General features: G+C 64.7%; 56 protein-coding genes (1 of these 56 cut by a window edge). 21 read left to right on the top strand and 35 right to left on the bottom strand.

Features of this window, described 5'->3' with window-relative positions:
- From DSAT_RS07785 to DSAT_RS07775, 3 genes are all read right to left on the bottom strand, one after another.
- Window positions 1-1,227 carry the 5' portion of a hypothetical protein gene (locus DSAT_RS07785; protein ID WP_040371017.1) on the bottom strand. The gene continues 84 nt to the left of window position 1, outside the view, so only the first 1,227 of its 1,311 coding nucleotides appear in the window; its start codon is at window positions 1,225-1,227; its stop codon lies beyond the left edge, outside the window.
- 188 nt (window positions 1,228-1,415) lie between these two features.
- Window positions 1,416-2,228, bottom strand: coding sequence for a hypothetical protein (locus DSAT_RS07780; protein ID WP_020886941.1), 813 nt, complete (start codon window positions 2,226-2,228; stop codon window positions 1,416-1,418).
- Window positions 2,225-3,112 (bottom strand): glutaminyl-peptide cyclotransferase, encoded by an 888-nt coding sequence (locus DSAT_RS07775; RefSeq protein WP_020886940.1) that lies wholly within the window; start codon window positions 3,110-3,112, stop codon window positions 2,225-2,227. Before DSAT_RS07775 ends, DSAT_RS07780 begins: the two co-directional genes overlap by 4 nt.
- A gap of 70 nt (window positions 3,113-3,182) precedes the next feature.
- On the opposite strand from DSAT_RS07775, the gene DSAT_RS07770 reads away from it, so the two are divergent.
- From DSAT_RS07770 to DSAT_RS07760, 3 genes are all read left to right on the top strand, one after another.
- Window positions 3,183-4,199: a 4Fe-4S dicluster domain-containing protein gene (locus DSAT_RS07770; protein ID WP_020886939.1), complete on the top strand. Its 1,017-nt coding sequence runs from the start codon at window positions 3,183-3,185 to the stop codon at window positions 4,197-4,199.
- Complete coding sequence (locus DSAT_RS07765; protein WP_020886938.1) at window positions 4,189-4,614, top strand: hypothetical protein; 426 nt, start codon at window positions 4,189-4,191, stop codon at window positions 4,612-4,614. The genes DSAT_RS07770 and DSAT_RS07765 overlap by 11 nt, the downstream gene beginning before the upstream one ends.
- A 283-nt stretch (window positions 4,615-4,897) precedes the next feature.
- Window positions 4,898-5,698, top strand: coding sequence for a tetratricopeptide repeat protein (locus tag DSAT_RS07760; RefSeq protein ID WP_020886937.1), 801 nt, complete (start codon window positions 4,898-4,900; stop codon window positions 5,696-5,698).
- A gap of 189 nt (window positions 5,699-5,887) precedes the next feature.
- On the opposite strand, the gene DSAT_RS07755 is transcribed toward DSAT_RS07760, so the two are convergent.
- Window positions 5,888-6,343 carry a universal stress protein gene (locus DSAT_RS07755; RefSeq protein ID WP_020886936.1) on the bottom strand — a complete coding sequence of 152 codons (456 nt, stop codon included), beginning with the start codon at window positions 6,341-6,343 and terminating at the stop codon, window positions 5,888-5,890.
- 321 nt (window positions 6,344-6,664) lie between these two features.
- Here DSAT_RS07755 and DSAT_RS07750 point away from each other — a divergent pair, with 321 nt between their 5' ends.
- Window positions 6,665-7,153: a hypothetical protein gene (locus tag DSAT_RS07750; protein ID WP_020886935.1), complete on the top strand. Its 489-nt coding sequence runs from the start codon at window positions 6,665-6,667 to the stop codon at window positions 7,151-7,153.
- A gap of 129 nt (window positions 7,154-7,282) precedes the next feature.
- On the opposite strand, the gene thpR is transcribed toward DSAT_RS07750, so the two are convergent.
- From thpR to DSAT_RS07730, 5 genes are all read right to left on the bottom strand, one after another.
- Window positions 7,283-7,903 (bottom strand): RNA 2',3'-cyclic phosphodiesterase, encoded by a 621-nt coding sequence (thpR, locus tag DSAT_RS14840; protein WP_020886934.1) that lies wholly within the window; start codon window positions 7,901-7,903, stop codon window positions 7,283-7,285.
- On the bottom strand, window positions 7,903-8,460 hold the full coding sequence (locus DSAT_RS07740; protein WP_152490266.1) for a CinA family protein: 558 nt from the start codon (window positions 8,458-8,460) through the stop codon (window positions 7,903-7,905). Before DSAT_RS07740 ends, thpR begins: the two co-directional genes overlap by 1 nt.
- 77 nt (window positions 8,461-8,537) lie before the next feature.
- Window positions 8,538-9,944, bottom strand: a complete 1,407-nt coding sequence (locus tag DSAT_RS15670) for a D-alanyl-D-alanine carboxypeptidase family protein (protein ID WP_020886932.1) — start codon at window positions 9,942-9,944, stop codon at window positions 8,538-8,540.
- Window positions 9,945-10,066: 122 nt separating this feature from the next.
- Window positions 10,067-10,267 carry a hypothetical protein gene (locus DSAT_RS15160; protein WP_020886931.1) on the bottom strand — a complete coding sequence of 67 codons (201 nt, stop codon included), beginning with the start codon at window positions 10,265-10,267 and terminating at the stop codon, window positions 10,067-10,069.
- A gap of 161 nt (window positions 10,268-10,428) precedes the next feature.
- Window positions 10,429-11,388 carry a chromate resistance protein ChrB domain-containing protein gene (locus tag DSAT_RS07730; RefSeq protein ID WP_020886930.1) on the bottom strand — a complete coding sequence of 320 codons (960 nt, stop codon included), beginning with the start codon at window positions 11,386-11,388 and terminating at the stop codon, window positions 10,429-10,431.
- Window positions 11,389-11,571: 183 nt separating this feature from the next.
- On the opposite strand from DSAT_RS07730, the gene DSAT_RS07725 reads away from it, so the two are divergent.
- From DSAT_RS07725 to DSAT_RS07715, 3 genes are read left to right on the top strand one after another with little or no spacing between them, the layout of a single operon-like run.
- A complete protein-coding gene (locus tag DSAT_RS07725) occupies window positions 11,572-12,138 on the top strand; it encodes a DUF2148 domain-containing protein (RefSeq protein ID WP_020886929.1) in 567 nt (188 codons plus the stop codon).
- 43 nt (window positions 12,139-12,181) lie between these two features.
- Window positions 12,182-13,408: an MFS transporter gene (locus tag DSAT_RS07720; protein WP_020886928.1), complete on the top strand. Its 1,227-nt coding sequence runs from the start codon at window positions 12,182-12,184 to the stop codon at window positions 13,406-13,408.
- 20 nt (window positions 13,409-13,428) lie between these two features.
- Window positions 13,429-13,986, top strand: a complete 558-nt coding sequence (locus DSAT_RS07715; protein ID WP_020886927.1) for an HDIG domain-containing metalloprotein — start codon at window positions 13,429-13,431, stop codon at window positions 13,984-13,986.
- On the opposite strand, the gene DSAT_RS07710 is transcribed toward DSAT_RS07715, so the two are convergent.
- Window positions 13,983-14,504, bottom strand: coding sequence for a hypothetical protein (locus DSAT_RS07710; RefSeq protein ID WP_020886926.1), 522 nt, complete (start codon window positions 14,502-14,504; stop codon window positions 13,983-13,985). The genes DSAT_RS07715 and DSAT_RS07710 overlap by 4 nt on opposite strands.
- 634 nt (window positions 14,505-15,138) lie before the next feature.
- On the opposite strand from DSAT_RS07710, the gene DSAT_RS15155 reads away from it, so the two are divergent.
- On the top strand, window positions 15,139-15,900 hold the full coding sequence (locus DSAT_RS15155; RefSeq protein ID WP_152490265.1) for an anaerobic ribonucleoside-triphosphate reductase activating protein: 762 nt from the start codon (window positions 15,139-15,141) through the stop codon (window positions 15,898-15,900).
- A complete protein-coding gene (locus tag DSAT_RS15760) occupies window positions 15,824-17,830 on the top strand; it encodes a ribonucleoside triphosphate reductase (protein WP_235695937.1) in 2,007 nt (668 codons plus the stop codon). Before DSAT_RS15155 ends, DSAT_RS15760 begins: the two co-directional genes overlap by 77 nt.
- A 91-nt stretch (window positions 17,831-17,921) precedes the next feature.
- Here DSAT_RS15760 and DSAT_RS07700 read toward each other — a convergent pair whose 3' ends face one another.
- From DSAT_RS07700 to DSAT_RS07630, 15 genes are all read right to left on the bottom strand, one after another.
- Window positions 17,922-18,944: a radical SAM protein gene (locus DSAT_RS07700; protein ID WP_084712787.1), complete on the bottom strand. Its 1,023-nt coding sequence runs from the start codon at window positions 18,942-18,944 to the stop codon at window positions 17,922-17,924.
- Between the two features lie 42 nt (window positions 18,945-18,986).
- Window positions 18,987-20,075: a radical SAM family protein gene (locus tag DSAT_RS07695; protein WP_020886922.1), complete on the bottom strand. Its 1,089-nt coding sequence runs from the start codon at window positions 20,073-20,075 to the stop codon at window positions 18,987-18,989.
- A gap of 493 nt (window positions 20,076-20,568) precedes the next feature.
- The gene (locus tag DSAT_RS07690; protein WP_020886921.1) at window positions 20,569-20,994 is read right to left on the bottom strand and encodes a F0F1 ATP synthase subunit epsilon; all 426 of its coding nucleotides are present in this window, start codon (window positions 20,992-20,994) and stop codon (window positions 20,569-20,571) included.
- Window positions 20,995-21,003: 9 nt separating this feature from the next.
- Entirely contained in the window at window positions 21,004-22,404 is a 1,401-nt protein-coding gene (gene atpD / locus DSAT_RS07685; RefSeq protein WP_020886920.1) for a F0F1 ATP synthase subunit beta, read from the bottom strand.
- Window positions 22,405-22,422: 18 nt separating this feature from the next.
- A complete protein-coding gene (locus DSAT_RS07680; RefSeq protein WP_020886919.1) occupies window positions 22,423-23,295 on the bottom strand; it encodes a F0F1 ATP synthase subunit gamma in 873 nt (290 codons plus the stop codon).
- 14 nt (window positions 23,296-23,309) lie between these two features.
- Complete coding sequence (gene atpA, locus DSAT_RS07675; RefSeq protein ID WP_020886918.1) at window positions 23,310-24,818, bottom strand: F0F1 ATP synthase subunit alpha; 1,509 nt, start codon at window positions 24,816-24,818, stop codon at window positions 23,310-23,312.
- Window positions 24,819-24,822: 4 nt separating this feature from the next.
- Window positions 24,823-25,374, bottom strand: a complete 552-nt coding sequence (gene atpH / locus DSAT_RS07670) for an ATP synthase F1 subunit delta (RefSeq protein ID WP_020886917.1) — start codon at window positions 25,372-25,374, stop codon at window positions 24,823-24,825.
- A complete protein-coding gene (locus DSAT_RS07665; RefSeq protein ID WP_040371013.1) occupies window positions 25,371-25,928 on the bottom strand; it encodes a F0F1 ATP synthase subunit B in 558 nt (185 codons plus the stop codon). The genes atpH and DSAT_RS07665 overlap by 4 nt, the downstream gene beginning before the upstream one ends.
- 27 nt (window positions 25,929-25,955) lie before the next feature.
- Window positions 25,956-26,372: a F0F1 ATP synthase subunit B gene (locus DSAT_RS07660; protein ID WP_020886915.1), complete on the bottom strand. Its 417-nt coding sequence runs from the start codon at window positions 26,370-26,372 to the stop codon at window positions 25,956-25,958.
- Window positions 26,373-26,619: 247 nt separating this feature from the next.
- A complete protein-coding gene (locus tag DSAT_RS07655; RefSeq protein WP_040371012.1) occupies window positions 26,620-26,973 on the bottom strand; it encodes a bactofilin family protein in 354 nt (117 codons plus the stop codon).
- Between the two features lie 32 nt (window positions 26,974-27,005).
- Complete coding sequence (rodA, locus tag DSAT_RS07650) at window positions 27,006-28,121, bottom strand: rod shape-determining protein RodA (protein WP_020886913.1); 1,116 nt, start codon at window positions 28,119-28,121, stop codon at window positions 27,006-27,008.
- Window positions 28,118-30,013 carry a penicillin-binding protein 2 gene (mrdA, locus tag DSAT_RS07645; RefSeq protein ID WP_020886912.1) on the bottom strand — a complete coding sequence of 632 codons (1,896 nt, stop codon included), beginning with the start codon at window positions 30,011-30,013 and terminating at the stop codon, window positions 28,118-28,120. The genes rodA and mrdA overlap by 4 nt, the downstream gene beginning before the upstream one ends.
- Window positions 29,988-30,464: a hypothetical protein gene (locus DSAT_RS07640; protein WP_020886911.1), complete on the bottom strand. Its 477-nt coding sequence runs from the start codon at window positions 30,462-30,464 to the stop codon at window positions 29,988-29,990. The genes mrdA and DSAT_RS07640 overlap by 26 nt, the downstream gene beginning before the upstream one ends.
- Before the next feature lie 2 nt (window positions 30,465-30,466).
- Window positions 30,467-31,459: a rod shape-determining protein MreC gene (gene mreC, locus DSAT_RS07635; RefSeq protein WP_020886910.1), complete on the bottom strand. Its 993-nt coding sequence runs from the start codon at window positions 31,457-31,459 to the stop codon at window positions 30,467-30,469.
- Between the two features lie 100 nt (window positions 31,460-31,559).
- Window positions 31,560-32,600: a rod shape-determining protein gene (locus tag DSAT_RS07630; RefSeq protein WP_020886909.1), complete on the bottom strand. Its 1,041-nt coding sequence runs from the start codon at window positions 32,598-32,600 to the stop codon at window positions 31,560-31,562.
- Window positions 32,601-32,741: 141 nt separating this feature from the next.
- Here DSAT_RS07630 and mnmL point away from each other — a divergent pair, with 141 nt between their 5' ends.
- Together mnmL and DSAT_RS07620 are read left to right on the top strand one after the other, a co-directional pair.
- Window positions 32,742-33,686, top strand: a complete 945-nt coding sequence (gene mnmL / locus DSAT_RS07625) for a tRNA modification radical SAM protein MnmL/YtqA (RefSeq protein ID WP_020886908.1) — start codon at window positions 32,742-32,744, stop codon at window positions 33,684-33,686.
- Window positions 33,683-34,159: a methylated-DNA--[protein]-cysteine S-methyltransferase gene (locus tag DSAT_RS07620; RefSeq protein ID WP_020886907.1), complete on the top strand. Its 477-nt coding sequence runs from the start codon at window positions 33,683-33,685 to the stop codon at window positions 34,157-34,159. Before mnmL ends, DSAT_RS07620 begins: the two co-directional genes overlap by 4 nt.
- 292 nt (window positions 34,160-34,451) lie before the next feature.
- Here DSAT_RS07620 and DSAT_RS07615 read toward each other — a convergent pair whose 3' ends face one another.
- A complete protein-coding gene (locus DSAT_RS07615; protein ID WP_020886906.1) occupies window positions 34,452-35,795 on the bottom strand; it encodes a glutamine synthetase family protein in 1,344 nt (447 codons plus the stop codon).
- A gap of 568 nt (window positions 35,796-36,363) precedes the next feature.
- On the opposite strand from DSAT_RS07615, the gene DSAT_RS07610 reads away from it, so the two are divergent.
- A complete protein-coding gene (locus DSAT_RS07610) occupies window positions 36,364-38,538 on the top strand; it encodes a glutamine synthetase III family protein (RefSeq protein ID WP_020886905.1) in 2,175 nt (724 codons plus the stop codon).
- A gap of 220 nt (window positions 38,539-38,758) precedes the next feature.
- Window positions 38,759-39,364 (top strand): hypothetical protein, encoded by a 606-nt coding sequence (locus DSAT_RS07605; protein ID WP_020886904.1) that lies wholly within the window; start codon window positions 38,759-38,761, stop codon window positions 39,362-39,364.
- Window positions 39,365-39,390: 26 nt separating this feature from the next.
- Here the strand turns inward: DSAT_RS07605 and pncA are convergent, their stop codons facing one another.
- Together pncA and DSAT_RS07595 are read right to left on the bottom strand one after the other, a co-directional pair.
- Window positions 39,391-40,014 carry a bifunctional nicotinamidase/pyrazinamidase gene (gene pncA, locus DSAT_RS07600; protein WP_020886903.1) on the bottom strand — a complete coding sequence of 208 codons (624 nt, stop codon included), beginning with the start codon at window positions 40,012-40,014 and terminating at the stop codon, window positions 39,391-39,393.
- A gap of 4 nt (window positions 40,015-40,018) precedes the next feature.
- On the bottom strand, window positions 40,019-41,431 hold the full coding sequence (locus tag DSAT_RS07595) for a nicotinate phosphoribosyltransferase (RefSeq protein ID WP_020886902.1): 1,413 nt from the start codon (window positions 41,429-41,431) through the stop codon (window positions 40,019-40,021).
- 212 nt (window positions 41,432-41,643) lie between these two features.
- Here DSAT_RS07595 and DSAT_RS07590 point away from each other — a divergent pair, with 212 nt between their 5' ends.
- Window positions 41,644-41,853, top strand: a complete 210-nt coding sequence (locus DSAT_RS07590) for a Nif11-like leader peptide family natural product precursor (protein ID WP_020886901.1) — start codon at window positions 41,644-41,646, stop codon at window positions 41,851-41,853.
- A gap of 34 nt (window positions 41,854-41,887) precedes the next feature.
- Here DSAT_RS07590 and DSAT_RS15150 read toward each other — a convergent pair whose 3' ends face one another.
- Together DSAT_RS15150 and DSAT_RS07585 are read right to left on the bottom strand one after the other, a co-directional pair.
- Window positions 41,888-42,043 carry a FeoB-associated Cys-rich membrane protein gene (locus DSAT_RS15150; RefSeq protein WP_020886900.1) on the bottom strand — a complete coding sequence of 52 codons (156 nt, stop codon included), beginning with the start codon at window positions 42,041-42,043 and terminating at the stop codon, window positions 41,888-41,890.
- A 33-nt stretch (window positions 42,044-42,076) separates the two neighbouring features.
- Window positions 42,077-42,988 (bottom strand): GGDEF domain-containing protein, encoded by a 912-nt coding sequence (locus DSAT_RS07585; protein ID WP_052167347.1) that lies wholly within the window; start codon window positions 42,986-42,988, stop codon window positions 42,077-42,079.
- Window positions 42,989-43,697: 709 nt separating this feature from the next.
- Between DSAT_RS07585 and DSAT_RS07580 the strand changes: the two genes are divergently transcribed.
- The 6 genes from DSAT_RS07580 to DSAT_RS07555 all read left to right on the top strand — a co-directional run bounded on the left by DSAT_RS07580 (window position 43,698) and on the right by DSAT_RS07555 (window position 48,437).
- Complete coding sequence (locus tag DSAT_RS07580; RefSeq protein ID WP_020886898.1) at window positions 43,698-44,000, top strand: FeoA family protein; 303 nt, start codon at window positions 43,698-43,700, stop codon at window positions 43,998-44,000.
- A gap of 125 nt (window positions 44,001-44,125) precedes the next feature.
- The gene (locus DSAT_RS07575) at window positions 44,126-44,353 is read left to right on the top strand and encodes a FeoA family protein (RefSeq protein WP_020886897.1); all 228 of its coding nucleotides are present in this window, start codon (window positions 44,126-44,128) and stop codon (window positions 44,351-44,353) included.
- Window positions 44,350-46,827 (top strand): ferrous iron transport protein B, encoded by a 2,478-nt coding sequence (gene feoB / locus DSAT_RS07570; RefSeq protein ID WP_020886896.1) that lies wholly within the window; start codon window positions 44,350-44,352, stop codon window positions 46,825-46,827. Before DSAT_RS07575 ends, feoB begins: the two co-directional genes overlap by 4 nt.
- Before the next feature lie 11 nt (window positions 46,828-46,838).
- Window positions 46,839-47,159 (top strand): hypothetical protein, encoded by a 321-nt coding sequence (locus DSAT_RS07565; RefSeq protein ID WP_020886895.1) that lies wholly within the window; start codon window positions 46,839-46,841, stop codon window positions 47,157-47,159.
- Window positions 47,160-47,228: 69 nt separating this feature from the next.
- Window positions 47,229-48,041: a DUF4198 domain-containing protein gene (locus DSAT_RS07560; RefSeq protein ID WP_020886894.1), complete on the top strand. Its 813-nt coding sequence runs from the start codon at window positions 47,229-47,231 to the stop codon at window positions 48,039-48,041.
- Between the two features lie 69 nt (window positions 48,042-48,110).
- The gene (locus tag DSAT_RS07555; protein ID WP_020886893.1) at window positions 48,111-48,437 is read left to right on the top strand and encodes a Fur family transcriptional regulator; all 327 of its coding nucleotides are present in this window, start codon (window positions 48,111-48,113) and stop codon (window positions 48,435-48,437) included.
- A 4-nt stretch (window positions 48,438-48,441) separates the two neighbouring features.
- Here the strand turns inward: DSAT_RS07555 and sfsA are convergent, their stop codons facing one another.
- The 5 genes from sfsA to DSAT_RS07530 all read right to left on the bottom strand — a co-directional run bounded on the left by sfsA (window position 48,442) and on the right by DSAT_RS07530 (window position 52,559).
- The gene (gene sfsA, locus DSAT_RS07550) at window positions 48,442-49,164 is read right to left on the bottom strand and encodes a DNA/RNA nuclease SfsA (protein ID WP_020886892.1); all 723 of its coding nucleotides are present in this window, start codon (window positions 49,162-49,164) and stop codon (window positions 48,442-48,444) included.
- Window positions 49,164-49,586 carry an acyl-CoA thioesterase gene (locus tag DSAT_RS07545; RefSeq protein WP_020886891.1) on the bottom strand — a complete coding sequence of 141 codons (423 nt, stop codon included), beginning with the start codon at window positions 49,584-49,586 and terminating at the stop codon, window positions 49,164-49,166. Before DSAT_RS07545 ends, sfsA begins: the two co-directional genes overlap by 1 nt.
- Window positions 49,587-49,748: 162 nt before the next feature.
- On the bottom strand, window positions 49,749-51,083 hold the full coding sequence (locus DSAT_RS07540; RefSeq protein WP_020886890.1) for a TRAP transporter large permease: 1,335 nt from the start codon (window positions 51,081-51,083) through the stop codon (window positions 49,749-49,751).
- Window positions 51,080-51,574, bottom strand: coding sequence for a TRAP transporter small permease (locus DSAT_RS07535; RefSeq protein WP_020886889.1), 495 nt, complete (start codon window positions 51,572-51,574; stop codon window positions 51,080-51,082). The genes DSAT_RS07540 and DSAT_RS07535 overlap by 4 nt, the downstream gene beginning before the upstream one ends.
- A 7-nt stretch (window positions 51,575-51,581) precedes the next feature.
- On the bottom strand, window positions 51,582-52,559 hold the full coding sequence (locus tag DSAT_RS07530) for a TRAP transporter substrate-binding protein (RefSeq protein WP_020886888.1): 978 nt from the start codon (window positions 52,557-52,559) through the stop codon (window positions 51,582-51,584).
- Between the two features lie 437 nt (window positions 52,560-52,996).
- Between DSAT_RS07530 and DSAT_RS07525 the strand changes: the two genes are divergently transcribed.
- The gene (locus tag DSAT_RS07525; RefSeq protein ID WP_020886887.1) at window positions 52,997-54,988 is read left to right on the top strand and encodes a hydantoinase/oxoprolinase family protein; all 1,992 of its coding nucleotides are present in this window, start codon (window positions 52,997-52,999) and stop codon (window positions 54,986-54,988) included.
- The last annotated feature ends 204 nt before the right edge of the window (window positions 54,989-55,192 follow it).

Here is a 55,192-nt window from a genome sequence, read left to right as displayed (position 1 = left end):
GGCCACGAACAGGGTGCGGCTCATGGCCGCGATGCCCCTGGGGCCGAAGAAGCGCGGCCTGAAGCCGTCCACGTAGCCCCTGCCCTTGCCCGCGCGCGTTTTGACCTCGCCCGTGGCCGGATCGATGGTGGCCACGGCGTTCGCGCCGGTCTCGGCCACGCAGAGCAGGAGGCCGTCGGCCTGTGCCAGGCAAAGCCCGGCGGGCCGGACGAGCGGCCGCGAGAGGGCAAGCGCGCCGGTCGCGCCGTTGCCTGGATCGAACCAGCCGATGCCTCCCGCGCCATCCAGGAACCATAGCCGCTCCCCGTCCCCGGCCAAGGCCAGCACACCGGGCACGCGCGCCGCGATCTCAGGCCCTTTCTCGTTCATGCGCACGATGGCGCCGGCGCACGGCGCGGCCGCGAAAAGCGTCTCGCCCAGGTAGGCCACGGCCGTGGGCAGGCGCACGAAACCCGGCAGCGTGCGCACCGTCCGCGTCTCCAGGTCCGCGAGCCGCACGGCGTGGTTCAGGGAATCAGCCACGGCCAGGGCGCTGCCGTCCGGCGAGAAGGCCAGGCCGCGCGGCCCGAAGAAGCTCGCCTCGGCAAAGGTGCCGGAGGAAAAACCCGGCATCTTGCCAACGATCCACTCCACCACGGCCAGGGGTCGTTCGTCGATGAAGCGGCCCGCCATGAGCCGGTGCGCGCCCGTGTCCGCCACCACCACGAGGCCGTCGCACGCGGCCACAGCCTCGGGAAAATGCAGCACGTCGTCGAAGCGCAGTTCCTCCTCGGGCGAGGGCACGAAGGGCGTCGTGTCGAGCAGCCCGTCCCTGCGCCAAGCGGCAATGATCGCGCCCGTCTCGGGCAGGTCGTCCGGCTCGCCGCGCCAGACCTCGTTGCCATCGGGGTCGAGCAGCACGGTTAGGGGCAGGCGCGGCACGGCAAAGACCGCGCGCAGGTCGCCCGAGGCGTCGGCCGTCACAGGCCAGACCACGTTCAGGCGGCGGACCATCTTGCGCATGGTCTCGCGTTCGGCCGCCGCCGCGTCCTCGGGGCTGAAGACGCCGCAGGGCAGCACTCCCCGGCCCTGGTCCGCGATGAACTCGGCGGTCTCGCGCCAGGCGAGAAGCCCGGCCGGGTCGTCGTCGAAGAACTGGACGAGGACCGCGCGGCCGAAAAGATCGGCCTCGCTGAGCGGACGGCCGCCCGTGTTGCAGCAGGGGATATTCAGAAGATGTGCGCGCATGGCCGTGCGGCCCGTTTCCGGCAACGTTCCCGCAACGCTCTCGTGAACCTCGCGAAAACCCTGGCGGCGGCCGCCCTCCTTTGTGTCGTTGCGCTCCGGTATTACCGTTCGCCGCTCTCCCCGTAAAGACCGCATGAGGCACGGGACGCGGGCGGCGATGCAACAGGCGGGACTTTCGGGACGGTCCGTCAGGGGATGTAGGACAGGGCCAGGGTGTATATCTGATCGTAGTTCAGACGCGCGCGGATGGCCAGGAACATCTCCAGGGCCATCTCCATCTTGCGCCGGGCGTCGAGGAGAAGTTCCTCGTGGGAGACCTGGACAGTCTCGCGCACGAACTCGGGATCGAAACCGTCGAGGATCATGGTCAGACCCTCGACGAAGGCGGCCGAGCCCGCGTGGGGCAGAAGCTCGCGCAACGACTGCGCGCCGTGGCGGCGAGAGTGCACCGCGTAGAAGAGCAGTTTGACCATGAGCCGGTCGGGTGGCAGGCGCGTGCTCACGCCAAGGAGCGTCCGTCTGTCCGCGCCGGGATCGGCTAGACTCTTCATCAATCCCTGGGCCACGCGCAGGAGTTTCTCCTCGTCCAGGGCCATGGCCGGAAAGAGCGCGTGCATGCGCGTTAACGTCAGGCGGGGATTCTCGCGCGTGGTCAGGGACATGAGCCCAAGCCGCATCAGCGCGAGCTTTCTGCGGTAGCCCTCGCGGATGGTCGCGGCCTTTGCCTCGACCGCGCGGCGCACCGCCTCCTCGGGCCAGGGCTCCAGACCGATGAGCAGCAGATGGCGGATGAAGGGCTCGGCCGTGTATTCGGCCTCCTCGGCCATGATCTTCTTGCCGCGCCGAAGATCGCACAGCTTCTTGAGCGAGAGCCAGAAGGCGGCCACGCCCTCGACCGGCATCTCCAGGATGTCCAGGTCGGGCATGGCGTTGCCTGTGGTGGGCACGCTCTCGGCCTCGGCTCTGATGACCTTCGAATTTTCGCTCGCGGCGTCGGTCATGGCGTCTCTCGGCCGCCCTCGCGGGGCAGCGCTTGGGGTATTTCCAGGGCGAAGAGCCAGGGCCAGAATTTTCCTGTGGCCAAGAGCCGCCCATTACGCTCGTCGTAAGCCAAGCCGTTAGGCACGTTGCGCTCGCTGCCAGCGTGGCCACTTCGCTGCCAGGCCTCGGAAAGGTCGAGCCGCCAGCGTACCTCGCCGCTTTCCGGGTCCACGGCCACGACGTGGACCGATTGCCAGACGTTGGCCAGCACGAGCCCCTCGGAGCCGCTCCCAGGGCCCACGCCCGGCGGCAGCCAGGCCAGTTCGTTCAACCCCACCACCTCGCGTCCGCCGTCCTTCACGACCACGCAGCCGCGCTCCTCGAATGTGGCGGGATCGCGGAAGGAGAGGCGCGACGAGCCATTGGACATGAGCAGGCGGCGTCCGTCGAAGGCCAACCCCCAGCCCTCTCCCTGGTAGCGGAATTCACCAAGGATGTCGAAGGTCGCGGCGTCGTAGACCAGGGCCTTGCCCTCCTGCCAGGTGAGTTGGACGATGGCCGGGGCGTGCGGCGCGACCAAGCCGCCCACGCCGGGCGCCACGGCCACGCCCTCGCCGAAGAGGCGGCCGGACAGCCGCGAGCGGGAAAGCACCCGTCCGCTCTCGATCTCCACGAGGCGCAGCTCCGAGCGGCCGTAAAGCCCGGTGCTCTCCACGAGGTGCGGTCCGAGCATGACCAGCCCCTGGGTGAAGGCCAAAGGATCGTGCGGGTATGCAGCAACGATTCGCGCCGGAAGCACCGGCGCAGACGCTTCGCCGCGCACCTGCCCGGCGCAGGCCAGGGCGAGCCCCGCCGCGAGCAGGGCGAAAAAAAGGAGTCGGCCACGCAAAAATGATCTGGACATTTTTCGAACCCGAATTATACACTATACCGGCACAGGGTATAGTGCAATCTCCTTTGAATATGGAACCGACATGAGCAAGAACCCCGAAGAAACGACTCCGGCAAAAGAACGCGGCCTGTCCAGGCGGGCCTTCCTGGGCGGGCTCGCGGCCGCAGGCGCGGCCTGTCTCGCCCCTGGCACGGCCAAGGCCGCCACGGCATCATCAGCGCCCAGAACCATCGAGCTGGCCACGTTGATCGACCTTTCCCGCTGCATCGGCTGCGGGGCCTGCGTCGAGGCCTGCCGGACGCGCTCCATGGATCACGTGCCCGAGCCGGTGCGGCCCATCCCGACGATGTATCCGGCGCGCGCCAAGCCCGAGGACTTCTCGGACAAAAAGCACGTGGACGATCGCCTGACGCCCTACACCCGTCTTTTCATCCAAAGCGCCGAGGTCACATACCAGGGAAGGACCCATCTCGTCCATGCGCCCAGGCGTTGCCTGCACTGTGTCAATCCGCCCTGCGCCAAGCTCTGCCCCTTCGGCGCGGCCCGGCGCGAGACGAACGGCGCAGTGCGCATCGACGAGTCCACCTGCCTGGGCGGGGCCAAGTGCCGCGACGTCTGTCCCTGGAGCATTCCACAGCGCCAATCGGGCGTTGGGCTTTATCTCGATCTTCTGCCCGCCTTCGCGGGCAACGGCGTGATGTTCAAGTGCGATCGCTGCCAGGACCGGGTGGAATCGGGCGGCCTGCCCGCCTGCATCGAGGCATGTCCCATGGACGTGCAACAGATCGGCCCGCGCGACGAGATCGTGGCCAGGGCCAAGACCCTGGCGGCCGAGCGCGGCCATTTCCTCTACGGCCTGGACGAGAACGGCGGCACCAACACCATCTATCTCTCGCCCGTACCCTTCGAACTGCTCGACGCGGCTGTGGGCACGGGGCCCGGGCGTCCCGGCTTCCCGGACGCCCCCTCGGTCATGCGCAACGAGGAAAAGTACGCGGCCGCCGTGCTTGGCGCGCCGCTGGCCGGAATCGCCGCCGGAGTGCTCGCGATCCTCGCCGGACGCAGAAAAGACTCCCAGAAGGACCGCCATGAACCGTAAGAACGCCTGGGCCGCCCTTGTGGCCGTGCTGGCCCTGACCGGCTTCGCCCAGATGCCGATCATGAAGCGCTATCATATCGCCGACCTGCCGGGCCTTGGCTGGCTGGCCGACTATTCGGCGACCTCAGCCGTGCACTATGCGGCCGCCGCCCTGTTCCTGCTCCTGGCCGGGTGGACGGTCACAGTCTGGCTGGCGGGGCCGCGACGGGCGACTCCCGGCCTGTACCTGCGCGCCGGGGTCTATCTGGCCGTCATCGTCACTGGACTCATGCACGTGGCGCACAACACCGTGTGGGGCGCGTTGCCGCCCGTGGCCGCCCAGACGGTCGTCCTGGCCCATCTGGGCGGGATCATGGCGCTGTTCGTTCTGACCATGGCCCGGCTTGCCCTGCGCAGGCGGATTCGTCGAGACTGAATCAGGCCTCCCAAGGGTCCCATCATCCGCTGTGGAGCTATGAATAATCCAACCCCCGCTTGTTTGTAGCTCGTAAGCCTTGATTTTTTGCGCTTTGCATCCGAGGCTTTTTGAACGGCCTGCACAGGCGCTTGTCATCAAGCTCAAACGCCCTTTTGGCGAAAAAGCCCCTCCACCAGAAAATAGTCAACCTTTTCGTGGCGTTTGCATGGCGGCCGCAAGACACCCGCGTCGCGCCCGCTGTTGCGAAAAAACCGCCGATTCCCTACATTGCGGAGTGACCATGCGCTCCTCAGCAACTCAACCGGGCGGACTGTTCATGGCGGACGAATCGAAATCCGGCCTCACCATGCTTGAAAACAACAAGATCCGGGGCGTCTTCTCCACCCAGAAGCTCGTCAAGGTCGGCACGGGCGTGACCCAGCGCAAGACCGTGCAGCAGGCCTACTACTTTGCCGAGGAGAACGACGCGGGCGAGATCGAGCTGCAGGCGCTGAACACCGGCCTCGTTCCCAGCGGCGACAAGGAGACCATCGGCAAGGAGGAACTCCTCGAAAAATACGTTCCCGAGCCCGAGTTCTACCAGAAGGAAGTCTTCCCCAAGATGCGGGAGCTGCAAAAGACCCTGGCGCGCGCGGACCGTCACCGCCAGCGTGGGGAGACCTACTCGGCGGAGATGGAGTACGGCAACGCCCTGAAGGTGGACGAGGACAACGTGCGCGCCAATTTCGGCATTGGTCTGTGCTACATGGCGCGCGGCGAGTCCGCCAAGGCCGAGGACATCCTCAAGCGTCTGGTCAAGCTCGACGCGGCTTTCGAATCCGAGCACAAACACCTGTTCAACGAGTTCGGGATCAACCTGCGCAAGAACAAACTCTTCGGCCAGTCGCTCGAATTCTATTCGCGGGCCGCGGAACTCTCGCCCATGGACGAGAACCTGCACTACAACCGAGGCCGGGTCTTCTTCGAGATGGGCGATTTCGCGGCCGCCAAGGCCTCCCTGGAAAAGGCGCTGGAGATCAATCCCCAGTTCGAGGAAGCGGGCAAGTTCCTGAAGTATCTCGCCGCCAAGAACCTTGCCTGACAGACCACTGAAAAGACGCCGCCTGCGGCGTTGCGGCGAAAAGTTCAAACCCTCGCGTATTGCCAATACGCGAGGGTTTGAACTTTTTGTGCGCCCGTGCATCCAGGGCTTTTTGAGCAGCCTGACGGGCCGACGCTTCCCAGGGAAGAATCGGCCCTCCCTCGGCTTGGCCTGATCGGACCGGCCGGGCTACTCGGTCGCGTACTTCTCGGGGCGCACGGTCAGAACCGGGCAGATGGCCGACTTGACCACCTTCTCGGCCACGGAGCCGAAAAGAATACGATCGATTCCCTTGCGGCCGTGGGTGCCCATGATGATCATATCCACCTTCTGGTCCTTGGCGTGGTTGAGAATCTCCTCGGCCGCATAGCCCGTGGCGACCTCGCCCTGGGCGCGGACGCCCGCGAAGTTCTCGTCCAGGAACTTCTCCATGGTGGCGTCCGCCCCCTGAACGATGTCCTTGACGAAGGTCTCGATGGAACTCGGCGGCACGTGGAAGCCCACGTACTGCGAGAGCGACGGCGCGACGTACAGCACCAGAACCTCGGCGTCGAGGCCCTGGGCCAGAAGCTTGGCGTACGACGCAACGAGCGGGCTCGCCTCGGAAAAATCAACCGCGCATAAAATCCGCTTGATCTGTGCCATGGCAATCACCTCCCGGCCTCGTGCAAGGCCGCCTCACATGCTCGGCGCGGCAAATCCATCCGCAGACCCGACCGCTTCCGCGCCGCCATACGGGTCTTTGTATTTTTTGCCAGATGCTGGGCGCATAGACAAGAGCTTTGTTCCCCTGTATTTTTGAATCTTGATGCCGGAAATGGCAGCGCGAGGTGCAAGACGCCTAGCGGGGGCAAAAAATTCCTCCGCAACCTAAAGAGAATTTCGAATCCTTCCGATATGTTGGGACGTCAATAAGGTTGGCAGGATTCTTGCTTTTCCAGGGCCAAACCGGAAGAGGAGATGGCCATGAAGATCACCAACGATCACGTCGGCGCCGTCGAGCAGCAGGAGGCCGAACGCACGGCCCGCAAAACATCCGAGAAGTGCGGGATGTTCGGCGATCTGCTTGCGCGCGAGTTGGACGCCATGAGGCAGGACGCGGGGCCTGCACAGGTCGAAGGCGCGGGTGTGAAGCCGCTGGGGACGAGTCCCCTGCTGCACGTGAATGCCCCTGTCGCCCCAAACCAGCAGGCGGAGCGAACGATCATGGACAACATCGAACGCCTTCTGGGCGAATGGGAAGAGTACGCCCAACGGCTTGAAACGCCCGGCGAGGAAGCGGGGCTGAAGGACGCCTATGCCGTTCTCGCGCGCATCGGCGGCGAAGTGGAACGCATCAAGACCGAGAATCCCGATCTCGCGTCCAAAAATCCCGAACTGAAGTCGCTGGTGGATGAGATGGAAATTCTTTCCGTGACGGAAACCATCAAGTTCAATCGCGGCGACTACGTCTAATCCGACGACCCGAGGACGTCTCCCAAGACGCCTTTGCGGGCCGCTCGAAACGCGCCGGATGCACGGCGCACGAAAATGCCGGACCTCGCGCGCGCCTGGTCCGGCGTTTGTCGTTGCGCCGCGAGGCCCTCAGGCCGCCCCGGTCTCGCGGCGATCCACAGTCTGCGCCAGCCCCGGCGGCTCCTGCCCGTCATCCCCGCCATCAAGCGGAAAGACGGCCAATTTCCCGTACACCGGCCCCCCGCAACCAAGCTGGCTTTCGAAGAGCACGAACTCCCGCGCCAGGGTCGTGGGCCAGCGCGTCGCGGCCATGGCCGCGAGCCAGGGCTCGATGTCCCGCCGACCGCAACTTCCGACCCTGGCCACTGTCAGATGCGGCACGAACGGCTTGTCGTCACAGGCCACGCCGCGCGCCGCAAGCGCCTCGCGCACCTTGACCGCGAGTCCGGCGCATTCCACGCCGCCCTGGGCAAGCCCCACCCAGAGCACGCGCGGCCGAGACGAATCGGGAAAGCCGCCGAAGCCGCCGGGCGTGAGCGGGAACACGGGGTGGCGCACGCCGCACAGGGCCTCGCGCAGGACGTTGATTCGTTCAGCGGGAATTTCGCCCACAAAGGCGAGCGTCAGGTGCCACGCGCCGGGCCGGGTGGGACGCACGTCCGCGCGTGAGGCGGCGCGAGCGCGCGCCACGAGCCTGGCCAGCTCATCCTGGAAAGAGGGCGGCAGATCCAGGCCGACGAAGACCCGCATCAGCCCTCCCCGATCCGGGCCAATAGCCCGCCGATGGCCGCGCACGCGGCCTGGGCCGTGACCGCAGCCCGGTCGCCCGCGAAGCTGAAAATTTGCTCGTCCGCCCCGTCCGGCCAGGCCCAACCGACGACAACCGTGCCCACCGGGGTCGCGGCCGTGCCGCCCGTGGGACCGGCCACGCCGGACACGGACACCGCAGCCTGTGCGCCGAAGCGGTCGAGCGCGCCTTTGCCCATGGCGCGCACGGTCTCGCGGCTGACCGCGCCGTGCGCGTCGAGAATTCCGCGCGGCACGCCGAGCAGCCGCTCCTTGGCTTCAAGGGAGTAGGCCACCACTCCGCCAGCGAACCAGTCCGAGGCTCCGGGCACAGTGGTCAGCAGATACGCCACTAGGCCGGCGGTGCACGATTCCGCCGTGACCAGCATCCGGCCGCGCGCCAAAAGTCGCGCGCCGAGCGTGGCTATGTCGTCCGCCAAGTCTGCACGCAGATGGACGTGCAGCGCATCGAACGAGGCTGAAGATGCGGCACTGCCGGAATAGCCGGGACCGTCGTTCATGTTCTTCGCCATAACCCGAAAACGCGGCACGGCTCAACAGATGCCAGGCGCGTCATACAACGCCGCCTTGCAGGGAACTACTGCGCGGACTCAGCCTTGGCTGTAGTCTTCGGGTCCGTCTTTTGGGTCGGCTTCTTCGGTGCCGACATGGCCTTGGATTCCGCCTTCTGGGTGGGCTTTTTCCCAGCGGCCTCGGCCTTGGCGACTTTGGCGGCGGTTTGTGCTGCGGGTTTCTTCTCCGCCTTCTTGGCCGCTGGCTGGGCCTTGGCCTGCGCGGCTTTTTTGGGATCGGACTTCTTGGACTCGGATTTTTTGGCGGCAGGCTTGGGATCGGCTTTCTTGACGGCTGGTTTGACCGACGCGCCCGACTTCGGGACATCAGAGACGACCGTGAGCCGCTTGTCGCTTATTTCGGCCACCACCCGCGACTCGGCCTTCTTCGGGGCGGCCTGCTTCGGCGCGGGCTTGGCGACGGATTTCTTCGAGGCGGGGGCCTTTTTCGCGGCCGGGGGAGGGGCTGGCTCGGGAACCGCGACCTGGGGCAACGCCTCGTTCACGGTCAGCGAATGCTCGAGCGCGGTGAAGCCGGCCTCCATCAGACGCAGATTCTCGCGCGAGCGCATGTCCGGGGTCTTGGCCCCCAGTATCACGCCAACGAGGCGCGTTTCGCCGCGCTTGACCGTGGTGATGAGATTGTAGCCCGAGGCCCTGATCCAGCCGGTCTTCAGCCCGTCCGCTCCTTCGCAGGCATCGAGCAGCGGGTTCTTGTTGCGGGTCCGCACCCCGTTGTGCACGAGGCGCGTCTGCGAGTGGTAATCGAGCGCCTTGGGGTGCGCCCGCAGGTATTCCCTGGTCATCACGGCCATGTCGTGGGCCGTGGTGGTCTGGCCCTTGGCGGGCAGGCCCGTGGGATTGACGAAGACGGTGCGTTCCATGCCCAGGAGAGCGGCCTTGGCGTTCATGGCCGCGACAAAGGCCGCGACACTGACGCCCACGTGCTCCGCCGCGGCCATGGCCGCGTCGTTGCCCGAGGACACAGCCATGCCCCTGAGCAGGTTGTCGAGCGTGACCGTCTCGCCTTCCTTGAGATGCATGCGTGACCCGCCCGTGGCGGCGGCCTCGGCGCTGATCACCACCTCGTCGTCGAGGGAGACCAGACCCGCGCGCACGGCGTCGAGCACCACGAACATGGCCATGACCTTGGCCAGCGATGCGGGCGGAATGCTCTTGTCAGGGTCCTGCTGGAACAGGGTCCGGCCGGTGGCGGCGTCGAGCAGGACGGCCGACCCGGCGGCGATCCGGCAGGCTCCGTCGTCTTCGCCCACGGCCGCGTGCCCGGCCGTCTGGCCCGGAGGCGTGGCGGCCGCGCCGACGATTCCCGGCAGAATGACGATCAGGACGAGGACGAACGCGGCCCACGATGCAGGGCGGAGGATTCCACCCATGGCCGCCGCAAAGCCGGTCCGGTCGCGCGTATCAGGCATGCATCTCCCTTGCGCCGTCATGGCGGCGCACTGCGTTTCTCCTACGCACGACCAAGCGTTTGGGCAAGGGGGGCGTGCTTCTTTCGCCGCGCCCTGTTCCGAAGAATCCCTCGTAGCGTCGATCAGACTGGCAAGGGAGCAGCGCCCCAGAGCCACGACGCTCCCACGGCCGGGGAGACCCGGCACGACGGGCACTCCGCAGCCGGGCGAAGGCAGTCGCGACAGATGCTTCGCACCAGTGCGAAGGCCCGCACGTCGGCGCAGCGCTCGAACGCGGCCAAGTGCCCCCTGCATCCGGGCTCGGAACAATAGTAGCGGTACATGATGGCCTCCTCCAAGGATCGTCAGTGCCACGCATCGCCCCACGCATGCGGGCGCGGCTCATCATGCTCCATACAACAATCGCGCCGCCGTGCGCCACCCATTTCGACAAACGGCCGCTCTTTACACGCAGGCGGTCGCCCGCCGCGCATGAGCCGCTGCATCAGCCCCGAAGTCGAAAGCTCTCGTAGAACAGATCAAGGATCGCTCCGCCCTGCTCGATGCGCCGCTCGTCCTCGGGCACGACCAGGGCGAGGGACTCCAGGGCCACGCGAAGTCCCGCGGTTTCGGGATGCCCGAAGCGCTCCTCCTTGAGGTCGATGTCGTGGATGATCTCGGCCAGCCGCCCAAGCGCCGGATCGTTCGCATCGAGCCGCCGCTCCAGGACTTCGAAGGTGCACAGGTCGTTCTCGTGCGTGAACTCCCCGGCGAGCATATCGAAGCGCACCTCGCCGGGCGCGGGAACGTGCTCGCGCTCGTCGACGAAGCGAAACCTCGCCTTCTGGTCGATGAAACGGCGGATGAGCCAGGCCGAGGCGATGCGGTCCACGTGCACGCCGCGCCGCGTCACCCAGACGAGCCCCGTGAGCGTTTGCGGGCCGCGCGCCTCCCCGCCCCCGGTCGCGGCTCCCCCGGCACGAAGCTCCGCGAGCCTGGCGCGCAGGGCCGCGAGCAGCCCCTCCACGGTCTCGCGGCCCGGCGCACCGAAAAAGTCGAGGCTCCTGAGCGATGCGAACTCCTTGGCGAAGCGGCCGAGTGCCTGTTCGATCCCCTCTTCGCCAGAATCCCCGGATGCGAGGGATTCCCGGAAGGAGAGCATCTCCTGGGTCAGGCGCGCATACGCCTCGTCGCTCACGGACACGAAACGAACGCGCACCTGGGCGTCGTCGAGCCCGGCCGCGAAGGCCGCGCGACAGACGAAGGCCTTGCCCCCGCTGTCCTCGATCTCCTTGGCCAGCCAAGCCAGATCCTCGAAACGAGACCCGCCATCGGGCAGCACATAGACCGCGTTCTTGAGCGCCACGGCCCCGAGCGCCGCAAGCCTTCGCGCCGCCTTGGCCCTCAGATAGCCGGGCTTGGGCGGGATGTTGTGGATCAGCAAGAGCCAGTTCATCGGGTCCATTCCACCTTCCTCCAGGCATCGCCGCGACAAATGGCCTTCGCGGGAGCGTTGCGGTCATTGAAAGAAAACTACAGTTGACAGACAAGATAATTTTTCATGTGCCAATTGACATATTGACATATTAACAATATGTCAATTGCAACATCGGAAACGAGCCGGATCTGACACCGGCGAGGAGGAGCCATGTCGAAGGAGTCAATGAAAGACGCCGCCGTCACCGCCGCCCGGATGCTGGCCGGGAGCATGCGCACCGCGCCCAAGGCCGGAGGAAAGGATTTTCTGGAGATCGTGGTCGTGGAGGACGACGCGACCCTGGCCAGGATCGCCCAGGCCATGAAGGAGTTCGCGCCCAAGAGCACCAACGAAGCCTACTGGCTGCGCGATGCGGACAACATCGCCAACACCCAGGCTCTGGTCCTGGTGGGACTGCGCGAGTCCAACCTCGCGGGCTACGACTGTGGAGCCTGCGGCTACCCCACCTGCAAGGACATGGCCACAAACAGGAAGATGATCGCCAAGGAAATGGGCTATGGCGGCCCGCACTGCATGATGCGCATGATCGACATCGGCTGCGCCCTGGCCTCGGCCGCCAAGACCGCCGCGCTGCTCAGCGTGGACAGCCGCGTGCAGCAGCGCGTGGGCGCGGCCGCGCGGGCGCTTGGGGTCATCGAGGCCGACGTGGTCATGGGCCTGCCCGTGGGCTACTACGGCAAGAGCATCTTCCACGACCGCCAGGCCGCGAAGAAGTAGCATCGCCCGGGCGGCCTCGGCCGCCCGGACACGGAGCACGACCATGAACACCGGTTCGCAATTCGCCCGCCTGTGCTGGGTAGGTTTCCTGGCCCGCTTCTCCTACGCCCTGGCCCGCAACCCCGTGCTGCCGCTCTTCGCCCTGACGCTTGGCGCAGGGCCCGAGGCGGTGGGTCTGGCCGTGGGCATCTCCACGGTTACGGGCATCCTCTTCAAGCTGCCGTCCGGCGCGCTGTCCGACGTCATCGGCCGCCGCAGGACCATGCTCGCGGGGCTCGTCTTCTTCGGGCTCGCGCCCTTCGCCTACCTGTTCATCACCGACTACTGGCAGCTTGTGGCCGTGCGCTTCCTGCACGGCTTCGCCACGGCCATCTACGGTCCGGTGGCCATGGCCGTGGTCGCTGACATCGCAGGGGCGCGCAAGGGCGAACTGCTCTCTTGGTTCTCTTCCGTGGGCATCATCGGCGGGCTGCTCGGCGCGCCCGTGGGCGGCCTCATGCTCTCCCTGACGGCCCTGCCGGAAGGCGGCTACGCGCCGTGGGCGTTCCCCATGGTCTACGCCGTCTGCGGCCTGGCCGGGTTCTCCGCCCTGCTGCTTGGCTTTCGCACCCTGCTGCGCGAGGAGCAGGTGGCGGGAGGCGGATTCGGCGAGCGGCTGGGCCGTTTCGTCTCGGGAATCCGGGAGGTCTCCTCGGATCGGCGCGTGGTGGCGGCTTCGGCCATGGAAGGCGTGCAGAACATGAGCATGGGCGCGCTCGAAGCGTTCTTGCCCATCTACGCCGTGACCGTGGCCGGACTCTCGGCCTTCGAGGCGGGTCTTTTGTGGGCCTCTCAGATCGTCGTCACAATGCTCGCCAAGCCGCTCATGGGCCGAGTCTCCGACCGCGCGGGCCGAAAGCCGCTCATCGTGACCGGGCTCTTGTGCTGCGCCGTCTCGTTCGCGGCCGTGCCCTGGCTCGCCGGATTCTGGGCGCTTCTGGCCGCCTGTCTGGTCTTCGGCCTGGGCGAGGCGCTGGTCACCAGCTCCTCGGCGGCCATGGTCGCGGAGCTGTGCAAGGCCAACCAGTACGGCACGGCCATGGGCGTCTTCGGAACCATCTTCGACGTTGGCCATGCGGCCGGCCCCATCGTCGCGGGCCTGCTCGTGGCGTCCCTGGGCTATGCCCCGGCCTTCGCCATCATCTCCGCGCTGCTCCTCGTCTCCGTGCCCTGGTTCGTGGCCGCCACGCGCGACGTGCGAAAGGGCGCCGCCGAGGGCAGGAATTCGTAACCGGAAGGAAGGGCAAGATCATGAACACACGCATCGATCCGGATGACGTCGTCCTTTTGCGCCGCGCGGGCCTCACCGAAGAAGACTTGGCGCATTCGATCCTCGTGGCCGGCATCGTCGGCGAACTGCTGGACGCCATGCCCAAGGAAATGCGGGAAGGACTGGACGAACGGCTGGCCGTGCGCGGGGCGCTTTTCCACGACCTCGGCAAGGTGGTCACGAGCGGCATCACGCACGGCGAGGAGGGCGCGCGCATCGGCCGCGAACTCGGCCTGCCCCAGGAGGTGCTGGCGGTGATGGTCAAGCACGTGCGCGCGGGAGTGCCGCCGGACGAGGCCACGCACTACGGACTGCCGCCTGGCGACAGGCGTGTGACGCGCCCTGAGGAGGCTCTGGCGATCTATGCCGACAAGCTCTCGGACATCATGGAAGAGCCAGGGCTGGTTGAAGATCTGACCGATGCCCGAGGGCGCTTTGCAGAGATTCTGGCCGCCCGCGCGGACCTCGCCAAGGACGAGGTCACACGCGGACGCTACCTGCGGCTGCGGGAAATGGTCGAAGCGAAGGCGGGCGGCTAGTCGTCGTCGCCCTCAAGCTCCCTGGCCACCTCATCGGGGGACATGGCCCAATAGGGCATGCCGTCCTTGGTGCGGCGCACCTTGACGAACTCGGTCTCGGTTTTCTTGATCTTGGTGCCGATGATGACATCCTTGTCGCCCACCCGCGCCCAGGCGCCGTAGGCGTTGATGCGCTCGCCGTCGCGCAGCGCCAGCTTGTCCATCAGCGGCCCCACGTATTCCTTGGGGCCGAGCACCACGGTCACGGACTCGTTGTCCGCGCGGTCGCGCACGACCACCGCCACGCCCACGGCCATGCCCGGCAGGGGCACGGTATCGACGGTACGCACGAAATACCCCTTGATCTTGTCGAATTCAGCGATGGAGTAGAGGCGGTCGAACTCGCCCCCCTGCTCCCATCCAGTCACGCCGCCTGGCCCCTTGGCAGCCTCGCCGCCGCAGGCGGCCAGACCGAGGACGGTCAGCAAAAGCGCCGCCCGGATAGTGAGGGACAAAACGGATGTTCTCGTGTTCGGCATGGATTCGCTCCTGTGTGCTCGTGATTCGCGTGCCGCGGAGAATACCCCCCGCTTCGGCCACCTGTTTCAATTCTAATGCAACAGGCGCAATGCGCAAGGAAAAAACCGTGGCGCATCGGAAAACACCGCGATGTCGAGGGGTTTGCATCCCTGCTCTGCACCTGCGTCCAAAAAATGTTTTTCCACACCCACGACCTGCAAAGCCCGGCAACAGGACTCTCCAGGCGATAGTCCGATGTGGAAAACAGACACGCCCGCTGCCGGAAGCGCGCGCTGGCGGGCATGCGTCGGCTGTGGAAGGATGAGACCATGAAATCCCGGATGGGGTCTGTACAAAACGTTGGCCGTGCAGTATTTGACCACAAATCGCGCGTCGCGACCACGCGATACGCGCGAACCGCCTGCACCATACCGTTGCGCCGCGCCGCGATATCGCCCGGCACAACAAAACGGACCGCCGCGGACGCAACAACCGCGCGACAGCGCATCCCGCCCGCGACGAAACGAATATGCCGGATGCCGCGTCCAACAATGGAAACGCACCCGGCGTTTTCGCGGAACTGACGATACGTCGGCCACACGGCCGAAATACTGATGCAACCTTGCGGCTTCGGTCGCGAAACGACGGGACGAGATGCGCCACACCCCATCGGACGCCTGGGAAAGACTGCGTGGCATTCAGCCTCTGAGCCTGTGCGACTGGCCTGGCCGGTCCACGGCCGTGCTCTTCCTCTCCGGCTGCAATCTCGGCTGCCCCACCTGCCACAACGCAGACCTGGCATGGCGCCCCGAGTCCCTGCCCACCATCTTCGCCCCGGACGCGCTGCATTTCATCGAGCGTCGCCGGGACTGGCTGGACGGCATCGTCGTTTCCGGCGGCGAACCGACCATTGCCGACGGACTCTGCGGCTTTCTCGGCGACATCGGTCGCTTCGGCCTGCCCGTGAAACTCGACACCAACGGCATGCGGCCCGACGTCCTGGCCGACGTCCTCGACCGGGAACTGGTCGAGGAGATCCACGTGGACGTGAAAGGGCCCGTCGACCTGTATCCCGCCCTGACCGGCGGCAAAGCCGATGCCAAGATAGCGGCGGAAAATCTCAGCCAGGTCTTCGATCTGGCCCGGGAACGCCCGAAGTCCTTCGCTTTCCGCATGACCCGGGTTCCCCTGCTCTCCCCCTCAGACATCGACGCCGCGCGGGCGCTGCTGCCCGCGGGCTTTTCATTGACCGTCAATGCCTACGTGCCCCCGAGGAGGACACATGCCCACGCTGATCCGCAAACGCGACGGATGCCAGGAAACCTGGTCCACGGAGCGCATCGCAGGCGCCATCCTGAAAGCCCTGAAAGCCAGCGGGATCAAGGACCCGATCCTCGCCCGCAGGCTCGCCCGTAAGGTTGAGGGTAAGCTTGAGGGGACGGACGTTCCCGAGCAGGAGATGGTCCAGGATCTCGTGGAAGTCGTGCTCATGGAGTCGCGACTGTTCGACGTGGCCAAGCGCTACATCGTCTACCGCGAGAAGCGCCGGCAGTTGCGCGACCAGAAACAGGCCTACGTCGATATCAAAGAAACCATCGACAACTACATCAACAAGGCCGACTGGCGGGTCAACGAGAACGCCAACATGACCCACTCCTTCCAGGGGCTCATGTTGCACCTCTCGGGCACCGTGCAGGCGCGCTATGCCCTTGAGAAATATCCCGAGGAGATCCGCGCGGCCCACGAGCACGGCTACTTCCACATCCACGACCTCTCCTTCGGCCTGGCCGGATACTGCGCGGGCTGGTCGCTGCGCGACTTGCTGCTCGAGGGCTTCAACCTCGAAGGCCGCTCCTCGGCCGGTCCCGCCCGGCACTTCGACTCCATCCTGGGCCAGATGGTCAACTTCCTGGGCACGCTGCAGAACGAGTGGGCCGGGGCGCAGGCCTTCAACAACGTCGACACCTACCTCGCGCCCTTCATCCGCCACGACGGCCTGACCTACGAACAGGTCCGGCAGGCCATGCAGAAGTTCGTCTTTAACCTGAACACCACCTCGCGCTGGGGAGGCCAGTCGCCCTTCACCAACCTGACCTTCGACCTCAAGGCCCCGCGCCACCTGGGCAAGGAGGCCGTGATCATCGGCGGCGCGCTGCAAGACGCCACCTACAGTGACTTCCAGGCCGAGATGGACATGATCAACAAGGCCTTCCTCGAGGTCATGCTCGCGGGCGACTACCACGGCCGTATCTTCTCCTTCCCCATCCCGACCTACAACGTCACCGAGGACTTCCCCTGGGAATCCGAGATCGGCGAACTGCTGCTCCAGATGACCGCCAAGTACGGCGCGCCCTATTTCCAGAACTTCATCAGCTCCGACCTCGATCCCGAGGACGTGCGCTCCATGTGCTGCCGCCTGCAGATGGACCTGCGCGAACTGCGCAACAAGACCGGCGGCCTCTTCGGCGCGGGCGACCTGACCGGCTCCATCGGCGTGGTCACCCTGAACCTGCCCAAGCTCGCCTATCTCGCCCAGGGCGAGGAGGACTTCCTCGACCTGCTCACCGAATACGCGGAGCTTGCCCGCAACTCTCTCGAATTCAAGCGCAAGCTGGTCAACGACAACCTCGATCGCGGCTTGTTCCCCTGGACCAAGCGCTACCTGAAGAACGGCTACCGGGCCCACTTCTCGACCATCGGCTTGGTGGGCGGCCACGAGGCCTGTCTGAATCTGCTTGGCAAGGGCATCCAGACCGATGCGGGCATCCGCTTCATGCAGCGCGCCCTGAACCACCTGCGCGACCTGACCCGGCGCTTCCAGGAAGAGACGGGCAACCTCTACAATCTGGAAGCCACCCCGGCCGAGGGCACCAGCTACCGCTTGGCCAAGATCGACAAGTCGCTCTACGAGAACATCGCGGCCTCGGGCAACGGCACGCCCTACTACACCAACTCCACCTGCCTGCCCGTGGACGAGACCACGGACATCTTCCACGCCCTGGAGCACCAGAACATGCTCCAGCCGCTGTACACGGGCGGCACGGTCTTCCACTCTTTCCTCGGCGAGGCCGTGGCCGACACCAAGGCGCTCAAAAGCTTCATCGTCAAGGCCTTCACCAAGACCAAGATCCCCTACCTCTCCATCACGCCGACCTTCTCGGTGTGCAAGGAGCACGGCTACATCCGGGGCGAGATGTTCGAATGCCCCGACTGCGGCGCCGAGACCGAGGTCTTTACGCGCATCGTGGGCTACTACCGCCCGGTGTCGCAATGGAACAAGGGCAAGAAGGCCGAATACATGGACCGCATCGTCTTCTCCGCCATCAGCGCCGACATGATCTGCTAGACTTGGCGGCCTCAACGCGAAGGGGACCCGAATGCCTTCCCCCAGGCATTCCGGTCCCCTTTCCGTTTGATATGATACCGCAAATTGCCGTCTAAACGACGTGGCTTTCCGCGCAATCACCTTGCGCGGTCTCGACGTTCGAAACCTTGCGCGACAGGTTCAGGAATTTCTCAGCCAGGACAGGCTGCCCTAAGTTGCGATACGCTTCGGAAATCTTCCCATACACGAGGCTGTCCGGCCCAGTTTCTTCAGCTATCGCGAGATAAATCCGGCCCGCCTGCGCCCATGCACCAGCCTCCGCCAAGCGGTCGGCGATCCGCATTTTGTAGTCGCTCTCGTACCGCTTCTTCCGCAAGACTCCCTTTTCCACTTTCCATGGTGATTTGATTGCCTGAAAGTGGTTGCAATATGCGCACGCGTCGAGTGGCCATTGGTGTTTCCAGTGCCAGAAGTCCCTTTTGTCGCTTTTCAGATCGTAGAACATGTCCTTTGACTCGCAAAATTCCCGGGGGGCATCCGGGTGCAGGTGGGCGTAGGCGCCCGGTCCGCATCGGGCCAAACGTCCGTCCGCCATGAGATTCGTACACTCGGCGTTATAGCAATGCTTGTCCACGATCATTTTTTCACGCGTAAATTCAAGCTTGCGGTATACGTGCTCTATCCGCATTGGTTTGACATTCGTCTTAGGAAGAAGCGCCCTTAGCTTGCTGAGAAGATGCTCGGCAGCTTCGTATCCGCCAAGACTTTTCACAATATTCGGATACAACGTCACATTAAGGATGTCGACCAGCTTCAGAAGATCGAGGTGGCATACGACGTCGATCTCAGAAAGCCAAAAAATGTTTGTCGTCAGCATGATCGGGCGACAATAGCGGCTCTTGATTTGAAATATGAAGTTTTCGAGCTCTGGATGGAGAAATGGCTCTCCGCCAATGATTGAAAGTACATTGAAATTTATTCGACGACGCCGCAGTTCATCGAGTCCATGGAAATATTCTTCAGGTTCATAAAATCTTTCCTTGGCGAATGGAGAATGATTGTTGCACCATCGGCAATTGTTGTTGCAATGGTCAACAGCATGTATTTCTATCCAATCAACTGTCCTTACAGACATGCCGCTACTCCTTGCCCGCAGGCTGCTTGTTGACGAGAAACCCTACCGGACGCCTGCATCTGCGGAACATACTTCAGGCCTCGCGTTTTCAGTGCCCCTGCCCAGAACATGCCGAAGTCGGCGGAGATTCGCCCTCGCGTCGTCATGGTCAGGATCGATTTCGAGGGCTTTCGCCAGATAGGCGAGCGCTTCCAGCGGCTCACGATGGCTGACGCAAACCGCAAGGTCATTACAAAGCGCTGCATCTAAAGGATATTTTTCTGCAGTCCTGCGAAAAAGACTCTCAGCTTGCGTGAAGTTTCCAAGCGCCATCAATCTGCCGCCAGCCAATCGATCATGTTCCAGTTCGAGATCAAGGCGTCTTCGCTTGCCCTTCTCGGCCTTCCAATTCGTCTCTCGCCACTTGTAGCTATCGCAATGGTAGCAAGCGTCAAAAGGCCAGCGACGCCGCCAGTTCCAGAACTCCCCCTTTGAGAACTTCCGATTCAGATCGAAGAACATATGCTTCGAGGACCTAAACGCCTCGCCTACATTCGGGCTATAGCCTGCGTAGCCGCCCAATCCGCAGCGGGCGAGACGCCCATCCGCCAAAAGGGTCGTGCATTCCGACGTCCCGCAAAACGTGTTCGGTTCGACAGGCTCCTCGGAATACGCGATCATTCTGAACGTCTGTTTTTGTCTGAGATCGATCTTGAGATGAGGATTGTGCTTTGTGATCTTGTGGAGCAAGGGCGTGACGTCTCCGCCATCCTTCAGCCCACGCAGCAGATTGGGGTACAGTGAAATGAATAGAATGTCCGTGAGCTTCCATAACATCTGGTAGCTCTCTATCTGCTCCTCACCCAGCCAAAACCCGTTTGTTGAAATCGCGAGAGACTTTCGCGGAAACCGACGTCGAAGCTCAAGCACGAAGCCTGTCAAATTCTTGTGCAGAAAGGGCTCGCCGCCCATGACCGAGATCATGTCGTACTCGATTCCCTTCTTTTCGAGTTTTTCCATCCAGGGGATGTATTCCCCGGCAGCATATTCCCGCTCCGGACAGAAGGGAGAATGGTTGTTGCACCAGCGGCAATTGTTGTTGCAGTGGTCAACAGCGTGGACTTCGAGATAACTGAAAATTTTCTCTGACATGCCCTTCCTCGGCTGCGCGCAAATGTTCCAAACAGTGCCCCGCTTGCAAATTTGGCGCCACTATCTCGCCTTCGCCATGCCCCACGCGGCGGCTCCACTCTCGGATGGGGAGAACTCAGACATAGGGACAGCGCACGAGCCACTTCGAATGCCTTGGAAGAGGCGCGCGTGACGAGCCCGCTCTTTCTGTTCTCGCGTCAATGATGCCCGCCCGTTTCTCCAGAACCCTTGGCGATTTCTTGGCGGACGTGAGACCAAGACCCGCAAACACAGTGAGCGAGGGGTGTTCTGAAGATGAGTCTCGGGCGAGGCTTCAAAAACCGTGAGGCCAAGGCGCAAGGCAAATCCGGGGTCGATGCGTATTGCCGATACGCGAGGGTCCGGATTTGCCGCGGCAACGCGGGCATCGCGGAGTTTTCACGCCTCGCCCCCAAAAAAAGAAGCGCGGGCCCTTTCGGACCCGCGCTCCAGGGGGCGTCGGTTCGGTGTGGGACTAGAGGACGCAGGTGCCTGCGGACTCGGCGGAAGCGCGGCAGCGCATGCGCGCCAGCGACCGTTGCAGGGCGGCGCGGGAACGGGCGAAGTCGATCTCCTCCTTCTGGAGGCGGGTCCGCTCCTCGGCACGTTCCCTGGCCCTACGAGCGCGTTCCACGTCGATCTCGGCGGCCTTTTCGGCAACCTCGGCAAGGATGGTGACTTTGTTGTCGCTCACCTCGGCAAATCCGCCCGCCACGAAGACGTAGTGGTACTTGCCGCTGTCCTTGTAATAGAGGTTTCCGATGCCAAGGGCCGACAGGAAGGGCACGTGGTTGGCCATGATGCCGAACTCGCCCTCGATGCCGGGCGCACCCACGTAATCCACGGGCTGCGAGAGCACCTTGCGGTCCGGGGTGACGATTTCGAGATGGATCTGGGCCATTGTGCTACCTTATTCCTTGGCTTTCTCGATGGCTTCCTCGATGCCGCCGCACATGTAGAAGGCGCCCTCGGGCAGAGCGTCGTGCTTGCCATCCAGGATTTCCTTGAAGGCGCGGATCGTGTCCTCGAGCTTGACGTACTTGCCGGGCGTGCCGGTGAAGGCCTCGGCCACGTGGAACGGCTGGGACAGGAAGCGCTGGATCTTGCGGGCGCGGGCAACGGTGACCTTGTCCTCGTCCGAGAGTTCGTCCATGCCCAGAATGGCGATGATGTCCTGAAGGTCTTTGTACTTCTGGAGCATCTGCTGCACGCCGCGCGCCACCATGTAGTGCTCCTGACCCAGAACCAGTGGGTCGAGGATGCGGGAGGTGGAGTCGAGGGGGTCCACGGCGGGGTAGATGCCGAGTTCCGCGATCTGGCGCGAGAGCACCAGGGTTCCGTCGAGGTGCGAGAAGGTCGTGGCCGGCGCGGGGTCGGTCAAGTCGTCCGCGGGCACGTACACGGCCTGCACCGAGGTGATGGAGCCCTTGTGCGTGGAGGTGATGCGCTCCTGCAGCGAGCCGACGTCGGTGCCCAGCGTGGGCTGGTAACCCACCGCGGAGGGCATGCGGCCAAGAAGCGCCGACACCTCGGAGTTCGCCTGGGTGAAGCGGAAGATGTTGTCGACGAAGAGGAGCACGTCTTCGCCTTCCTCGTCGCGGAAGTACTCGGCCGCGGTCAGCGCGGTCTGCGCGACGCGGGCGCGGGCTCCCGGAGGCTCGTTCATCTGGCCGTAAACGAGGATGGCTTTGTCGATGACTCCAGCGGAGATCATTTCGTGGTAAAGGTCGTTGCCCTCGCGGGTACGCTCACCCACGCCCGCGAACACGGACTTGCCGCCGTGCTGCTTGGCGATGTTGTTGATGAGTTCCATGAGAATAACGGTCTTGCCCACACCGGCGCCGCCGAACAGGCCCATCTTGCCACCCTTGGGGAAGGGAATCAGCAGGTCGATGACCTTGATGCCGGTTTCGAGCAGGTTGACTTCGGTGGACTGCTCGGTGAACTCGGGCGCGGCACGGTGGATCGGCAGCGTCTTGGCGGCGTCGATGGGACCTTTCTCGTCCACGGGGCGACCGACGACGTTCATGATGCGACCCAAGGCGGCCTTTCCGACCGGGCAGGTGATGGGACCGCCGCGGTCCACGCCTTCCATGCCGCGCACCAAGCCGTCGGTGGAGTCCATGGCGATGCAGCGGACCACGTTGTCGCCCAGGTGTTGGGCGACCTCGACGACGAGTTCCTCGGCGTACGGGTTGTTGGTGTTCTTGATGTCAACGGCGTTCAGAATATTGGGCAATTGCCCTTCCGAGAACGCCAGGTCCACGACCGGACCGATGACCTGAACGACTTTTCCGACGTTCGCACTCATTTTCCTAAGCCCCCTTGCTTATCCTTTCAGCGCCTCGGCGCCGCCGACGATGTCCATGAGTTCCTTGGTGATGGTCGCCTGACGAGCCTTGTTGTACTTCAGCGTCAGCGACCCTATCATGTCGTCGCAGTTCTTGGTGGCGTTGTCCATTGCCGCCATGCGTGCCGCATGCTCGCTGCACGAGGTATCGAGCAGGCCGCGGTATATCTGGACCTTGATGAAGCGGGGCAGAAGCTCCGCCAACAGGCCCTCGACCGAAGGCTCGTAGATGTATTCGATGGCCGAGCCCTTGGCCTCTGACTCACCGGTGCTCTGCATGGGCAGCACCATGAGGGAACGGGGAATCTGGCGGGCGATGGAGATGAATTCGCCGAAGACCAGATGGACTTCGTCGAGTTCGCCCTTCATGTAGGCGCCGATGACTTCCAGGCCGAGCTGGTTCGCCAAGGTGAAGTCGAAGCTGTTCATCTTGTCGGCGTAGGACTGGGCGATCTCGAAGCCCCGCTTGCGCAGGAAGTCGCGGCCCTTCTTGCCGACGCAGAAGAACTTGACGTCCTTCCCTTCCGCCTTCTTCTCCTCGGCGAGTTTTCTGGCGGCCTGGTTCAGGTTGGTGTTGAAGCTGCCGCACAGGCCGCGATCGGAGGTCACGACCAGGATGCCCACGGTCTTGATCTCGTCGCGGCGCTCCAGCAGCGGATGCACGCTCGGGTCCGCGCCGGCGGCCAAGTCGCCCAGCATATCGTAGAACTTCTCGGCGTAGGGCCTAAAGCGCTCGATGCGGTTCTGGGCGTTGCGAAGCTTGGCCGAGGCCACCATGTTCATGGCCTTGGTGATCTGCTTCGTCTTCTTGACGGCGCCGATCTGGTTTTTAACGTCCTTGAGCGATGGCATGATTCATACCCCGCTTAGGCCTTGAAGCCTTTCTTGAATTCCTCGATGGCGGATTTGAGCGCGCCTTCCGTTTCGGCGTTGAGCTCCGCTTTCTCCCGGATGCCCGCCAGGACCTGGGGCTTGGCGTTGCGCAGGAATTCGAGCAGTTCGGTCTCGAACTTGCGCACGGCCTCGACCGGCACGTCGTCCATGAAGCCGCGGCCGGCGGCATAAATCACCGAGACCTGCTCCTCGACCGGCATGGGCACATACTGGGGCTGTTTGAGCAGCTCGACCATGCGCGCGCCACGACTCAGCTTCTGCTGCGTGGCCTTGTCCAGATCCGAGCCGAACTGGGCGAAGGCGGCCAGTTCGCGGTACTGGGCGAGGTCGAGGCGCAGCGTGCCCGCAACCTGCTTCATGGCCTTGATCTGGGCGGCACCGCCCACGCGGGAGACCGAGAGGCCGACGTTGATGGCCGGCCGGATGCCCGCGTAGAAGAGGTTCGGCTCCAGGTAGACCTGACCGTCGGTGATGGAGATCACGTTGGTCGGGATGTACGCGGACACGTCGCCGGCCTGCGTCTCGATGATCGGCAGGGCGGTCAGGGAGCCCGCGCCCAGAGAGTCGTTGACCTTGCAGGAGCGCTCCAGCAGGCGGGAGTGGAGGTAGAAGACGTCGCCGGGGAAGGCTTCGCGGCCCGGGGGGCGGCGCAGCAGCAGCGACATCTGGCGGTAGGCCGTGGCCTGCTTGGAGAGGTCGTCGTAAATGATCAGCGCGTGCTGGCCGGAGTCACGGAAGTATTCGGCCATGGTGCAGCCGGAGTAGGCCGCGATGAACTGCAGCGAGGCCGGATCGGAGGCCGTGGCCGAAATGATCGTCGTGTACTCCATGGCGCCGTACTTGCGCAGGGTCTCGGCGACCAGGGCGACCGTGGACTTCTTCTGGCCGATGGCCACGTAGAAGCACTTGATGCCCGAGTTCTTCTGAGCGATGATCGCGTCGATGCAGACAGCGGTCTTGCCGACCTGACGGTCGCCGATGACGAGTTCGCGCTGGCCGCGGCCGATGGGCGTCATGGCGTCAATGGCCTTCAGGCCGGTGTACATGGGCTCGTGCACCGACTTACGGGCGATGATGCCGGGCGCGACGACTTCCACGACGCGGGTTTCGTCGGATTGGATGGGGCCCATGCCGTCCAGCGGCTGGCCCAGGGGGTTCACGACGCGGCCGAGCACGGCCGGGCCGACCGGCACCGAGAAGATCTTGCCGGTGCGCTTGACCGGGTCGCCTTCCTTGATGCCCGTGTCCTCGCCCAGGAGCGCGACACCGACGTTGTCCTCTTCGAGGTTCAGCACCATGCCCATGACGCCGCCGGGGAATTCGAGCAGCTCCATGGCCATGGCGTTCTGCACGCCGTAGACGCGGGCGATTCCGTCGCCGACCGAGAGCACGGTCCCGGTCTCGCTCATCTCGACCTGCGACTGGTAGTTCGCGATCTGCGATTCGATGATCTGGCTGATTTCTTCCGCTTTGATCTGCATGGCCCTACTCACCCCTTATGATTTGTTCCTTGAGCATGGAAAGTTGCGCGCGCAAGCTCGCGTCCAACACCTTGTCGCCAACCTTCAGGACAACGCCGCCCAGAATCTCCGGGTCCACCTCGTACCCGAGCACGAGCTTGGCCTTGGCCTGGCTTTCCAGCTGTTGCTTGATCGCTTCCTGCTTGGCCTTGGGAAGCTTGACCGCCGTCACCAAGTTGCCGCGCAGCACGCCCTGATGGGCATCCAGAAGCTCGGCGAACACCGCCTGGATGGCGGGCAAAAATCCAAGCCGATCCTTGTCGGCCAGAAGCAGACAGAAGTTGCGAACCATCTGACCCACGCCGATCTTGTCCAGAAGCTTCCCGACCACGGCCTTCTTGTCCGCGGCGCTGAAGATGGGGCTCCGGAAGACCTTCGTGATGTCCGGCGAGGCCTTGCAGGCCTCGGCCAGGGCGGCCAGGTCCTTGCCGTAGGCGGGAAGCTCGTCCCCGCCCTTCTCAACGCCGATGGCGAACAGCGCCTTGGCGTACCTGCGGGCGATGATGTTGTCGGTCAATTGAGCACCACCTTTGTTACGTATTTATCGACCAGTTTCTGATGCTCCTCGGCCGTCAGCTTGTCCTTGATGATCGAGGCCGCGGTCTGGACGACCATCTCGGCGACCTCCTCGCGGATCTGCTCGATCATCACCTTGCGTTCGGTCTCGGCAGCCATCTCGGCGGCGGCCTTGATCTGGGCAGCCTTCTTCTCGGCTTCGGCGACAATGGCGGCCTTCATGACCTCGCCCTGGCTACGCGCCTCGGCCAGGATCTGCGCCTTCTCGGCCTCAAGGTTGGCAATACCCTTCTCCACGTCCTTGAGCTTGACCTCGGCGTCCTTGCGGCGCTGGGCCAAATCCGCCAACTCGTGCTTGATCTGGTCCGTGCGCCCCCGGAAGAAACCGGCGATTGCCTTGCCGCCGAACTTCCAGATGATGGCCACGACGATCACCGTGTTCAGCACACGGAGGAAAAAGTTCATCCAGGGAATCTCGTGTCCGTCTCCGGCCGCGTGGGCGACACCACAGGCGAGCACCACCATCACGGCCGCCAACGCGACGCTCTTGAACATCCTTTTCACGCTCGACCTCCCGTGTTCCTAGCCCAAAATCCTGGCGGTGGCCTTCTCGGCCATCGCCCGAACGTTCGCCTTCAGGGCCTGCGAAGCCTTGTCGGCCTGCGCGCCGAGATCGGCCCGGGCCGAAGCCAACTGCGCCGAGGCCTCCTGCTGCGCGGCGGAGATCAGCTCCTGCTCGCGCTCCTGGGCCTTGGCCTTGAGCGCCTCGCGCTCGGCCGCGCCCGCCGCGCGGGCCTGCGCAAGAGCAGCCTCGAAGTCTTTCAGCTTCTTGGAAGCGTTGTCGGTGAAACCGGTGATGGCGTCGAGCTGCTCGCTCTTGTGCTCGGCGCGCTTCCTTATGATTCCCCGGATCGGCTTCAGGAGAATCTGGTTCATGATGAACCAGATGATGAGGAAGTTCGCGAGCTGAATCCAGATAGTAACGTCGATATCTATCATGCGCGCCCCCGGGAAAGGTTGTGAATTTTGGTTCAAGGACAGACGGGGTTTACGTGATTCAAAATCCCCTGTCAAAGGCTTTTTCAACGCAAATTGCCCGCCAAGGCCCGAACTACGCGGCCCCATGCGGTATTGTGCGGTTTTTCACGCAAAAAAATCCGCCAGAGGCAGATTCAAGGTCGCCGCGTTGACGCCTTCCCGCCGCCCCGGCGAAAGCGTCCCGTGCGCCGTACCCGGCAGCCGAAGCCTATTCGGCGACCGTCTCGGCCTTGGGCGATCCGTTCATGGTGATCGAGCCTTCCACCACCGCACCCTCCTCCACGACCAGAACCGGCGTGAACAGGCAGCCCTGGAGGTTTGCCGTGCGGTGCAGGACGATCTTTTCACGCGCGTGAACCTCGCCGGTCATGCGGCCGGAAAGGACGAGCTGTCCCACATTGATGGTACCCTGCACGTCGGCCTCCTGGCCGACCACAAGCGTTCCCTCACTCGTCACCTCGCCATGGAAAACCCCGTCGATGCGAACCGAGCCCTGAAAATGAAGCTTGCCTTGGTAGGCCGTGCCGGCCCCCAGAAAGGCATTGATCTCGTCTTTGGCCATAGTCTTTCTCCCGAACATGAGCCCAGCCCCCTTCAGGCCTGTTTGAATACGAAGCGGCGCATGGAAACGTTCATGACGATGCCGATCAGACAGAAGTTCACCAGCAGGGCGCTGCCGCCGTAACTAACAAACGGCAGCGGAATGCCGACCACGGGCATGAGCCCGAGAACCATACCGATGTTGATGCAGATTTGCCAGAAGAAATAGAAGAACACCCCGCCGCAGAGGAATGCGCCGAAACGATCCTTGGCCTCACTCGCCGCAAGGTGGAACTGATGCAGAAAGAAGCAGAACAGCGCAAGCAGGGCGACCATGCCAAGAAAACCCCATTCCTCGCCGAACACGGCCACGGCGAAATCCGTGTGTTTCTCCGGGAGAAAGCGGAGCTGGCTCTGGGTTCCGCCCAGGAAGCCCTTGCCGGTCAGGCCGCCCGACCCGATGGCAATCTGCGATTGTATAATATGATAGCCTGCGCCAAGCGGGTCGTTGGTCGGATCGAGAAAGGTCATGATGCGCCGCTTTTGGTAGTCGTGCAGCCCGAACCAGCCAAGGGGCACGAGACAGGGGCCGAGCACGGCGGCGAGCTTGAGGATGCTGGGCCGCACCCCCCTGAAGAGCACCATGCCGCCCAAAAGGAGAAGGATTGAGAGTCCCGACCCAAGGTCCGGCTGCATGACCACGAGCAGCGCGGGCAGGCTGCCCACGCCGAGCACGTAGGCCAGGTCCTTGAATCCGAGCGGCCCCGCGCCCCTGGCGAGAATCCGCGCGCCTATGATCAGCACGCTGATCTTGGCCAGCTCAGACGGCTGGAAGTTCATGAATCCCAGGGAGATCCAGCGCTGTGCACCGCCCGCCACCTTGCCCATGAACAACACATAGACGAGTAGCGCGACGGTGAGCCAGTAAAGCGGCCACGCCAGCACCTTGAGGTGCCGGTAGTCGAAGAGCATGAAGGCGAGCATGGCGCACAGCCCCATGCCCCCCCAGACGAGTTGCTTCTGATAGAAGGCCGAGACCGCTATGCCGCCTTCGAGCCGTATTCCCGAGGCCGAATAGAGGTTCATGACACCGACGCCGAAAAGAATCAGCACCAGGGCCAAAAGCCCCCAGTTGATGTGCAGGAAGAGCCTGCGATCCATCGGCGTCACGGCTTTCCCTCCCAGGGATTGGGCGGCGCTGCGACCTTGGCGATGGGGCTGGTCGAACCCTCGGGAATCACGTAGGGCCAGGCATCGAGCTTCTCCCTGGCCTCGATGAAGAGATAGTCGTAAAGCGCCTTGGCAATGGGCCCGGCCGTACCCGATCCGCTGCCGCCGTGTTCGACCATGACCACGATGACCACTGCCCGGCCGTCCTTGACGCCCCAGGTGGCGATCCAGGCGTGGTCGCGAAAGCGGTACTCGATTTCCGAAGCCTTGACGCCACGCAGTTCCTCGCGCAGGCGCACCACCTGGGCCGTGCCCGTCTTGCCACCCATGGCTGCGCCCGGAGTGCGCAGTCGTCTTGCCGTGCCGTGCTGCACGTCCACGGTGTCGCGCATGGTCTCAAGGAGCATTTCGATGTGCCTGTCCGAGAGCGGCAACCGTTCGACCTCCCCGGGCTGGGCGTCCATGAGCAGGGTGGGCCGTACCACGTGCCCGCCGTTGACCAGCGCGGAGTAAAATCTGGCGAGTTGGATCGGTGAGACCTGGGTATAACCCTGGCCAATGGCCAAGTTCAGGTTCTCGCCTCCCTGCCAGCGCTCGCCGAAACGCCTGAGCTTCCATTGGCGGCTGGGCACGAGTCCGCTTTTTTCGTGGGGAAGCTCGATGCCCGAGGCCGCGCCGAACCCGGCCTTGCGGGCGAACGCCTCGATGCGGTCCACGCCAAGACGCTGCCCGAGATCGTAGAAATAGACGTCGCACGACTCGACCAGTCCCCGCTTGAAGTCCACGTGTCCATGGCCTTCCTTCTTCCAGCAGCGGAAGACGTGGCTGCCGAGCGACGTGGAGCCGGAGCAGAAAACCGTCTTTCTCGGGTCGATCAGACCTTCGTGCAAGGCGGCCGCGGCGACCAGGGTCTTGAAGGTCGAGCCGGGAGGATACACGCTCTGCGTGGCCCTGTTCTGCATGGGATGACGGGGGTCGTCGCGCAGCTTGGCCCAGTCTGCGCTCGAAAGACCTCCCACGAAAACGTTCGGATTAAAAGACGGCCGCGAAGCCAGGGCCAGAACTTGGCCGGTGAAAGGCTCCATCACGACCACGGTGCCGGTATGCTCGTGCTCGTCGAGCAGCCGCGAGGCCAGCACCTGGATGTCCAGATCGACAGACAGCCTCATGTCGTTGCCCGAACGCGGGTCCCGCACCACCAGAGAGCTCAGCTGCCGCCCTGCGGCATCGACTTCGATCTGCCGAAGCCCCTTGGCCCCTCGCAGCCACTGCTCCCGCACAAGCTCGATACCGCGCTTGCCCACGGAATCGCCCAGCGACAGCCCCTTGTCGCGCTCGAGTTCTTCTTCGTTAGCCTCGGCCACGTATCCCAAGACGTGTGCCAGGAGATCGTTTTGCGGATAAAATCGTTTGGGCTTGACCACAATTTCGAGGCCGGGCCAGCGAAAAACATTGGCCTCGGCCCGCGCCAACAGTTCGGGCGCCATGTCCGTGGCCAGGATAAGCGGCTCGAAGCTCTTGGTCCGACGCCGGCCCTTTTCGTAGATGCGATCGATCTCCTCGCGGGGGATGCCGGTCCACTGTGCAACCTTGGCCAGGGTGGCGTCCATGTCGCGCACGTCCTCACGCACCACGGCCAGGGCATAGGCCGGCTCGTTCCAGGACAACAGACGGTCGAGCCGGTCGCGGATCAGGCCTCGCGGTGCGTACATGGACTCGTGGCGCAGGCGGTTGTCGCGCGCCTTTTCAGAATAGAATTCGCCCTTGTGGATCTGCAGGTACCACAGACGGATGGCGAAAAGGCAAAAAAGTCCCACCACGAGGACCTGGAGAAGAACGAGTCCGCTGCGGGGAGCGGACGCGCCGTCATGTTGTTGCAACGCGCTGCGCATGTCTGGTCACGAACCGGGCATACATTTTCTGTGCCGTGAGCCACAGGAGCGGGAAGAGCAGTGCCTGGAGCAACGCTGTCGCGAGCACCGCGCCGCGCTCCGGCGCAACTCCCTGGAGTCCGGCCATGGTCAGGGCCAACCACGCCTGCGAAGCACCGCTGAAAAAACCGAGCAGGCAGATGAACAGGATGTTCCTGGCCTCGAAGAGCCAGCGTCCGAAATAGAAGGCCAGGGCCAGGGAGCCGTACAGCAGGGGCATCATGCCGAAGGCCAGGTTGCCCATGCCCTCCTGCAAAAGAATCCATGGCACGGCCAGCCACAAAGTACGGCTGCGGTCCTGTTCCTGCATGCTGACCACGAGCCCGGCGGCCAGGAAATCCGTCCCTGGAAGGAGATATTGGCCCCAAATGGCGACAATTGTAAAGCAAAGCCAGAACAGGAAAACCCGCACGCCTAGCCCCCGTTATCCCGGCCTTCGGGAGCGGAGCCGGAACCATCGCCGGAGGGAAGTTGCTCCATGATCGGCACGTCCGGCTCTGGCGGCAGTTGCACTTCGGGCGGTGCGCCCATCGGCCTGGCCGCGGCCTGGCCGCCATCAATGTCCTCAGCCGCCTCCCCACCGTCGAGACGGGCCAGCAGAAACAGTTCCTCCACCCCACGCACGTCGAAAAGCGGCTCGGCCTGGGCGCTTTGGAACAGCGAGACGTCGGGCTGCTCGACCCGCACCACCCGCGCCACGGGAAGCCCCTTGGGAAAGATTCCGTCGAGCCCCGAGGTCACAAGCAGTTCGCCCACACTCAGGGTGCCGCTCACGGGCACGTATTTGAGGTCGAAGAGTTCGTCCGGTCCTCCGCCCGAAAGAATCGCGGTGGTGCGGTTCTCGCTGCCCATGACCGCGACCCGACTGTTCTGGTCCGTAAGGAGAAGCACCGTGGAATAGTTCGGCGAGGTTCGCAGCACGCGGCCAACCACGCCTTCGGGGATCACCGCCGGGGCGTCGTTGGCGAAACCGTGCGCCTCGCCCAAATCGACGAGGACGGAGCCGAGCGCTCCGGTGGGCCCCAGCTTTTGGCCGATGACCCTGGCCGCGCGCGCCGTCCAATTCTCAGCCGGCGCAAAACCCAGGAGGCGTTCGAGCCGTGGTACGCTCGCGGCCTGCTCACGCAGGCGCACGTTCTCGGAAATCAGTTCGTGCACGACGAGATGCAACCGCTCGTTCTCCTCGCGAACGTCCACAAGGTCCACGTAGCCCGACCACAAGCCAAGAGCCTGCTGGCGCGCCCATTCGCCGGGCAACAGGACATGGCCCGTGAATTCGAGTCCCGTGCGCGTGGCGAGACGGTCGAGAATGCCCGTCTTCAGGTTCCACGTATAGAGACTTAAATAGCCGATGAGAACGAGGACGAAGACGAGCGCGGCGCGCTTGTAGCCACTGCGCCGTGTCATCGCTGTGCGCCCCGTGCGGCGCGCTGGTCAGTCGAAAGGGGCATCGCGGTCTCCCAAGCTGCGCGTCTGGCGTGCGACCGGTTCGTGTGGCGCCCCTGGCTCAATCGATGGTCACTTCCTTGTACAGATCGATATGCTCAAGCGCCTTGCCCGACCCGAGCACCACGGCCGAAAGAGGATCGTCCACGGCCACGATGGGCAGATGCGTCTCCTCGCGCAGGAGCTGGTCCAGACCCTTGAGGAGCGCCCCCCCGCCGGTGAGCACGATGCCCCGGTCGACGATGTCCGCGGCCAGTTCAGGCGGCGTCTGTTCCAGGGCGATGCGCACGCCCTGAACGATGGCCTCGACCTGCTCGGAGATGGCCTTGCGCACTTCCTCCGAGGTGATCATGATGTTCTGCGGGATGCCCGAGACGAGGTCGCGGCCCTTGACCTCCATCTCCTCGTTTTCGCCCGTGGGATAGGCCGAAGCGATCTGGATCTTGATCTGCTCCGCGGTGCTCTCTCCGATGAGCATGTTGTACTTGCGCTTGACGTACTGCATGATGGCTTCGTCCATCTTGTCGCCGCCCACGCGCACGGATTTGGAATAGACGATGCCGGAGAGCGAAATGACCGCCACCTCGGTGGTGCCGCCGCCGATGTCCACGACCATGTTCGAGGTCGGCTCGGTGATCGGCAGATTCGCACCGATAGCCGCGGCCATGGGCTCCTCGATAAGGTAGACCTCACGCGCGCCCGCCGACTGGGCGGACTCTTTGACCGCACGCTTCTCCACCTGGGTGATGCCCGTGGGCACGCAGATGATGATCCTGGGACGCACCAAGCGGCGGGAGTTGTGGACCTTGGCGATGAAATGGCGCAGCATGGCCTCGGTGACTTCGAAGTCGGCGATCACGCCGTCCTTCATGGGCCGGATGGCCACGATGTTGCCGGGCGTGCGGCCGAGCATGCGCTTGGCTTCCGCGCCCACGGCGAGCACCTTGTTGCCGCCGCGCGCGTCCTTCTTGACGGCCACCACGGAAGGCTCGCGCAGCATGATGCCGCGTCCCTTCACGTAAACCAGGGTATTGGCGGTGCCCAGATCGATGGCCAGATCGTTGGAAAAATAACCGAGAACGGAATCGATGATTTTGGACATGGTGGTATGGATACTCCTTGGATGGACGCTGCCGCCGCCCCCCGGACTCATGGTCGCAAGTAACGAGGCAAGCTACCAGAAGACCCAGGCACCCGCAACAAGGATCGCAACGGCCTGCCCGGCGGCGATCGCGAAGGCCTCATGAACCAAAGATTCTTCTCCCTGGCCACGCACCTGCGCGCGCGTTTCGGCCGCCGCGTGCAAAAAATCCCCCTGGACGTGGGCGCGGACTGTCCCAACCGCGACGGCACGGCCGGAACGGGCGGCTGCGCCTTCTGCTCGCCGCGCGGCGCGGGCTCCGGCCTTTCGCATCTGCCGCTCGCGGCGCAATGGGAGCGCTGGGCGGCCCGGGCACGGCGCAAATACGGCGCGCACGTCGGATTCATGGCCTATCTGCAGGACCATACCGCCACCCACCTGCCCCTTGCACGCCTGGCGGCGCTTTTGGCCGAGGCCGCGAGCCTGCCGGACTGCCTCGCCCTGGCCGTGTCCACGCGGCCCGACACTCTCGACGACGAGAAGCTTTCGGCCATCGCCGCAGTGCCCCTCGGCGAAATCTGGCTCGACATGGGGTTGCAGTCGGCCCACGACGCCACCCTGACGCGCATCGGCCGGGGCCACGACGCGGCTTCTTTCGCAACAGCCTGCGAGCGCGCGGCCGCGTGCGGCCTTCTCGTCTGCGGCCACGTCATCCTCGGGCTGCCGGGCGAAACCCAGGAGCACTGGCTTTCGACCATCGATTTCCTGAACCGGCTGCCCGTGGCGGGCGTCAAATTCCACAACCTCTTCGTCAGCCGAGGCAGCGCCCTGGAAAGCGCCTGGCAGGCCGGACGATTCATCCCGCCGGAGATGGATGCCTACGTCCAAGGTCTGGCGCGCTGCCTCGAGCGCCTGCGGCCCGACGTCGTCATCCACCGCCTGCACGCCGATCCCGCGCCGGGCGAACTGGCCGCTCCAGCGTGGGCCGCCGACCGCCCCGCGCTTCGCCGCGCCATCGAAAACATCTTGACCCGACTCGACGCGCACCAAGGCATGGACTATCATCCGGAAACCGGGCCGAACCACGTACACGGGAGGAAACCATGAGCACTGCCCGCTACGAATATCTCTGCGCCAAGCCCCTGGCCCTGACGCTGCGCTGGGAGGGAGACGACCTCGCGGCCATCGCTCTGGCCTGGTCGCGCGACGATTTCATGCCCCACCCCCTGGGCCGCATCGGCCAGAGCCTGCAAGACGCCCTGGAACGCTACGTGGCGGGTCGGCTCGACAAATGGCCCAGGCTCCCGCTGCGCATGGGGACCCTGCCGCCCTTCAGGCGCAAAGTGCTCGAAATCCTCGCCGAGGTGCCCAAGGGCCAGACCCTGACTTACGGACAACTGGCGGCCAAGGCGGGCAACCCAAAGGCGGCGCGGGCCGTGGGCCAATGCATGGCCCAAAACCCCTGGCCGCTGGTTGTGCCCTGCCACCGAGTGCTCGGCTCGCAAGGACTGCACGGCTTCGGTCCCGGACTGGAAATGAAGGAATACCTGCTTAGGCTCGAAGGCGCCCTGCCCGACTAGCAGGCCGTTCAGAAAGCACCGTCTGCTGCGTTGCCGCTGGAGGAGGCGCTGCCTCCTCCAGACCTCCACCGCCAGGGGGCTGAGCCCCCTGGACCCTGCGATTCGCTTCCAAGCCATCGTTGGCAACGCCGACGTCGGTGCGGCGGTGATACGCCCTTGAATCATGCTTTCCCGAAGCCGTCGCAGACGGTTTCGGGAATCGCAGGGGTCCGGGGGAGATCATCTCCCCCGGCGGGGCGCGGGGCAGAGCCCCGCTCTCAACGCCGCGATCGCGGATTTTTCACGCCCCACCCTAGGTGGTGGGGAGGTAGCGCTTAAGCTCCCACTCGGAAATGTGGGTGCGGTACTCGTCCCACTCCGCCTTCTTGGCTTCGAGGTAGGCGGCGTGCATGTGCTCGCCGAGCACCTCTTTCATGAGCTCGGAGTTTTCGAAGTGGGAAATGGCCTCCTGCAACGATCCGGGCAGGGAGTCGATACCCCTGTCGAACATCTCGCGCTCGGTCATCTTGAAGATGTTCTCTTCCACGGGGGTGGAGAGCTCGTAGCCTTCCTCCATGCCTTTCAGGCCCGCGCCGAGCATGGCGGCGAAGGCGAGGTAGGGGTTGCAGGTCGGGTCCGGGCTGCGCAGTTCGATGCGCGTGGCGGCTTCCTTGCCGGGCTTGTACATGGGCACGCGGATGAGCGCCGAGCGGTTGCGGTTGGCCCAGGCGATGTAGACCGGGGCTTCGTAACCGGGCACGAGGCGCTTGTAGGAGTTGACGATGGGGTTGGTCAGGACGCAGAACTCCTTGGCGTGCTTGAGCAGTCCCGCGATGTAGGCCCTGCAGTCCTTGGAGAGGTTGAACTTCTCGCCTGCATCGAAGAAGGCGTTGCGGCCGTTCTTGAACAGCGACTGGTGGGTGTGCATGCCCGAGCCGTTCTCGCCGAACAAGGGCTTGGGCATGAAGGTGGCGTAGCAGCCGTGCTTGCGCGCGGTCTCCTTGATGACGACCTTGTAGGTGATGGCCGTGTCGGCCATCTTGAGGGCCTCCTGGTAGCGCAGATCGATCTCGTGCTGCGAGGGGGCGACTTCGTGGTGCGAGTATTCGACATGAATGCCCATGCGCGTCAGGGAGAAAATGATGTCGCGGCGGATGTCGTTACCCAGGTCGAGCGGCGGCGCGTCGAAGTAGCCACCGAGATCGAGCACGCGGGGATCGCTCGGGCTCGTGAAGAGGAAGAATTCGAGTTCGGGGCCCACGTACATGGTGTAGCCCTTGGCGGCGGCCTTATCGAGCACGCGCTTGAGCACATAACGCGGGTCGCCGACGAAAGGCGTTCCGTCCGGGTAGCGGATGGAGCAGAACATGCGCGCCACGGGCCGCTCCGTGGGCCGCCAAGCCACGAGCTGGAAAGTGGTGGGATCGGGGAAGGCGACCATGTCGGACTCCTCGATGCGCGTGAAGCCGAGGATGGAGGAGCCGTCGAATCCCATGCCTTCCTCGAAGGCGCCTTCGAGTTCGCTGGGCAGGATCTGGAAGCTCTTCAGGTTGCCCATGATGTCCACGAACCAGAACTGGAGGAAGCTCACGTTATAGTCGTTGACCGCCTTGAGCACGTCGTCGGCGTTCTTGCAGTTGAACACGGGGGTTTCCATGCAGCCGCTCCTTGCGAAATTTCGGGTTGTTCCTCATTCCCCAATCCGGGGATAACACAACATTTATCATGCCACGGTCCCGACAAAAAATCCAGACTGAAAAAACCAACCATTTCAACTGGTCACAAACTCGCAACAAAAAGGCTACGCCAATGGTTACCATTTTGTCATTTTTTGGTCCACAGCCATTCCGCCGCGCCGCCAAGCCTCACTATTACTTGAAATATATCACTTTATTCTGGAATGTCGGTGTTTACACAACCACAGAAGCACCAACAAACAAAGAACTCGCCCCACCCTCCATGCGAGGCTTTGCAAAAAAGGCATCGACTTTGTGCCCTATGTTTCTTTTTTGTAAAAACGAGCACCGCCAAGGAGGGTCGCCTCGCTCGCAATGCATTGGTTTTACGAACAAAGAAGACTCTGGCCCGGTTCTTGTTTGTCGCCGGGCACCCGCGCGCAAGCGGGGGAATCGAGAGGGAATCCGGGCCTCGCGCGTTCGGATATTTTTTATGGCACGTCGGCTGCCGGGGCGCTCCGGCGGCACATCCAGGAAAAGGAGTATTGCATGAATCAGGGTCGTATGAACGCCATCGCCGCCGTCAACAACTTCAAGCCCATCTCGGCACCGCTCAGCTTCGCCGAGACCCGCGCCACCGACATCTTCGGCAGCAACGTCTTCAATGACAAGGTCATGAAGGCCATGCTGCCCAAAGAGGTCTACAAGTCACTCAAGCGGACCATTGAGAAAGGCGAGAAGCTCGACCCGACGGTGGCCACCATCGTGGCCCAGGCCATGAAAGATTGGGCCATTTCCAAGGGCGCTACCCACTTCTGCCACGTCTTCTACCCGCTGACCGGCCTGACCGCCGAGAAGCACGACTCCTTCCTGGTGCCCGACGGCAAGGGCGGCGCGCTGGCCGAGTTCGACGGCAAGATGCTCATCCAGGGCGAGCCCGATGCCTCGTCCTTCCCCTCCGGCGGCCTGCGCACCACCTTCGAGGCGCGCGGCTACACCGCATGGGACGTGACCTCTCCGGCCTACATCCTGGAGAACCCCAATGGCACGGTGCTGTGCATCCCCACGGCCTTCGTCTCCTGGACCGGCGAGGCCCTGGACAAGAAGACCCCGCTCCTGCGCTCCTTGCAGGTCCTGAACACCCAGGCCCAGCGCGTGCTCAAGCTCTTCGGCAAAAAGGTCGAGGCTCCGGTGACCTGCTTTGCCGGTCCCGAGCAGGAATATTTTCTCATCGACCGCAACTTCTACTACGCCCGCCCCGACCTCTACCTGGCCGGTCGCACCCTCTTCGGGGCCAAGTCGCCCAAGGGACAGGAGTTCGAGGACCAGTACTTCGGCGCGATTCCCCGCCGCGTGCTGGCCTTCATGATGGAAGTCGAGCGCGAACTGTTCAAGGTCGGCGTGCCCGTTAAGACCCGCCACAACGAGGTCGCTCCGGCCCAGTACGAGATCGCCCCGATCTTCGAGCAGGGCAACATCGCCACCGACCACAACCAGATCATCATGCACACCCTGCGCTCCGTGGCCAGGCGCTACGGCATGGCCTGCCTGCTGCACGAGAAGCCCTTTGCGGGCATCAACGGCTCGGGCAAGCACCTGAACTACTCCATCGGCAACTCCGAACTCGGTTCACTCTTCGATCCGGGCGAGACGCCGCACGCCAACGCCATGTTCCTGGTCTTCTGCGCGGCCATGATCCGCGCCTGCCACAAGTACGGCGGTCTTCTGCGCGCCACCGTGGCTGCGGCGGGCAACGACCATCGCCTGGGCGCCAACGAGGCTCCTCCGGCTATCATGTCCATCTACCTGGGCGAGATGCTGACCGACGTCTTCGAGCAGATCAAGAACGGCGGCGCCAAGTCTTCCAAGAAGAAGGACGCGATGCACGTGGGCGTGGACACCCTGCCGCCCCTGCCCATGGACCCGGGCGACCGCAACCGCACGAGCCCCATCGCCTTCACCGGCAACCGCTTCGAGTTCCGCGCCGTGGGCTCCTCCATGTCCATCGCGGGCTCCCAGGTCGCCCTGAACACCATGCTGGCCGAATCCCTGGACTACATCGCCACCGAGATCGAGAAGAAGACCGGCGGCAAGAAGGCCGGCCTCAATCAGGCCGTGACCGAGATCATCCAGGACATCATGAAGAAGCACGAGGCCATCATCTTCAACGGCAACGGCTACTCCGAGGAGTGGCACAAGGAAGCCAAGAAGCGCGGCCTGCCCAACCATCCCAACACCCCGGCCGCCCTGCCCGAGCTGACCAAGGCCGAGGTCATCGAGCTGTTCGAGAAGTACGGCGTGCTTTCCGGCCGAGAACTGCACTCCCGCCAGGAGATATACACCGAGTTCTACAGCCGCACCATCAAGACCGAGGCCGCCCTGACCGTCAAGATCGCCCGTACCATGATCCTGCCGGGCGCAATCCGCTACCAGAGCGACCTGGCCGCGACCTGCGCCAACATGAAGGCCATCGGCAAGGAGTATCGCTCCATCGCCCTGGACGACGTGACCGCAAAGCTGCGCGGCCTGCAGGACGCCATCCTCGATCTTGAGAAGCTGTGCGCGCACGAGGCCAAGGACGCCCTGGCCGAAGCCAAGTACCTGTGCGACAAGGTGCTGCCCGCCATGAACGAGGTTCGGCGCTGGGCCGACGAACTCGAACAAGTGGTCAACGACGACTACTGGCCGCTGCCCTCCTACATGGAAATGTGCTTCATCAAGTAGCTTCTCCCGCCCTGTCCCACGTCCCGCCAAAGGCCCGCTCCCTCTCGGGGGCGGGCCTTTTCTCATCGGGCCTTGAGCGGCCGGAACGCGCGGACGCTCGGACGTCATTGACGCCGGGCCGGACTGAAGATAGAGCAGCCCGGCCGCGCGAAGAGGCGTCCAGAACGCCCGCCTGCCGAATTCAATCGCGCGGCATCCGGTTTTGGGAGTTGGCTGCCACGTGAGCAAGCTGCTGTATATCTGCGCGGCCTTCGCCGCCCTGTTCGTCTTTCTTCAGGCCGTCACGGCCCGCGCGGCCGACCTGCCCGTATCGACCAAGGGAGAGGAGCTTCCGACCGAGGAACCCGCCCTCCCCGTCTGTCCGGCTCCCGCGGCCGCGGCCGACGCGCGCGACGCGTGCTACCGCCTCGTCCCGGCTGTGAACGGAGGCCGCTGTCAGCCTCAGAGCCTGATCTACTCCCGCTGCCGCACGGGCATCATGACCTGCCGCCTGGACGACACGAGCCCGGTGCAGTGGTTCGCCTGCGAGAAAAATCGTGGCGCGACGACCTCACTGCCCACGACGGGCAGCGTGCTCATCCTGGCCGCCAACGCCAAGCGCGGCATGCCCACCGGCCACACCCTGCATGTGGAGGACGCCTGCCCCGAACCGGGCGGAACCTGGCTTCTGCGGCTCTCGCACACCAACCACGACCGCAAGTGCTCCCTCGATCTCGACGCCGCGGCGCGCTTTCATCCCGCGTCCATGCGCGTGGAGTTCCTCTCCGGCGCATGGTCTGCCTGGGCCTCGCACCTGACGGCGCTAGGCTTCATTGGCAAACGCTGAGCCGCTCTTTTCCGCCCCCTCCCTCCCTACCCTGGAATCTCGCAGAAGACGTCCCTTGCCCGCATGAGCCGCGCGCCCGCCGTGTGCAGTTCGTCCCTGGCCTTCTCGTACTCCCGCTCATCGAGCGGCATCACCCCGTCCATGATGAGCACGCAGGGATAACCGAAGTCCAGGGCGTCGCGCAGGCTGTAGAACACGCAGATCTCGGCGGCCAGACCGCAGAAGTAGAGCTCGGTGGCCCCTTTCTCGCGCAGGTATCCGGCCAGCCCTGTGCTCCTGCGCCGCGCGTTGTCGTAGAAGCAGCTATAGCTGTCCACCCTCGGGTCCACGCCCTTGCGGAAGATGGCCTGCACCGCGCGCGTGTCGAGATCGGGATGGAACTTCGCCCCCCATTCGCCCTGCACGCAGTGGTCGGGCCACAGCGTCTGGGGCAGGCCGTCGAGTTCGACGCTCTCGAAGGCCGCGCGTCCCGGATGCTGCGAGGCGAAGCTCGCGTGCCCGGGCGGATGCCAGTCCTGCGTGGCCACGGCCAGTCCGAAGCCCGGTTGCAGGCCATTGACCACCTCGACGATGGTGTCGCCCCTCGGCACGGGCAGCGCGCCGCCGGGCATGAAATCGTTCTGGATGTCCACGAGGATGAGCGTCTTCATGGCCTCATGCCCTCCTGTAGCGTGCGATCAGCCGGTCCCGGACCGCCTTGAGCCGGTCGCTGATCCCCACCTTGTAGACGTAGGGGCGCCCGAAGCGCTTGTATTCATCCTCCAGTTGCCCGAGCCTGGCCTTGGCGAACGCGGCGATCTCGCGCACCGAAAGCGGCTTTTGGGTGCGCGCGCCGCCGCGCATGACGGGCCTTGAGATGCGCTCCTTGGCGAATCCCCTGGTGGACAGCGATTTCAAGGTGTCGAACGGGTGGTGCATGGCTTCCACGTCCTTCTCCCCGGCCAAGGCCACGGCGTCCGCGCCGTAGAAGTTCCCCTCGCCATCCAGGAGCCGGAAGACCTGCTTGAGCTGCGGCAGGGTGATCTTCTCGGTCTCCTCGGTGATCTTGATGCGCGGGCCGCGGTTGGCGAAGGCGAGCTTGTAGACCCCGTCCAGGGCCGCGTCCGGCCTGCCCGTGACGAGGCTCGTGCCCACGCCGAAGGCGTCTATGGGCGCGGCCTGCTCCACAAGGCTTTTGATGGCGTGCTCGTCCAGTTGGCTCGATGCCACGATGCGCACGTAGCCAAGTCCGGCCTCGTCGAGCATGGCCCGCGCCCTCTTGGCGAGGTAGGCCAGGTCGCCGCTGTCGAGGCGTATGCCCGCCAGGCGATGGCCGCGCTCCTCCATCTCCCTGCCCGTGGCGATGGCGTTTGGCACGCCGCTGCGCAGGGTGTCGTAGGTGTCCACGAGGAGGATGCAGTTTTGGGGTCTTTGTTCGGCGAAGGCCCTGAAGGCGGCCAGCTCGTCATCGTGGCTCTGGATGAAGGAATGGGCCAGGGTGCCGGAGACGGGGATGCCGTAATCCATCCCGGCCCGGACGTTGCTCGTGGCGTCGAATCCGCCGATGACCGCGGCCCTGCTGGCGTGGTAGCCGCCCAGGCCCTGCGCCCGGCGGAGTCCGAAATCGACCAGTGAACGGTCCCCGGCCGCGAAGCGCATGCGGCTGGCCTTGGTGGCCACCAGCGTCTGGAAGTTGAGGATGTTGAGCAAAAGCGTCTCGGCGATTTGGGCCTCGATGATCGGTCCCTTGACGCTCAGGACGGGACTCGTCGCGAAGACCACCTCGCCCTCGCGCGCGGCGTGCACGTCGCAGGTGAACCTGAAGCCGCGCAGGTATTCGAGGAAGCGTGCGTCGAAGCCCTGCTCGCGCAAAAAACCGATCTCTCGCTCCTCGAAGCGCAACTCCTCCAAAGCCGACAGCGCGTCCTCGAGTCCTGCAAAGACCGCATAGCCGCCGTCAAAGGGATTCTTCCGGAAGAGATAGTCGAAGACCGCGGCGTTCTCCCGCGTCCCGCCCAGGTAGTAGGCCTGGGCCATGGTCAACTGGTACAGGTCGGTATACGTGCCGGGGTAACGGATCATGCTCATGGAACGGTCTTCCCTTGCCCGCCGGCCGGTCGGCCGGGATCATGCCGCACGCGCCGCGCACGGACGCGATCGGCTTGTCCTTCGGTCTTGCTCGAGAAGCTACACCTTCGGGGCGGAAATGTTGAGGCCCGCGCGAAAGATCCGGCGCATTTTCCTTGCCATGCGGCCGATGATGGCAGAATTTGATTCTCGACAAACAGGAGGGAGACCATATGTCCACGGAGAACGCCAAGGCATACATGCGGCGCATGCGCACCGATCCCGCGTTCAAGCGGCAGGTCGAGGCGCTGGCGGACGACGATGCCCGGTGGGACTTCATCAGGGCGCAGGGCTACGAATTCACCTTCCGCGAATTCGACGCCGCCCAGGTGGAACTGATGGCCGAGTTCGGCTCGGACGATCCGGGCCGGATCAAGGGCTGAAGCGCAGCGAAGGCAAAACCCTTGTGCTCGCGCGTCAGCCGAGCCCCTGGCCGGGACCTTTGCCGCAGCCGCATTCGCCGCAGCCGCAACCGCTCTTCTTCGACCTGGCAGCCATGAATCTGCGTACGAGATATCCCACAGCCACAGCCACCACCGCGCCGACTATCGCATAATCGAGCCATTCGTTCATTGCGCTCTCCTTTCAGTTTTTGGCCCAGGCCGTTCAGGCCGAGGCGGCCATGATTTTATCGGCCTGCGCCACGATGCGGTCGCCACCCGCGCGCTTGGCCTCGTAGACGGCGGCGTCCGCGCGCGCGACCAACGCTTCGCATTCGGCCGCAAGGTCCACCGCCTCGGGGTCGAAGGCGGCCAGACCTATGGAAAGCGTGGCCCGGCCGATGCCTTCGCCCGCAAACCGCTGCCGTATGCGCTCAGCCACGGCCCTGGCCTCGTCCGCACCCCGGCTGACCACGAGCACGCCGAACTCGTCGCCGCCATAGCGGAACGGGCAGTCTCCGTCGCGCACGCTGGTGCGCAGAATGGCCGCGAGCCGCCGCAAAAGCTCGTCGCCCGCCAAGTGCCCGAAGGCGTCATTGACGCTCTTGAAATTGTCGCAGTCCACGAGCAGCAGATGAAACGGCGTACGCGTGGCGCGGGCCACGCGGGCCATCTCGTGCAGGCGCTCGGAAAAGGCGCGTCGGTTGGCGATGTCAGTCAATGGATCCCGCAACGAGAGGTCCTCGAAGCGCCGCTTGCTTTCCGTGGTTTGGTTCAGTCGGGCGTGCAGCCAATCTTCGCGACTGGCGATGGAGTGCGCCATCCAGTTCAGGTTGCGTTTGAGGCGAACGAGATCGTGCTCCTCGTCGCGCTCCTCGGGCAGGGCGAACTCGGTCGCGTAATTTCCCTGCTTGATTGCCAGACAAAATCTATTGATTTCTTTGATGTTTTTAAGAATCACATAGTGTCCGACCAGATGCGCGATGGGCCAGGCGAGCACGATGCCCGCGACCACGGCCAGGGCCAGAAAGCCCGTCAGGTCGTCCAGGCGGCGTTCATACGCCAGGTGCATGGCGACTCCCAGGGGCAGTACGGATACGGCGAACAGCAGCAGGCACAAGAGCGTCGTCGCGGACATCCCGCAACCAGGCCGACCGCGAAGCGCCTGCCTGCGGCCGGAGGCACGCTCCGAGAACCAGCGGGCAGCCCTTCCCGGCAGCGCGGAAAGGTTTGGGTCCTGCCCGCGTTCTGTAGCCGGTTCGTCAGCGGCCCGGCTCGACGCGCTCGCCTTCATCCGTCGCACCCCCTCCATAAATACACGTCCGCACACCGGACCGGGCCGCACCGTGGCATCCTATCCAGAGTGGAGGACGGCCTCCTTCTATTGATTTTGAAATTCAATGTCAAGCCGATGTCCGAAGCGTCCCAAAATACAACCCCTTCCACAACCAACAGCAATTTTATTTTCTATGGTAACACCAAGTTTTTAAAAATATTTCGCAATAAGAGTTGTTTTTTTCCACAAAACAGCAATAGAGCTTGGATAAGCCTGCTTAAACGCACATATCGCAGGGTCCGCATAGGTGCATGCGGATCAAATCCAGAGGATATGTCCCGTCGGCGCGGGAGCCCTTTCCGGTTCCCGCCACACATCGCACGGACACGGCACGGACTGCCCCGGGGCGCTCAGGCCGACAGCAGGGCAAGGCCTCGATCTTCCACCCGCCAGGCCATGGTCACAAGAAATCCAAATTTACACTTGCCTTTCCCGTAATTCGCTTGCTATACGCCTCTCTCGATTGATAACAATTATCGCTCTCATATTCAATCAACACAAGGAGCCCTCCATGTCCCGAGAACCCGTCCAGCAGAAACGGCACCCCGGCACATCCCTCGGCTCCGAACAGTGCGCGACGCCCCGCCTGCCCAAGACCGGCACCCTGGCCGCCATGGCAGAGGGCGACAGCGCCCTGATTCTCGGCTTCTCCGGCGAGCGCGACATCCGCACCCGCATCGAGTCCATGGGGCTCGTGCCCGGCGTCGAGGTCCACGTGGTCAGCAATTGCGGCGGAGGCCCCCTGCTCGTCAGCCTCGACGGCAGCCGCCTCACCCTCGGCAGGAACGTGGCGGACGGCATTCTGGTGGCCTGAGCGCCAGACCGCTCCGCCGGTCCGGCCCGCCGTCCAAGCCGACTGGCGGACGGGAAGCCCTTTCAGGGACTGCCACGCCTTCGTATTGCGAATGAAAGTCGAAAACAAAATCAAGTGAGACGCCAATGCCCACCCTGAACGACATCGCCCCCGGAGACCGCTGCACCATCGCCCGGATCACGGCCACAGGCCAGCTCGGCCTGCGCCTGATGGACCTCGGCTTCTTTCCCGGAACGCAGGTGCGCGTGGTGCGCAACGCCCCCCTGGTCGATCCCGTGGATCTCGAGGTCGACGGCTCGCACGTGAGCGTGCGTCACGCCGAGGCCGCCCACGTGGAGGTCGAGACGGCATGACCCGGCGCATCCTCGCGGCCTTGGCCGGGCAGCCCAACTGCGGCAAGTCCACGGTCTTCAACATGCTCACCGGCGCGCGCCAGCACGTGGCCAACTACCCCGGCGTGACCGTGGAGAAGAAGACCGGATTCTTCAGCCACGAAGCATTGCGCGTCGAACTGGTCGACCTGCCCGGCACCTACAGCCTGACCTCCTACTCCCTTGAAGAGCGCGTGGCGCGTGAATTCCTCCTGCGGGACCGCCCCCAGGCCGTGATCAACGTCGTGGACGCGGCCAACCTCAAGCGCAGCCTGTCCCTGACGCTTCAAATCATGGAGCTCGGCCTGCCCGTGGTCGTGGCCCTGAACATGCTCGACGTGGCCGAACGACGCGGCTTCTCCATCGACGTGGACGAGCTCTCCAGGCGCCTGGGCGCGCCCGTGGCGGCCTGCACGGCCAGCAAAGGCAAGGGCCGGGAGGCCCTGCGCGCGGCCCTGGCCGAAACAACCGCAGCACATCCGAAGCAGCAGGCCCCCTCCACCTTTCCCCAGGTGGACTACGGCCCGCTCGAGGCCCCCTTGCAGACGCTGATCCGGCGGCTTGGCGACGCCCCGGCGCTCTCCTGCCCGCCGCGCTGGCTGGCCCTGAAGCTGCTCGAAGGCGACGAGGAGGCGCACAAGCTTGCCCGCGCCGCCCTGCCCGACGCCGTGACCCTGCTGGCCGAGGCCGAGGGGCTGCGCGCGGACGTGGAGGCAAAGACCGGGCAGTCCCCGGAGCAGATCGCCGCCATCCAGCGCCACAAGACGGCCACGGCCATCGCCGCGGCCTGCGTGCGCCGCGACGGCGCGCCGCAAAAGAACCTCACCGACCGCCTCGACGCCTTTGTCTGCCACCGCTTCATGGGCCCGGCGATACTTGTGGGCGTGCTCTTCGCGCTCTACCACCTGTCCATCGTCCAGGGGTACAAGCTGACCGAGATGACCTGGCCCCTGCTGGCCTGGCTGCGCGAGACCCTGGCCCAGGCCCTGCCCGCCCCGGGGTTCCTGCACGAGCCGCTGGTGCGCGCTCTGAGCCTGTGGTTCATGGACAGCCTGAACACCCTGCTCAACTACATCCCGATCTTCTTCATCCTCTTCGCCCTCATCGCCGTGCTCGAGGACTCGGGCTACATGCCGCGCATGGCCTTTTTGCTCGACCGCATCTTCCGGCGCTTCGGGCTGCACGGCCAGTCCACCCTGCCCCTGATCCTGGGCGGGGTCTACGTGGGCGGTTGCGCCATCCCCGGCGTCATGGCCTGCCGGGCCATCCCGGACGAACGCGCCCGCCTGGCCACGATCCTCGTGGTCCCGCTCATGAACTGCCTAGCCAAGGTGCCGCTGTACGTGCTCCTGGTAGGGGCCTATTTCCCCGCGCACAAGGACGTGGCCATGTTCTTCATCGCCACGGTGACCATCCTGGTGGCCCTGCCCATGGCCAAGCTGCTCTCCCTGACCGTGCTGCGCAACCGCGAGAGCGCCCCCTTCATCATGGAATTGCCGCCCTACCACCTGCCGACTTTGAGCGTGGTCCTGCGCAGAGCCGTCGAGCGCGTCTGGCTGTTCATCAAGCGCATCATCACCATCGTCGCGGCCGTGGCCGTGGTGGTCTTCGTGCTGATGCGCTTTCCCGGCCTGCCCGGCGACCGCCTGGAGCACTTCGAGACGCGGGCCGGGGAGTTGCAGTCCTCGTTCCTGGCCTCGCTCGCAGGAACGCCCCTGGAAGGAACCGTGGGCGCGAACGACCTGACCGATCTCGTGAACTTCTCCGAGGCCTACCGCTCGGCCCGCATGGCTGCGGCGACCCGCGAGCAGGTCGAGACGGTGAACGCGTCGTTCGCGGCACAGAATCCGGCCTTCTTCGCCTTTGTCATGCCTCTCGACCCCGAGTCGCGCGCGGCCGCGCGCAACCTGACCACGCTGGTGCGCGACCGCCGCACGCTGCTGCACGAGATGCGCGCCGAGCGCCTGGATTCGAGCTTCCTCGGGCGGCTTGGCCGCACGCTCGAGCCCGTCACGCAGTTCGCGGGCTTCAACTGGCGCATCAACATCTCGCTTCTCGCAGCCTTCGCGGCCAAGGAGAGCACCGTGGCCACGCTGGGCGCGCTCTACGAACAAGGCGCCGAGGGCGGCCAGGCGCTCGACGAGCGCATGCGCGAGCAGGAGACGGGCTTCACCGCCCTGCACGCCCTGGCGCTGATGCTCTTCATGGCCACCTACCCGCCCTGCATCGCGGCCTCCATGATGGTCAAGGTGCAGGCCGGAGAGACCAAATGGATGCTTCTGGCCATGGGCTACCCCATCCTGCTCGGCTTCGGCTTCGCCTGCCTCGTCTTCACGGGCGGCGGAGTGCTTGGCCTGAACGGGCTTCAGGCCATGGGAGCCTTCTACGCCCTGGCGCTTGGGGCGACCCTGGCCATGGCTCTCGTCAACCCCGACCGTTTCAAACGCAGCGCATAGGAGGTACCAACATGCGCCGTAAAATCACGACCCTGACCCTGGCCCTGGCCCTTTGCCTCGCCCTTTCGGGCGCGGCGCTGGCCCACACCCCGCTTTGCTCCTGCTACGCGCCCGGCGACGGCACGGTCGTCTGCGAGGGCGGCTTCTCCGACGGCTCATCGGCCGCTGGCACCGCCATGAAAGTGCTCGACGCAGGCGGTGCGACCATCCTCGAAGGACAAATGGACGCGCACGGCGAGTTCGTCTTCGACAAACCCGAGGGTGACTACACCGTAATTTTCGACGCGGGCGAGGGCCACATCATCACCATCCAGGGCAAGGACATCTTCTAGCAGCCATGCCGCCTGGGCCGGGTGACCGCACGCCGCCCGGCCAAAACCATACGACCGAAGGAGAACACCATGAAACGCATCATCCTTGGATTGGCCCTTTGCCTGGGCCTTGCGGCCAGCCCGGCCATGGCCCACTTCCAGCTCGTCCACACCCCCGAACTGGCCTTGGAGCAGGGCGGCGAGCTGCACCTCTCCATCGTCTTCACCCATCCCTTCGACGCGGGCTACACCATGGACATGGAGACCCCCGAGGCCTTCTACCTGGTCTCGCAGCGCGGCGACGGCGAGCCCAGGACCACGGACCTCATGTCCTCGCTCAAGCCCATCTCCTGGAAAAGCACGACCAACACCGGCAAGGCCTTCGAGGCCAAGGTGCCCGTGCGCAGCATGGGCGACCACATCTTCGTGCTCGTGCCCGCGCCCTACTACGAGAAGGAAGAGGATGCCTACATCCAGCAGATCACCAAGAACATCGTCAACGTGGCGGGCATGCCCGGCCACTGGAACGAGCCACTGGGCCTGAAGGCCGAGATCGTGCCCCTGGACAAGCCCTACGCCCTTTGGACCGGCAACGTCTTCCGCGGCGTGGTGCTCTCCGACGGCAAGCCCGTGCCCGGCGCGGAGATCGAGGTCGAGTACCTGAACCACGAGCCGCTGCAAAACGAGCGCGCCTTCGCCGAGAAGGGCGCGATCGAGGCCCCGCAGGCCGCCTTCGAGGTCCAGACCATCTTCGCCGACGAGAACGGCGTCTTCACCTACGGCCTGCCCCGCGCCGGATACTGGGGCTTCGCGGCCCTGGGCGTGGGCCCGGACGAGGAGTTCAACGGCAAGGAGCTTTCCCAGGATGCCGTGATCTGGGTCAAGGCCGTGGACATGAAGTAATTCCCTACCTCGCGGCCCGCTTCTGTCTCCCCCGGCGGGGGCGGGCCATTCTCCATCGGGAAAAGGACCATGCGAAACAGACTCGACGCATTCATCGCCTACCTCGCGGCCAACGGCCTCAAGCTGACCGCGCAGCGCCGCCTGATTCTGACCGAGATCGAGGAAGCCCGGCGATGTCTGAGCCCCGAGGAGGTGTTCGTCCGGGTGCGCTCGCGCGACGCCAGGGTCAGCATGGCCACGGTCTACCGCACCCTGAAGTTGCTCGCCGAGGCGGGCCTGGTGCGCGAGATGAGCTATCGCGACAGCCCGCGCCGCTACGTGCTCCCCGAGAACGCCACGGACCATGCCGCGCGCCACGTCTGCCCAAGCTGCGGCAGGCTCGAACCCAGTACCTGAGCCTTCAGCCGCCCGCATCCTCGCCCACGACGGGCAGGCGGCGCGACAATCGCACCCCGCTCGCATCGACCTCGGCCAGCCAGGGCCAGGCCATGACTCCGGCCGCAAGCGCGGCATGAAAGGTGCGCGCGTAGTCCTCGTCCACGCACCAGGCCGGGCCGAAGCAGGCCGCATCGCGGCGCGTGACGAGGTAGAAGGTGGCCACCCTGGCCCCTTGCGCGGCCAGGCGCATCAACTCCTCCAGATGCTTCTTCCCGCGCTCGGTGCGCGCATCCGGAAACAGCCCCACGCCGTCCTCGGCCAGGGTCACGTTCTTGCACTCCACCCACAACGGACCTTGGGCCGTCTCGAAGCGGGCGTCCAGACGCGACTCGCCCGCGCGGGCCTCGGGTCGCATGGACGTGGCCGTGCGCAGTTCAGGGATCAGCCCGTGCTCGTAGGCGAAGGCCAGCATGCGGTTGGGAACCTGGGTGTTCACGCAGCAATAGCCGCTCCCGGCCTCGACCGCCTCCAGGGTGAAAGGCAGCTTGCGCTTTGGGTTTGGGGCGGGCGAGACGAACGCGGCTAGGCCCGGCCGGATCAGGCCGAGCATGGAGCCGGAGTTGTTGGTGTGGACCCACAGGGGCTCTTTTGCCTCGGCGAAGGCGACCTGCACCAGGAAGCGCTTCTCGCGCCTGATCAGCGTCGCGGCCCGCGTACCGGGCGGAAAGGGTAGAACCTGGGGCATCAGGGCGCGTGCGGCGCGGTCACCGGCTTTGGCCCATGGCCGCTGTCCAGCGAGCGGTACTTCTCCACCGCGGGCAGGGCCAGCTTGCCGCCCAGGTCGTCCAGCCGCACGAAGGTGATGGTCGTGGAGACGATCTCCTTCTCGCAGGTCGCGCCCGGCTCGTCCGCGAAAACCACCACGCGGTAGGTCACGGAGGTCTTGCCCTGGCGCTCGGGCTCGATGGAGAAGCGCAGGATGGCCCCGCAGTGCGCGGGCTTCCTGAAGACGATGTCGTCCATGGCCATGGTCACCAGCTTGCAGCCCGGAAAATCCAGCGAAGCCGTGAGCCAGGCGAATTCGTCGATCCAGGCCAGCATGGCCCCGCCGAAAAGATGGCCGTAGTGGTTCAGATGCTCGGTGCGGACGATGCAGTAGGTATCCATGCGATTTGGTTCACTCCGTGACGTTCGATCGGATGCGTGAGGCCGGGCCGCGGCCCCAGAAGGCGCGCTGCCCCATGGGCGGCGTCCTGTCCGTGGGGTCGCGCATGCTCCGGTGTAGGGCCCGGAGCACGCGGCGTCAAGACGGCGAAGCGCGCCCTTGCCCTATCGGATCATCTGGTCGGGCAAAAAGTGGACGATCTGCGGGAAGACCGTGAGCACCGCAGCGACCACGAGCAGCAGCACGAAGAACGGGAAGGATTGGCGCAGGATGAAGGGCGGCTCGTGGCCCGAGATGTGCTGCAGCACGAAGATCGAGAAGCCCACGGGCGGCGTGATCTGCGACAGCTCGACCATGATCACGGCGAAGATGCCGAACCACAGCGGGTCGAACCCGGCCTGGACCACGATGGGCAGCACGATGGGCAGCGTCATGACGACCATGGAGATGCCGTCGAGCATCATGCCCAGAATGGCGTACATGATCGCGATGACCAGGATCAGCGCATAGGGCGAGAGCTCCAGCCCCGCGATGAAGGAGGACAGCGCCCTGGCCACGCCGATGAAACCCACGACCTGCGAAAGGAAGGCCGCGCCCGCGATGATGAAGCAGATCATGGTCGAGGTCTTCACGGCCGCGAGGAAGGCCTCGGAGAGATTCTTCCAGTTGAGTTCGCGGAACCAGGCCGCCACGCACAGCGCGCCGAGCACGCCCAGGGCCGCGGCCTCGGTGGGCGTGGTCAACCCCGCGTAGATGCCGCCGAGCACGAGCAGGATCAACGCCACCACCGGCAGGATGTCGCGCACCGCGGCCATGCGGTCGGCGGCGGTGTAGGATTCGCGGTAGCGCGGCGTGAGCGAGGGGTTGAGCAGCACGCGAAAGACGATCCAGCCCGAGAAGCACAGCGCGATCATGAGCCCCGGCACGATGCCCGCGATGAAGAGCTGGCCTATGCTCGTGTCCGCGAGCACGCCGTAGATGATCATGATCAGCGAGGGCGGAATGAGGAAGCCGAGCGTCCCCGCGCCCGCCAGCGAGCCCAGGGCCAGCCCCTTGTCGTAGCCGCGCGCGGCCAGTTCGCGGTAGGTGATCTTGCCCACCGTGGCCGTGGTCGCGGCGCTCGATCCCGAGATGGCCGCGAACAGCGAGCAGGCCACCACGTTGACGTGCAACAGCCTGCCCGGAATGAAGGACAGCCAGGGCGCAAGGCCGCTCATGAGCTTTTTCGAGATCGCCGTGCGGTACAATATCTCGCCCATGAGCACGAACAGGGGCAGGGCCGAGAGCGCCCAGGAGTTGAGCGAGTTCCAGGCCGAATTGGCCATCAGGTCGCCGATGCGGTCCCAGACCGAGATGGTCGGCGGCAGGTTCGTCTTGTGCAGGAGCATGCCGATGACGCCCGTGGCGAAGAGCGAAAAGCCGATCCAAAGCCCGGAGAGCAGAAGCGCGAACATGACCGCCACCAGGGCGGCCGAAAGAAGAAGCGGATCCTCGATCATTGTTCCTCGTCCCGTGTGAGCAGGCGCGCGGCCGTGGCCAGAAGTTGCAGGGCGAAGAGCGAAAAGCCGATCGGGACCAGAAGCTGCGGAATCCACAGCGGCGTCTCGGCCATGGAGTCGGCCAGGATGTCGAGCCGCTTGTGGTCCGCGACCATGCGCGCGGAATGCCAGAGGATGAAAATCGAGACGGCCAGCCCGCCCGCGCAGGCGAAGACATCCATGCCCTTGCGCGCCGCGGGCGGCAGCAGGCGGCGGATCATGGTGATGCGGATGAGCGCGCCGTCGCGCAGGGTGAGGCCAAAGCCCAGGGACACCGCCGCGAGCAATAGGTAGCCGCCGTATTCCGTGGTCACCATCAGCGACATGCCAAACAGGGCCCGCGCGCCGATCTCGGCCAGGGTCAGGGCGGCGAGGCAGGCCAGGGCCAGGGCGGAAAGGAGGGCCGTGCCCTTGGACAGGCCCTCCACTATGACGATGAAGCGTGAGATCATCTAACAGCTACTTCAGGTAGGCCTCGAACACGGCCTTGGTCTCGGGCTTGGCCGTGGCCAGGAAGTCGTCGAGCATCTTCCTGGCTATCTCGTCGAGACGCTCCTGCACGGCGGCGGGCGGCGTCTGGACCTTGATGCCCCCGGCCTTCACGGCCGCGATGGCCTCGGCGTTCTGGGTCGCGGAAACCTGCCACTGGGAGGCCTCGACCTCGGCCGCCACGGCCAGCATGGCGTCCTGCTGCTCCTTGGAGAGCGCCTTCCACCAGTCGAGGTTGATGGTCACCATGTTCAGGGGGAAGGCGTAGCCGATCTCGGCGAAGTCGGAGAGCACTTCCCAGAACTTGCCGTCCTTGCCGGACACGGCCGAGGTCAGCACTGAGTCGGCCAGGCCGGTCTGCAGGGCCGAATAGACCTCGCCCCAGGGCAGGGACATGGGGTGCGAGCCCGCAGCCTCGAGGAAGAGCGCGCCGTTGCGATCGTAGGTGCGGATTTTCAGGCCGCGCAGATCGTCGGGAGTGTTCATGGCGCGCTTGGCGAAGATGCCCGAGGGCGGCCAGGGCGCGGCGTAGAGCAGCTTCTGGTTCCAGCGCTCGCAAGCCTTTTCGTAGGCCGGGCGGGCGATGTCGTAGAATTTGCGGGCCTCTTCATAGGTGGTGGCCACGCGGGGCATGGAGGAGATGCCGAAGATCTCCTCGGAGCCGCCGACCACGCCCATCAGGATGTCGGACATGGGCACGGCCGCGTCCTTGACCGAGCGCAGCAGTTCGGGTCCCTTGAAGCCCAGCGCGCCGCCCGCGTGCACCGTGATGACCACGCCGCCGTTGGTCGCGGCCTCGACCTTCTTGGCGAATTCGATGGCGCCTTGCGAGTGGAAGTTCGATTCGGGATAGATGGCGTTCATATCCATGCGGATGGTCGCGGCGCTCGCCGGGGCGGCCAGAAGCAGCCCGAGCAGACAGGACAGGAGCAGGGCCTTGCGGAGCATGAAGAAACCTCCTTTGCTGGTGGCCGTCCCTGGTCAGAGCGCACCGGGACGGAAAAAGATGACGAGGAATCCGGACGGCGCGAAGCAAGGCTCGTGCCGAGAATCCCCCTGAATACGCCTCTCGCCGAGATATCGGCCAGGAGCGCCCGCTCCACGCCCGTCACGGGGTTTTGGATGCGCGGCAACGTCTCCCCGGCGTCTCGGCGTGGCGCATTTCATAGCGGATTTCCCCGCGATTTTCTACAAATGTGTTGCGCCTAGTTGACGAATATGTGCGCGATTCGTGCCGTTTCCGACAACCCGAGCCATTCCGGTCCACTTTGTCCGCGAAGGCTACACGCGGGCCTTGCCCCCGAGCCAATCACGCGCCATACTGCCACCCGCCCGCGTCCCTGCACGCATCCTGCACATTTCGCGCGGCGACTTCAGGAGGACACATGCTCAGCATCGGCGTGGACACCGGCGGCACCTTCACCGACTTCATCTACAAGGACGGCGCGTCCTTCGGCGTGCACAAGCGCCTCTCCACCCCGGACGATCCCTCGCGCGCGGTCATCGAGGGCGTGCGCCACATCGCCGGAAACAGGTCCGTGTCCATCATCCACGGCTCCACCGTGGCCACCAACGCCATCCTGGAGCGCAAGGGCGTGAAGACCGCGCTCATCGCCAATCTGGGCTTCACCGACGTCATCGAGATCGGCCGCCAGAACCGCCACCGGCTCTACGACCTGCACTACCGCCGCCCCGCGCACATCGTGCCGCGCGAGCTTCGCTTCGGCCTGCCCGGCCGCATCGGCAGCGCGGGCGAGACCGTGCAGCCCTTCGACGCGCAGGCCGCGCGCGAAGCGGCGCAGGCCGTGGCCAGAGCCGGGTGCGAATCCGTGGCCGTGTGCCTGCTCTTCTCCTTCCTCGACCCCTCGCACGAGCTGGCCGTGCGCGAGGCCTTCGCCGACACCGGCGTGGCCGTCTCGCTCTCGCACGAGATCCTGGCCGAGTTCCGCGAGTTCGAGCGCGCCTCCACCACGGTCATCAACGCTTACGTCTCGCCCAAGATGTCGCGCTACCTGACGCGGCTGCGCGCGGAGGCGGGCGAGAAGACGCCGCTTCGCATCATGCAGTCCAACGGCGGCTCCATCTCCGCCGAGACGGCCATGCGCGAGTCCGTGCGCACCATCCTCTCCGGCCCGGCCGGAGGCGCGGTGGGCGCGTTCCACCTGGGCGCGGCCGCTGGTTTCGAGCGCCTCATCACCTTCGACATGGGCGGCACCTCCACGGACGTGGCGCTTATCGACGGCTCCTTGCCCCTCACTCTGGAGTCGGCCATCGAGGGCTACCCGGTCAAGGTGCCCATGATCGACATCCACACCGTGGGCGCGGGCGGCGGCTCAATCGCCCGCCTGGACGAGGGCGGCGCGCTGACCGTGGGCCCCGAATCCGCCGGGGCCGATCCCGGCCCCATCTGCTACGGCAAGGGCACGGAGATCACCACCACGGACGCCAACCTCTTTCTGGGCCGGTTGATCCCCGAGCGGTTCCTGGGCGGCGGCATGCGCCTTGAGACCGAGACCCTGAACGCGGCCGTGGCCGACATGGCGCACAAGGCCGGGCTGTCCGAAAAGGCCCTGGCCGAGGGCATCCTCGAAGTCGCCAACGCCACCATGGAGCGCGCCATCCGCGTCATCTCCGTGGAACGCGGCTTCGACCCGCGCGAGTTCACCCTCTTCTCCTTCGGCGGCGCGGGCGGACTGCACGCCTGTTTCCTGGCCAAACAGCTCTCCATGCCGCGCGTCTTCATCCCCAAAAACCCCGGTATCCTCTCGGCCGTGGGCATGATCATGGCCGACGTCATCAAGGACTATTCGCAGACCGTGATGCTCCAGGCCCGCGCAACCACGACCGACGACCTGCACGGCCATTTCTCACCGCTCATCGCCCAGGGCTCGGCCGATCTCGCGGCCGAGGGCTTCGCGGCCGGGGCAATGCACTTCGAGAAGTTCCTGGACATGCGCTACCAGGGCCAGTCCTTCGAGATCATCACGCCCTACGCCGAGGATTTCGCCGAGGCTTTCGAGGCCGAGCACGAGCGCAAATACGGCTACCGCAACCCCGGCAAGGCCATAGAGATCGTCACCGTGCGGCTGCGGGCGCGCGGCGTGCCGGAGAAGCCCGCCTTCGCCAAGGCGGACAAGCTGGTCGACGACGTGCCCGCCGAGGCCATTCTCGAAACGCGGCCCGTGGTCTTCTCGGGCAGCGCGCGGCCCACCCCGGTCATCGACCGCGAAAAGCTCCTGTCCGGCAACGTCCTGCCCGGCCCGGCCATTGTGGTGGAATACACCTCGACCATCGTGCTGCCGCCGTTCGCCACGGCCACCGTGGACGCCTGGGGCAACCTGGTCGTGAAGATCGACCATGAGCGGTGCGATGCCTGAGCAAGGGCTGAGCAAGGGCTGAGCAAGGGCTGAGCCCTTGACCCGATTCTGGGCGGAGCGCCTGTTGGCCGGGCATACGCGGGCACGACGGTGATACGTTTTAGAAGAACGGCTACACAAACGCTTGCTGGTTTGACATTGACATACCCAAAACCAAAAAGTTTTGCGGAAGGATGAGGGGGTCCAGGGGGAGAAGGAAACCCC

Origin of the sequence: Alkalidesulfovibrio alkalitolerans DSM 16529, assembly GCF_000422245.1 — a bacterium.
In the GTDB taxonomy this organism is placed as follows: Bacteria; Desulfobacterota; Desulfovibrionia; order Desulfovibrionales; family Desulfovibrionaceae; genus Alkalidesulfovibrio; species Alkalidesulfovibrio alkalitolerans.
The sequence above is the reverse complement of the archived record's forward strand: the minus strand, read 5'-3'. Positions and strand labels throughout refer to the sequence as shown.

Coding starts and splice junctions, on each gene's coding strand:
- DSAT_RS07780 (WP_020886941.1), bottom strand. CDS start 2,228: ATGACCGACGCCGCGAGCGAAAATTCGAAGGTCATCAGAGCCGAGGCC.
- mrdA (WP_020886912.1), bottom strand. CDS start 30,013: ATGCGCAGCGCGTTGCAACAACATGACGGCGCGTCCGCTCCCCGCAGC.
- DSAT_RS07765 (WP_020886938.1), top strand. CDS start 4,189: ATGAACCGTAAGAACGCCTGGGCCGCCCTTGTGGCCGTGCTGGCCCTG.
- DSAT_RS15155 (WP_152490265.1), top strand. CDS start 15,139: ATGCGCCACACCCCATCGGACGCCTGGGAAAGACTGCGTGGCATTCAG.
- DSAT_RS07565 (WP_020886895.1), top strand. CDS start 46,839: ATGCGCCGTAAAATCACGACCCTGACCCTGGCCCTGGCCCTTTGCCTC.
- DSAT_RS07585 (WP_052167347.1), bottom strand. CDS start 42,988: ATGTCCGCGACGACGCTCTTGTGCCTGCTGCTGTTCGCCGTATCCGTA.
- DSAT_RS07580 (WP_020886898.1), top strand. CDS start 43,698: ATGTCCCGAGAACCCGTCCAGCAGAAACGGCACCCCGGCACATCCCTC.
- DSAT_RS07750 (WP_020886935.1), top strand. CDS start 6,665: ATGAAGATCACCAACGATCACGTCGGCGCCGTCGAGCAGCAGGAGGCC.
- mnmL (WP_020886908.1), top strand. CDS start 32,742: ATGAACCAAAGATTCTTCTCCCTGGCCACGCACCTGCGCGCGCGTTTC.
- DSAT_RS07775 (WP_020886940.1), bottom strand. CDS start 3,112: ATGTCCAGATCATTTTTGCGTGGCCGACTCCTTTTTTTCGCCCTGCTC.
- DSAT_RS07620 (WP_020886907.1), top strand. CDS start 33,683: ATGAGCACTGCCCGCTACGAATATCTCTGCGCCAAGCCCCTGGCCCTG.
- DSAT_RS07770 (WP_020886939.1), top strand. CDS start 3,183: ATGAGCAAGAACCCCGAAGAAACGACTCCGGCAAAAGAACGCGGCCTG.
- DSAT_RS15150 (WP_020886900.1), bottom strand. CDS start 42,043: ATGAACGAATGGCTCGATTATGCGATAGTCGGCGCGGTGGTGGCTGTG.
- DSAT_RS07535 (WP_020886889.1), bottom strand. CDS start 51,574: ATGATCTCACGCTTCATCGTCATAGTGGAGGGCCTGTCCAAGGGCACG.
- DSAT_RS07715 (WP_020886927.1), top strand. CDS start 13,429: ATGAACACACGCATCGATCCGGATGACGTCGTCCTTTTGCGCCGCGCG.
- DSAT_RS07725 (WP_020886929.1), top strand. CDS start 11,572: ATGTCGAAGGAGTCAATGAAAGACGCCGCCGTCACCGCCGCCCGGATG.
- atpD (WP_020886920.1), bottom strand. CDS start 22,404: ATGAGTGCGAACGTCGGAAAAGTCGTTCAGGTCATCGGTCCGGTCGTG.
- DSAT_RS07555 (WP_020886893.1), top strand. CDS start 48,111: ATGCGAAACAGACTCGACGCATTCATCGCCTACCTCGCGGCCAACGGC.
- DSAT_RS07730 (WP_020886930.1), bottom strand. CDS start 11,388: ATGGACCCGATGAACTGGCTCTTGCTGATCCACAACATCCCGCCCAAG.
- DSAT_RS07545 (WP_020886891.1), bottom strand. CDS start 49,586: ATGGATACCTACTGCATCGTCCGCACCGAGCATCTGAACCACTACGGC.
- DSAT_RS07525 (WP_020886887.1), top strand. CDS start 52,997: ATGCTCAGCATCGGCGTGGACACCGGCGGCACCTTCACCGACTTCATC.
- feoB (WP_020886896.1), top strand. CDS start 44,350: ATGACCCGGCGCATCCTCGCGGCCTTGGCCGGGCAGCCCAACTGCGGC.
- thpR (WP_020886934.1), bottom strand. CDS start 7,903: ATGCGGGTCTTCGTCGGCCTGGATCTGCCGCCCTCTTTCCAGGATGAG.
- DSAT_RS07530 (WP_020886888.1), bottom strand. CDS start 52,559: ATGCTCCGCAAGGCCCTGCTCCTGTCCTGTCTGCTCGGGCTGCTTCTG.
- DSAT_RS15670 (WP_020886932.1), bottom strand. CDS start 9,944: ATGCCTGATACGCGCGACCGGACCGGCTTTGCGGCGGCCATGGGTGGA.
- DSAT_RS07655 (WP_040371012.1), bottom strand. CDS start 26,973: ATGGCCAAAGACGAGATCAATGCCTTTCTGGGGGCCGGCACGGCCTAC.
- DSAT_RS07560 (WP_020886894.1), top strand. CDS start 47,229: ATGAAACGCATCATCCTTGGATTGGCCCTTTGCCTGGGCCTTGCGGCC.
- DSAT_RS07700 (WP_084712787.1), bottom strand. CDS start 18,944: ATGTCTGTAAGGACAGTTGATTGGATAGAAATACATGCTGTTGACCAT.
- DSAT_RS07710 (WP_020886926.1), bottom strand. CDS start 14,504: ATGCCGAACACGAGAACATCCGTTTTGTCCCTCACTATCCGGGCGGCG.
- DSAT_RS07615 (WP_020886906.1), bottom strand. CDS start 35,795: ATGGAAACCCCCGTGTTCAACTGCAAGAACGCCGACGACGTGCTCAAG.
- DSAT_RS07760 (WP_020886937.1), top strand. CDS start 4,898: ATGCGCTCCTCAGCAACTCAACCGGGCGGACTGTTCATGGCGGACGAA.
- DSAT_RS07590 (WP_020886901.1), top strand. CDS start 41,644: ATGTCCACGGAGAACGCCAAGGCATACATGCGGCGCATGCGCACCGAT.
- mreC (WP_020886910.1), bottom strand. CDS start 31,459: ATGACACGGCGCAGTGGCTACAAGCGCGCCGCGCTCGTCTTCGTCCTC.
- DSAT_RS07695 (WP_020886922.1), bottom strand. CDS start 20,075: ATGTCAGAGAAAATTTTCAGTTATCTCGAAGTCCACGCTGTTGACCAC.
- DSAT_RS15160 (WP_020886931.1), bottom strand. CDS start 10,267: ATGTACCGCTACTATTGTTCCGAGCCCGGATGCAGGGGGCACTTGGCC.
- atpA (WP_020886918.1), bottom strand. CDS start 24,818: ATGCAGATCAAAGCGGAAGAAATCAGCCAGATCATCGAATCGCAGATC.
- DSAT_RS07690 (WP_020886921.1), bottom strand. CDS start 20,994: ATGGCCCAGATCCATCTCGAAATCGTCACCCCGGACCGCAAGGTGCTC.
- DSAT_RS07755 (WP_020886936.1), bottom strand. CDS start 6,343: ATGGCACAGATCAAGCGGATTTTATGCGCGGTTGATTTTTCCGAGGCG.
- DSAT_RS07720 (WP_020886928.1), top strand. CDS start 12,182: ATGAACACCGGTTCGCAATTCGCCCGCCTGTGCTGGGTAGGTTTCCTG.
- DSAT_RS07665 (WP_040371013.1), bottom strand. CDS start 25,928: ATGTTCAAGAGCGTCGCGTTGGCGGCCGTGATGGTGGTGCTCGCCTGT.
- DSAT_RS07630 (WP_020886909.1), bottom strand. CDS start 32,600: ATGTCCAAAATCATCGATTCCGTTCTCGGTTATTTTTCCAACGATCTG.
- DSAT_RS07540 (WP_020886890.1), bottom strand. CDS start 51,083: ATGATCGAGGATCCGCTTCTTCTTTCGGCCGCCCTGGTGGCGGTCATG.
- DSAT_RS07740 (WP_152490266.1), bottom strand. CDS start 8,460: ATGAACGACGGTCCCGGCTATTCCGGCAGTGCCGCATCTTCAGCCTCG.
- DSAT_RS07660 (WP_020886915.1), bottom strand. CDS start 26,372: ATGATAGATATCGACGTTACTATCTGGATTCAGCTCGCGAACTTCCTC.
- DSAT_RS07610 (WP_020886905.1), top strand. CDS start 36,364: ATGAATCAGGGTCGTATGAACGCCATCGCCGCCGTCAACAACTTCAAG.
- pncA (WP_020886903.1), bottom strand. CDS start 40,014: ATGAAGACGCTCATCCTCGTGGACATCCAGAACGATTTCATGCCCGGC.
- DSAT_RS07575 (WP_020886897.1), top strand. CDS start 44,126: ATGCCCACCCTGAACGACATCGCCCCCGGAGACCGCTGCACCATCGCC.
- DSAT_RS07595 (WP_020886902.1), bottom strand. CDS start 41,431: ATGAGCATGATCCGTTACCCCGGCACGTATACCGACCTGTACCAGTTG.
- sfsA (WP_020886892.1), bottom strand. CDS start 49,164: ATGCCCCAGGTTCTACCCTTTCCGCCCGGTACGCGGGCCGCGACGCTG.
- DSAT_RS07680 (WP_020886919.1), bottom strand. CDS start 23,295: ATGCCATCGCTCAAGGACGTTAAAAACCAGATCGGCGCCGTCAAGAAG.